The following is a 57,671-nucleotide window of genomic DNA, read 5'->3' on the forward strand; positions in this document are numbered from 1 at the left end:
CAGGATGCCGAGCGGGCCGTCATAACGCCCGGCATCGCGCACGCTGTCCAGATGGCTGCCGATCAGCAGCGCCGGTGCGTCGGCATGCGCGCCTTCGTAACGCCCGATCAGGTTGGCCGCTGCGTCCAGACGCACCTGCATGCCGGCCTGGCGCATCCATTCGCCCACCTGTGCGACGGCGGCGCGATGCGCAGGGCTGAGCCAGGCGCGGAACAGCCCGACGGGTGTGTCGCTGTAGGGCGTAACACCCAGGGCGTCGCAGCGGTCGACCGCGCGTGCGCCCGAGCTGTGGACGGGTGAGCGGCGTTGCGCGCTCAGCATTGGGGGCCGTGCGGGGGTGTTGTTTCAACGCAGCTGCCAGGATCGCGATGCGACAGGGACTGATGCATGGAGCCTCCGCAGGCGGTGTGGAAAGGGGGCGGATATCGCCAACGTTGGTCGCCTTGCAACAATGGCATCAGGTGCTCGCGCGGCCGGCGGTGGCCGTCGAATCGACTATACGAACCCGCCCCGTCACCCCAAAGCGGTTTTTTTAGGGTCGGGCGTTGCAAAAAATGCGACGGGCGGCTTGCGGCCCGTTTTGTTCCTTCTCCCGCCGGGAGCAGGTGCCAGCAGGGCGGATGCGGGTGCGGCAGCGTCGAGATAGCTGAGCAGCCATACCCTCACCCCAACCCCGCTCCCGCAAGAGCGGGGCTTTGGTCTTCCTTCTCATCCGGCTGCTACAGTCATGTGGATTCCATGAAAGAGATTCACCAATGGCGCGCGACAACTTCAAGGACCTGCTGGCACTGATCGCCATCGTTCGCGAGGGCAGCTTTACCCGCGCTGCCGCCAAGCTGGGCGTTTCGCAGTCGGCGCTGAGTCACACCATCCGCGGGCTGGAAGCGACGCTGGGTCTGCGCCTGCTGACCCGCACCACGCGCAGCGTGGCGCCCACCGAAGCCGGCGAGCGGCTGATCCAGACGGTGGCGCCGCGCTTTGCCGAAATCGAGGAGGCGCTGTCTGCGCTCGGCGAAATGCGCGACACGCCCGCAGGCACCGTGCGCATCACCGCCACCGACTACGCCGCGCGCGCGATCCTGTGGCCCAAGCTGTCCAGGCTGCTGCGCGACTACCCGGAGATCAAGGTCGAGATCGTGGTCGACAACGGCCTGACCGACATCGTCGCCGACCGCTACGACCTGGGCGTACGGCTGGGCGACCAGGTGGAAAAGGACATGATCGCCGCGCGCATCGCACCGGACATGCGCATGGCCATCGTCGCCGCGCCGTCCTATTTCGCGCGTCGGCCCATCCCCAAGACGCCGCAGGACCTCACCGCGCACAGCTGCATCAACCTGCGCATGAAGACCGCCGGTGGCATCTACGCCTGGGAGCTGGAAAAGGACGGCCGCGAAGTCATCGTGCGCGTGGATGGCCAGCTGACCTTCAACGGCACCTACGAAGCGCTGGACGCGGCGGTGGACGGCTTCGGCATCGCGTTCGTGCAGGAGGATCTGGCGCGCCCGCATATCAAGGCCGGACGGCTGCGCTGGGTGATGAAGGACTGGTCGCCGACCTGGCCGGGCTTGCACGCGTTCTATCCCAGCCGCCGCCATTCCTCGTCCGCCTTCAACCTCGTCGTGGATGCGCTGCGCTACAAGGGTTGAGGGTCCGCGCCAGGCAGAGGTGCTCGACGCAGGCAAGTGGTTGATGAGCGGGCTTCATAAGCCCGTGCGCATCCGCCATCTTTATCGCTGTTCACGGCCTGCGTAAGCTGCAGCACATCCAGACACGCACACGCCCGAGCCGCAGCGCCCGTTGCTGCATTGCGCCCGTCGTGCGTCGCTGCGCTGACAGGTCGATGCAGTGCATCGCTGCCTGCGGCGCATCCCCTCCGAACACCAGGTTCGCGATCGAGCGCGGCGTCAGCGCGCTTGCGGCGTGGCGTTCGTCTCGCATTCCACTTCGCACAAAGGCCCCACATGCAAGCCAGTTCGCTCGCTACCGATCCATCCTCGCGCGCCGCACCCGCCGCAACCCGCCAGACCTGGAGCGCGGTCGGCTCGATGTCGCTCTGCGTTGCGCTGCTGATCGCTTCCGAGTTCATGCCGGTCAGCCTGCTCACGCCGATCGCCGCCGATCTGCACGCCAGTGCCGGCATGGCCGGCCAGGCGATCTCGATCTCCGGCCTGTTCGCGGTGGTCGCCAGCCTGCTGATCGCACCGCTGTCGTCGCGCTTCAACCGGCGCCATGTGTTGATCGCACTGACCGGGGTGATGCTGTTGTCGCTGCTGTTGATCGCCAATGCGCACAGCTTCGGCATGTTGATGGTGGCGCGCGCGTTGCTCGGCATCACCATCGGCGGCTTCTGGGCATTGTCCACCGCCACGGTGATGCGCATCATGCCCGAGCATGCGGTGCCCAAGGCGTTGGGCATCGTGTTTATCGGTAACGCAGTCGCTGCTGCATTCGCCGCGCCATTGGGCAGCTATCTGGGCGCCACCATCGGCTGGCGCGGGGTGTTCTGGGGCATGTTGCCGTTGGTTGCGCTGACCATCGCCTGGCAATGGCGCAGCCTGCCATCGATGCCCGCACAGGGCACCACTTCGCTGAGCGGCATCGTCACGTTGTTGAAGCGTCGCTATGTTGCGCGCGCCATGCTCGCGGTGATGCTCGGATTTGCCGGTGCGTTTTCTGCCTTCACCTACTTTCGCCCGTTTCTGGAAACCGTTGCGCAGGTCGATGTGTCGCAACTGTCGTTGCTGCTGCTCGGCCTGGGCCTGGCCGGATTCGTCGGTACCTATGCCGCCACCGCGTTGGTGCCGAAGCGCTTGTTCACCCTGCTCAGCGTACTGCCGGTCGCACTGGGTGTGGCGACCATCGGCATGCTGCTGGCAGGTCACCTGGTGTGGGCCGTGGCCGTGGCGATGATTGCCTGGGGCACGCTCAACGCGGCGATGCCGGTGGCCTGGTCCACCTGGTTGAGCCGCTGCGTCAAGGACGCACCGGAAAGCGGTGGCGGCCTGATGGTTGCCGCAATCCAGCTCTCCATCATGCTGGGCGGGGCCGCAGGCGGCGTGCTGCTGGATCATGTGTCGATCGGCGCCACCTTTGTGGGTGCCAGTGTGTTGCTGCTGGCCTCGTCACTGGTTGCAGGGCGTGGCGATCGCTTACAGCCGTGAGCGATGGCGATCGCACGATGCGGCGCGCATTGCGCGGACGTCGGCCCGTGCCACGCAACGACGCCAGAGGCAGTGCTTGGCTCCCTCTCGCGGCGCACACCCAAGGTGTCTGCGTAGGTATTGCCGCATGGCCGGTGCTGCTGCCATCGAGCAGCGCCGGTCCGATGCCGAGAGACAACGGAAGACGTTGGCGAGCGCACCGTTGTCAGCAAGCGCAAGCGCGTGTGGCTGTTGTGCCGTCGTGGCGGACTCCTGGCGTTATCTCCAACAGTCCGATGTGAGATGACGAGCACCTCACACCAACGCGGAACTTGTCAGGCTCAATCGGCCGACAGCGATCCCAGGGTGAAGCCGGACACGGCATTGACCTTGCCGCGCCAGAGCACACCACGGTTGCTGGGCAGGGGCTGGCCGCCGGGCGAGAAGCAACGCGAGTCGATCAGGTGAATGAATTGCGGCGGCCGGCTGCTTTGCTGCGCATCTTCCTCGGTGTCGTAGATGCTGGCATGGCTGGCAAACGCACGACGGATATCCTCTTTTTCCTCGGCATCGCCGGGATAGGCGGCAGAGAATTCCTGCGCAAACGCCTCGAAGTACTGCTTGCCGCTGACCAGCTGGCCGGACACGATGATGCCCTCGACAAACAGCGTGATGCCGAACTGCACGTTCGAGCTGTTGACCGTTGCGACCAGCTTCTGCAGATACCAATCCAGGCTCTGGCCGTCGAATGCCAGCTTGACGTCTTCCAGGCTGGGTTGGTTGTCTTCTTGCTCTGTCATATGGCTCTCCTTGGTGGAAGGGTTGATGCGTCTGTCGAAATAAGCACGGCGACGTAGCTTACCCATCGCCATGCATGCCCAAGAAAGCAGGTGCGTCCTGTCCGGTGAACGGCGTGGTTGAGTCCGCCATCGTCGCCTTGGAGAGCATGCCCAGAGTCTATGACATGTTCACCTTGTCGGCCTGCAACTGGCTGGAGTCTCGGTCCTGCGCGCTAGCCGGTGCTGGGGTGCAAGCACGCTCTGACCCGATCGCTTGATTGGCGGGCAGCGATGTCTGCCCGTCACCACGCAGGCGCAGCAAGCATCATCACGCCCCAACCATCACCACCCAGCCACCGCACCATCGGATCGCGGATCGCTTGCTCCGCTGATCACGCCATCGGCCTCGCGCACCAGCGCGCCTGCGTGTCCCATCACCGAGCTGTAGGCGGGCAACAGGTCCACCGCATGCCCGGCATCGCGCAGTGCCTGCACCAGTGCCGGATCGAAGCGGTCTTCCAGCTTGAGTGATGTGCTCTCTTCGCCCCAGGTGCGTCCCAATAGCCAGCGTGGTGCGGTGATGGCCTGTTGCAGCGGCACGCCGAAACGCGCGTAGCGGGAGAAGATCGCGGCCTGGGTCTGTGGTTGGCCTTCACCACCCATGGTGCCGTAGGCCATGACGCGGCCGTCGTCGAAGGTGGCCAGCGCCGGGTTGAGGGTGTGGAAGGGTTTACGGCCCGGGGCGAGTGCGTTCCAGCCGTCGGGGGCGAGGCGGAAACTGCAGCCGCGGTTTTGCCATGTGATGCCGGTGCGTGGCAGCACCAGGCCAGAGCCGAATTCGAAATAGGTGGACTGGATGCAACTGACCGCGCGGCCGTGCGCGTCGATGGCGCCGAACCAGACGGTGTCGCCGGCCTGCGAGGGCTGCGGCCAGGGCAGTGCGCTGCGCATGTCGATGCGTGCGGCGAGCGCATCGAGTGCGCCACTGTCATCGAGCAGCGCCTGTGCGTCTAGCGTCATCCAGTCGGGGTCGCCGAGGTGTGCGTCGCGGATCAGGAAGGCCTGTTTGCTGGCTTCGACCAGGCCGTGGAGGTGCGCATAGCTGTCGGGCTGTGCGACCTGCAGGCGATCGAACAAGGCAAGGATCAGCAGCGAGGCCAGGCCTTGCGTGGGCGGTGCGTGGTTGTAGAGGCGTGCACCGTGGATGGCGACCGAGAGCGGTACGCTGGCGTCGGCGTGGTGGCTAGCAAGATCGTGCGCGCGCAGCGGGCTGCCGAGCGCCTGCAGGTCGGCGGCGATGTCGTCGGCCAATGCGCCGCGATAGAAACTGTCCAGGCCGTGGTCGGCCAGCCGTTGCAGGGTGTGTGCGAGCTGCGCCTGATACAGCAGTGCGCCTTCGTGCAGCGGCGTGCCACGCGGTTCGAAGATGTCCGCGTAGGCACCGGGTTGCACGCGCAGCTCGGCCCCCTTGCTGGTGGCGATGTGCGCACCGCCCAGCGTCACCGGCACGCCGGCGCTGGCGTGGTGGATGGCGTCCTGCAACAGGCGCTGCAACGACAGGCCGCCGCCTGCGTGCTGCAGGGCAAGCGCCCAGCCTGAGACGGTGCCGGCGACGGTATTGGCCGCGCCCGGGCCGCGCCACGGAATGCTGCTGTGGCCGCGATAGAACTCCAGTGTTGCAGCCTGTGCGGCACGGCCGCAGGCGTCGATGGCGTGCACGCGGCCGTCGGGGTCGTGGATCAGCCAGAAGCCGTCGCCCCCGATACCGGTCATGTGCGGGTAGACCACGGCCAGGCAGGCGGCGGTGGCGACGGCCGCTTCGATGGCATTGCCGCCGTCGCGCAGCACATCGCGCCCGGCCTGTGCGGCCAGATGGTGCGGGGCCACGACCATGCCGCGGCGTGCGCGCAAGGTGTGCAGCATCAGCGTGTCTCCGCCGGTGGGCTGAAGGCCAGCAGGCCGTCGCGTTCGAGTTGCGCGGCGAGCGCGAACAGGCGGTCTTCGCGGCCGGGTGCGGCAATCAGCTGCACACCCAGCGGCAGGCGACCGGGGCGCGGCAACGGCGCGGCCAGCACCGGGCAGGCGGCCAGGCCGAGCGGCTGGGTGAAGATTCCCAGGTTGGCGCGTGCGGACACCGGCAGGCCGTCGATCTGGATGGTGTCCTGGTCGATGCGCGGCGCCACGCAGGGTGTGGCCGGGGCGATCAACACATCCACCTCGTCCCAGAGGCGCTGCATGGCGGCGCCAAACCACTGCGCGAAGCGGTGCGCATCGGCCACCGCGCTGGCGGGCAGTTGCAGGCCGGCGAGCAGGCGGTCGCGGGTGGCTGGGTCGAACCGCTCGGCCTGCGTGCTCAGGCCGGCGCGATGGCGGTGGCCGCCCTCGGCGGCGGTGAGCACGAAGGCGGCGGCGCGGGCGCGTTCTGCTTCGGGTAATTCGATGAGGGTGTTGCTGTCGCAGGCGGTCAGCAACGTGCCGAGGCCGGCATCCAGCTCGGGATCCAGGTTGCGCTGGAACCAGCCGCCCAGGCGGGCGATGCGCAGGCTGCCGGCATTGCACGACGCCAGCGGCTGACCGAGCATGACTTCATGGACGCGGCGCAGGTCGGCGATGGAGCTGGCGAACGGGCCGACCACATCCAGCGCATCGACGAAGCCGAACACGCCATCCAGCGGCAACGCGCCGTGCGTGGGACGCAGGCCATACACGCCGCACAGCGCGGCCGGGACGCGGATGGAGCCGTTGGTGTCCGAGCCCAGCGCGAACGGCACCAGCCCGGCGGCCACCGCGGCGGCCGAGCCGCCCGACGAGCCACCGGCCAGATGGCGGTGATCGTGCGGGTTGGCGGTGGTGCCGTAGTGCGCGTTGACGGTGGCGAAGCCGTAGGCGAATTCGTCCATGTTGGCGGTGCCGACCAGCACCGCGCCGGCATCGCTCAGCCGTTGCACCACGGCCGCATCGCGGCTGGCGGGCGCGGACTGCGCGCGCATGACGGCGCCAGCGGTGGTGACCTGGCCGGCGACGTCGAACAGATCCTTGACCACGAACGGCACCCCGGCCAAGGCACCGCCGTCGCTGCCTCCGGCCAGCGCGGCCTGCACGCGCGCGGCATCGGCGGCGGCGCGTGCGGGCAGCAGGCGGGTGATCGCGCGCAGGCTGTCGTTGGCCTGGTTGATGCGCGTGAGCGTCTGGGTGGCAAGGCGTGCGGCCAGGGTGGGCTGGCTGCGGGTGGTGCTGACGATGGAAGCGATCAGCCCGCGCGGCGTGGTGGTGTCCGGTGCGGCGGGGCGCGGCGCGTTGAAGCTGGCGAGCAGCTGCGCGTGGCCACGCAGGACCTCGGTATTGCGATCGATGCCGGCCTGCCACTGCGCTGGGAGTTGCATGGGGTCACCTGGTTGGAAGCGGGGATTCGCTCGTTGGGAGTCGGGATTGGGATGCCGCAGCATCATCCGCGCCTCGGGCAGCTTCTCCCGAGGGGAGAGGGGGGAGCGGCAGGCCGACTGCTGGTGGTTGCGGCGCGGTGAGATGGTCTACCAGCAGCTGTTCGAACGCTTCGATATCCACCACATGCACCACGGTCTGCGCCTGCTCGCCCAGGCCCGGCTGGTACCCCGGTGCCCACGACAGGATGTCGCCGTAGCCGGCATCGAAGGCGGTGTTGGTATCGACGTAGAGCGTCTCGGTCCGTGTCGCCAGCTCGGGCCGCAGCCATACCGCAGTGGCCAGTTCGTCCCACATCGGAAAACCCGGTTCGCGGCGGCGCAAGGCATGGCCGATGCTGGTATCGGCCGCGCTCATGCGCGCCAGCAGGTCGGGCGTGAGTTCGGTCGCGGTCGATGGATCCACCGGCACCATGGTGATCTTGCGCCAGGGGGCGCGCATGACGATGCTGGCCGCCTCCGGATCCCAGCGGATATTGAATTCGCGGCGTGGCGAGTTGACGAACTCGCGCGCGAATTGCTGCGCGCTGATGCTGTTGCGTTGCTGGCGTGGGTTGAGGCTGCCGCCCATGTAGACCAGCTCACGTGCCAGCGTGGCGAAGGACGGATCCAGCGATTGCGCAAGCGCCAGATTGGTCAACGGGCCGGTGGCAATGATGCTCACCTCGCCCGGATACTGGCGCACCATGCGCAGCATGAACAACGCGGCCGGCTCGTCGGACGCGCGCACCACGCTGGGATTGCCCAACGGCAGGTCGGGCACCACGTCGTGCGCGTGATAACGCGGCGCGCTTTGCACGGTGTCGCCATCCACCCAGTGCCTGGTCCAGGCACCTTTCCAGACCAGCTTGCCGTAGAGCGCTTCCCAACGCTCGGTGGCCAGTTCGCTGTTGAGCAGCGGATGCACCGGGCCGGGCAGCACCGGGATGTCGGGGTGACCGGCCAATTCCAGCAGGCGGCAGCTATGCGCCAGCACTTCGTCGCGCCAGATGTTGCCGCTGACCGCGCTGATGCCCAACACCTCGACCTCGGGCGACTGCAACAGCAGCAGCTGCGCGGGTGTGAAGCCGTCGATGTCGTCTTCGAGAATGACGCGGCGTCTGGATGAAGAGGTGTGCGGGTCGGTCATTGCGTCTTTGTCATGGAAGGTTGAGTGCGTTGCAGCGGCGATGGATCGAGGGCGTTGGTAGGAGCGTGCCTGCGCGCGACGGGGGGTTACCGGTAAAGCCCGTTCGCGCTCTGGCGCGCTCCTGCATTCAACAACGTGCGCTCGTACTGGGCCAGGTCGGTTTCCAGCTGCCATTGCAGCCGGGCCTTCTCGCTACCCTGGCGGAATGCGCGACAGGCAGCATCATCGGTTTCGCGCTGCAACGCAGTGGCGCAGGCCTGCGCAGCGTTACCGCCGGCATCCCACAGGCTGGTGCCCGGCAGGAAGCTGTAGGTCAGGCCGTTGCGGGCGAGCTGTTTGAGGGTGGGGTAATCGATGCCCTGTTCCTGCATCGCGCGTTGATATTCGTGGGTCATGTCCGCGCGGGAGACGCCGGCATCGTCGGTGGACAGCACCACCGGCACGCCGGCGCGCAGATACATCGCCAGCGGATGTGCGGGGCCTTTGACGCCAAGAATCACATCGTTGCTGGTGAGGTTGATCTCCACCGCAATCTGCTGGCGGCGCATGCGCTGCAGCAGGCCGTCGGCGTCGTCTTCATAAGGCAGGTCCACGCCATGACCGATGCGGCGCGCACCAGCGTCCACCGCCTGGCGGATATGCGAGCGCAGTTGCGCCGGCGGCACCAGGCCCAGGGCCAGCTCGCCGGCGTGCAGGGACAGCGGCACGTCGGGATAGCGCGCGGCGAAGAAGCGGAACATCGCCATGTGCCGCGCGTAATCGGCCAGCGCCACCGGGTTGTCTTCGGGCGCGACGATGTTCAACGCCACCGCGCGGCTGCCGCCGGCGGCGATTAGCGCATGCGCCAGCGCCATCTGCCCGAACACCATCGGCTGCGGCAACACGCGCAGCACGTAAGGCACGTAGCGGTAGGTGACCTGGCAGCCGGGACGCGCATCGGGCTGGTCGCAGTGCAGCACGCGGCGCACCTGGGCATCGGTGTCGGCAAGCGCGCGTTGTGCGGCCTGCACCAGCGGCGGCAAGGCATCCTGCAAGGCGCGCAGGTTGGCCGTGTCGTCGTCGCCCTTCCAGGGCAAGGACTGCATCTGTTTTGCGGCCTGATCCATCTGCGGCGGATTGGCGATGATTTCCACATAGGGCACACGGTCGCGTGCGGCCTGCTCCAGCACCGCGGCCACGGTGTCGGCAACGCGCGTGCGCACCACCGCGTCGAACTTGCCGAAGGTGCCGAAGAACTGACCGTGTCCGGTGGGTTGCGACGGGCTGGGCAGGAACTTGCGCATCGACAAGGCATCCACCACCCGTCCATACAGCGCGGCATTGCGCGTTGCCAGGTCGCGTGCCGGCTCCTGGCCGTTGCCACACGGCGGCGCGCGCAGGCTCAGGTCGTCCAATTGCACGCAGGCGCCATCCTCGCTGGCCCACTGCAGGTAGTCCTCGGCATACACCGAGCCGGACAGATGGTTATGCAGGTCGCCGCCCTTGGGCATCGCCTGCAGCCAGGCACGCAGCTGCGCAGGCTGATCGGCGGCGGTGCGCAACAGCTGCGCCACCTGCTGCTCGCGTTGCTGTGCAGGGGTGGCTTGGCTGCGTGCCTGTGCGGCGGTGGGCAACAACAGGCATAGCGCCACAATCAGACTGCGATGAACGATGGACATGCGATGGAAAGCTCGAAAAGAACGGCAATGGCGCGATTACGCCGGTAGATGCGAAGCATGCCTTGCATGCGTGGTGCACGGCCAGCACTGGAGTGGGTTTTTGCTGGTGCTGAAGCTCGTATCGGTGGGTGGACGCCTGGGCGAGGTTGCAAGGCGGCTTAGTGCTGCATGAGGCGACGCGCCACCAGCAATGCCTGCGGATCGACAAGCGCTGCTTCGTCGCTTGCGAATCTCCCGCAGCGTCCTGCACATCGGCATGCCGGGCCTGACGCTGCACACCAGCGCAGCGCAGACAAGCGCACTGCAGCGACCAGGCCGTTTCCGACAGCGGGTACGCGATGTACGGGTGATGCACTGCGGCGGCGTGCAGGTCATGACGATCGGCGGCACAACGCATCGTCATCTGCAGTGCTCACCAATCGCACTGGCAGGACCATCGACATGGGGGAATAGCCGCACTCGCGGCAGCGCTGCATATGCGTCTGCCGCACACAGACCGCCTCAAAGATCCAGCACCAGCCGTGACGAGCGGCTACGCGAACAGCACAGCGTGATCTGCCGGTTCTGCGCGTGTTCGCTGTCGCTGAGCACACTGTCGCGGTGATCGGGGGTGCCGGCCAGGACGCCGGTCAGGCAGGCGCCGCACATGCCCTGCTCGCAGGACAGCGGCACCTCGATGCCGGCGTCCAGCAGGGCACTGGCGATGCTGCAGTCGGCCGGCACCTGCACCACGCGGCCGCTGGCGGCCAGCTCCACTTCGAAGGCGCTGTCGGCATCGTGGGCGATGCCGGGCTCGGCGGCGGCAAAGTGTTCGCGGTGCAGCTGCTCCGCCGTCCAGCCGTGCGCCCTGGCAAGCAGCGTGAAGTGGTCCATGAAGGCAGCCGGCCCGCACAGATACAACTGGTCGCGCGCACGCGCCTGGCCCAATTCTTCGGGCACATGCACGCGCGGGCTTTCGCCGCCGTCGCTCAGATGCACCTGCACCTGGCCGTGCGCGAAGCCCTGCTGCAGCCGCTGCCCGAACGCCACGTCGGCGTGCCGGCGCGCGTAGTAGTGCAGCACGAAGGGTTCGCCGCGCGCTTCCAGCGCTTCGGCCATCGACAGCAGCGGGGTGATGCCGATGCCGGCGGCCAGCAGCACGTGGCGCTCGCCCGGATGCAGCGGAAACAGGTTGCGCGGTGTGGAGATGCGCAGGCGGTCGCCGGTGCTCAGCTGCTCGCACAGATGCCGCGAGCCGCCGCGCGAGGCGTCGGCCAGCTTCACGCACAGCAGGTAGTGGTCGCGCACATGCGGTGCGCTGGCGATCGAGTACTGGCGGATCATGCCGTCGGGCAGATGCAGGTCCACATGTGCGCCGGCCTCGAAGGCCGGCAACTCCGCGCCGACCGGCTCCAGCCGGATCGCGCGCTGGCGATGGCCCTGGTCGAAGACCTCGGCAACGCGGACCTCGTGCAACTGCATGGCGTGCTCCTTGGCGGTCAGCGCAGGAAGAAGTCGCTATAGCCCTGGCTGCGCAGGCCACGGCGATAGGCGATGGAACTGCGGTCGGCCGGGATATGCACTTCCAGCAGCGGGTCCAGCGGCAGGTATTCCGGGCGCTGTGCCTCGACCATGGCGCGGTCTTCCTCGAACACGCGCAGGTTGAAGGCGTGCACGTCCTCCACCGGCAGATGGGTGTCGAAGTTGCGTGCGATCGGCACCAGCAGGCGCGTCTTGTGCTTGGACACCGGGCTGGCCGCGTTCATGATCACCAGCCGCTTGCCCGGCACCGGGAAGTGGATGGTGAGCGTGGCAACGAAGGGCAGGTGTACTTCGAAATGGCGCAGCCACTGGAAATCCGGGTCCACGTCCGGCAGCGGCATGTCCACCGAATAGTTGGCCACCGAGCTCAGGTAGTCGGCATTGAAGCCGGTCGGCGTCTCGGTGGTGGTGTAGGCCGGCACCTCGCGCTTGTCCGGCTGGGCAAAGGTGGCGGTGTGCACGAAGGCGAAATGCGCCACGTCGATGAAGCCCTCCAGCTGGCGCGCGGCACTGCCGCCGATGTCGAAGGCCGGGCAGACGATCTGCTGGAAGCCGTTCTCGTCCCAGCCGGGCATCGGCGGAATCTGCACCTCGGCCGCGCTGACGCCGGCCGGTTTGGCCAGGCACACCCAGATCAACCCGTAGCGCTCGGCCACCGCGTAGGTGTGCAGGCGCATCTTGGCCGGGATGTTCTGGCTGGGACTGGCGGGGATGTGGTTGCAGCGCCCGCCCGAGCCGAAGCGCAGCCCGTGGTAGGCGCAGACCACGCCGCCGCCATCGGCGGTGCCCATGCTCAGCGGCACGCCGCGGTGCGGGCAGACATCGCGCGCGGCCACCAATTCCTCGCCCAGCCGGTACAGCACCAGCGGCTCGTCCAGCAGGGTGGCCTTGAACGGCGCCTGCCCGACCTCGCTGCTCAGCGCCACCGCGTGCCAGTGCTGGGCCAGGCGCTGCCAGTCGGCGGCCTCGAAGGTGCAGTGCAGCGGCAGGGCGGGGACGGCGACATCCATGGGTCCAGTCTCTGGCGTAGGGCGGGAGCGGTGCCGGATTGACTCTAGGAAGCCGGGGGTGTGTTATCAAACATCGATTTTCAGCCAAGCCATTGCAAAAAATGCAACGCCAACCGAGCCCCGCCGCATGCTGACCTTTTCCCGCTTCACCCGTTACTTCATCGAAGTGGCCCGCTGCGGCAGCATCCGCAAGGCTTCCGAGGTGCTGCACGTGTCGGCCTCGGCGATCGACCGGCAGATCCTCAAGGCCGAGGAAGAGCTGGGTGCGCAGCTGTTCGAGCGCCTGCCGGGCCGGCTGCGGCTGACCGCCGCCGGCGAGCTGCTGCTGGTGGACGTGCGCGGCTGGGAGAAGGCCTACGCCCGCACCCTGGAGCGCTTCGACGAGCTCAAGGGGCTGCGCCGCGGGCATGTGGAGATCGCCATGATCGACGCGCTCAGCGAGGGCGTGGTGCCGGAGGCGGTGGCGGCGCTGGTGCAGGAGTACCCCGGCATCACCTTCAACCTGTCCACCGCGCGCAACCAGCGGGTGATGGAAATGGTGACCTCGGCCGATGTGGACATCGGCCTGCTGCTGGACCCGGTGAGCAGCGTGGACCTGGAGGTGCGCGCCTTTGCCGACATCCCGCTGGGGATTGCGATGCCGGTCGGCCACCCGCTCAGCACCCGCACCGAGCTGCAGCTGAGCGAAACGCTGGAACACCGCCTGCTGCTGCCGGCCGCCCCGCTGATCGTCGGCGAGCATGCCAAGGTGCTGTACCAACGCCAGCACATCGACGTGAAGCGGCTGACCCACTGCAACGATGTGCGCACCCTGCGCGGGCTGGTGCGCGCCGGTGCCGGCGTGGGCCTGATGTCGTGGCTGGACGCCGCGCCGGATGTGGCCGACGGCCGCCTGGCGTTCGTGCCGTTCCGCCGCCACCTGACCAAGCCGATGACGCTGGCGCTGTGCGTGGCCCCGCAGCGCCAGCTGTCGCGCTCGGCGCTGCTGACGATCCAGGCGCTGGCGGCGAAGATCGATGCGATGGTGGTGCCGGTGGTGGGTTGAACCCCTCTCTCTCGTCGAAGAAGGGAGCAAAGTTCCTCTCCTGCGGGAGAGGGGTTGGGGTGAGGGGACCGGGCGACGCCACATTGGGTGGTTGGTCATGCGAGGCTTCGCTCGCACCCGCATCCGGCGCTGCGCGCCAGCTTCTCCCGGCGGGAGAAGAGATGCGAAGCGCTAAGTCCTAAGCGCACACAACCCCCACTCGTTACACTTGCCCGGCTCTCCCCACACGACACCGCAGCATGCAGTTGATCGATATCGGCGCCAACCTCACCCACGACTCCTTCGACCGCGACCGCGACGCCGTGCTGCAACGCGCACGCGAGGCAGGCGTTGCGCAATTGGTGATCACCGGTGCCAGCCGCGAGCATTCGCCGCTGGCCTTGCAGCTGGCCCAGCAGCATCCCGGATTCCTCTACGCCACTGCCGGCGTGCACCCGCACCACGCAGTGGAGTTCACCGCCGAATGCGAGGCCGAAATGCGCACGCTGCAGGCGCACCCGCAGGTGGTGGCGGTGGGCGAATGCGGGCTGGATTATTTCCGCGATTTCGCCCCGCGTCCGGCCCAGCACAAGGCCTTCGAGCGCCAGCTGCAACTGGCTGCCGACAACGGCAAGCCGCTGTTCCTGCATCAGCGTGAGGCGCACGACGATTTCCTGTCGATCATGCGCAGCTTCGATGGCCGCCTCGGCCCGGCGGTGGTGCATTGCTTCACCGGCAGCCGCGAAGAACTGTTCGACTACCTGGACCGCGATTACTACATCGGCATCACCGGCTGGCTGTGCGACGAGCGCCGCGGCCTGCATCTGCGTGAGCTGGTACGCAACATTCCGGCCAACCGCTTGATGATCGAAACCGACGCGCCGTACCTGCTGCCGCGCACGCTCAAGCCAATGCCCAAGGACCGCCGCAACGAGCCGATGTTCCTGTCGCATATCGTCGACGAACTCGCACGCGATCGTGGCGAGGAGGTGGCGCTGACCGCGGCCAACAGCACCGCGGCGGCGCGGGCGTTCTTCCGTCTGCCCGCGCCTGCAGCGGCGGCATGACCTGCGCGGCGTGGGCGATCACGCCGCCAGCAACTCCCAGCCCTGCGCATCGCGCAAGCGCAGCCCCGGTTGCGGTGCATCCACGCTGACCCGCACGCCGCTGGCCCACGGCAGCTGCCGCTGCTGCGGAAACCAGCGCCGCGCCTGATCGACCACGATCAACAGGCCATCATCGTCGCCCAGCGCGGCAAAACCTTCGAGCGCCGGCGCAAACGGCCGCACGCCGAAGTGATGGGCGACACTGCTGGTCACCACCGCGACATCGTTGCTGGGTAAGCCGATCTCGCTCACGCACAGCAACTCGTCGCCGTGGAACGCACCGTCGCCGGTGGCCACGTCCTGCACCGCCCGACGCGCGATCAACTCGAGTACCGCGCCGTCGGGGCCGGCGAAATACACCGATCGCGACTGCCATACGCCGTCCAGTTGAAACTGCCGGCGGCCATGTGGATCGGCAAGCAGCTTGCTGCGTGCGCCGATCCACTGCGCAGCGGCGTCGAAGCGCGACGGCGCCACGTTGAACGCCAGATGCACGCTGCCCACCGGCTGCTGCGCCTGCACGCATTCCAGGCTGCTCCAGCCGATGCGGATGCTGTTGCCGTGCTGCGGCAGCTGCAGTACCTCGCGATAGAAGCGCAGGCTGAGGTCGGGGTCCAGGCAGGGCAGCAACAGATGGCGGAGATGCATGGCGGGCGCAGGTGATGGAAGGTGCAGGCATTGAACGACCTCAATCGCGGTTGAGGTCAAGCGGTGTGCCCGGATGGTGTTACCCGGATTCGGCAGGGCACCTGCGCGCCCTGGCAACGTGCACGCTGTCTGCAGCGAAGGCCCTGGCCGCGATGATGTCGCCATGCAAGCAGCATTGCAGGCATGCGTGCTTCCACAGGATCAATGGCTTCGGGTGCGGCTGAGGGTGTGTGGATCAGACCTCGGATCAAGAGAACCAGCGCCATCGCTGGTGGCAGGCAACCCAATCCAACATCTTTCCGCCCGGGCAGGTGTAGGAGCGCACCTGTGCGCGAGGGCGTTACCGGTAGAGCCACATCGCGCACGGGTGCGCTCCTACAACAACCGTGGTGTTGTCGGCTCGAGATCAGCCTGGCTCACAGCACTTCCGCCAGCGCCCACAGATGCCGGACCAGCGGCGCGGTGTCCAGGGCGCCCGGCGCGACTGCCAGGGCCAGCCGGGCCAGCGGCATCTGGCCTTCGATATCCAGATAGCGCACGCCGGGCAGCTGCAGCTGCGCGGTGGAGGCGGGCACCACCGACACGCCCAGTTCGGCGGCGACCAGATTGACGATGGACGACATCTGCGGCGCCTCCTGGGTGATGCGCAGGGTCACGCCGGATTGCCGGCAGGCGGCGAGGATCTCGTCGTACAGGCTGGATCCGAAGCTGCGCGGGAACAGGATGAACGGTTCGCCCGCCAGCGCCGCCAGTGGCGCGCTGTTGCGGGCGGCCAGGCGATGCGCGGTGGGCACGGCGATCTTCATCGGTTCGTCGGCAAAGCGCAGCAGTTGCAGGTCGGGCGGCGTGCTCAGGCCGTAGCGCACGAAGGCCGCGTCCAGACGGCCATCGGCCAGGGCCAGCAGCAGCCCGGCGGTGTTGGTCTCTTCCAGCAACAGCTCGACCTGCGGCCATTGCCGGCGAAAGTCGCGGATCAGGTGCGGCACCACCGGGTTGAACGCGGCCGAGGCGGTAAAGCCCAGTCGTAGCCGGCCGGATTCGCCGCGCGCCACCCGCCGTGCGGTTTCGGCGGCGCGCTCCACATCGGCGAGCACGCGGCGCACCTCGACCAGGAAGGCCTCGCCGGCCGGGGTCAGCTCGGCGCCGCTGTGGGTGCGCCGGAACAGCGGCGTGCCCAGATCGCGCTCCAGCGCCTGGATCTGCTGGCTCAACGGCGGCTGGCCGATGCCGACCCGCGCTGCGGCGCGGGTGAAGTTGCCCTCCTCGGCGACAGCCAGGAAGTAGCGCAGGTGGCGAAGTTCCATGCTATCTGTTCTGCATATGGCAACTGCCAGGATCATATATTGGACAGGGGGTCAGCGCAGGCGAATACTCGCCGTCCCACGTCTCGATGCTGCGCCTGTGTCCTCTCATGATCGCCGCACCGGCAGCCTGCCGGACGCCACCGCCGGCCTTGCCGACAACGCAGCCGCCGCCGCTGCGCCCGCCAGCGGCCGCATCCGCCTGGCCCTGTTCCTGGCCGGCTTTGCCACCTTCTCGCTGCTGTACAGCGTGCAGCCGGTGCTGCCCGAGTTTGCGCGCGCCTTCGACGTGGATGCGGCCACCGCCTCGCTGCCGTTGTCGCTGGCCACCGGCGCGCTGGCCCTGGCGATCTTCTGTGCCGGCGCAGTGTCGGAGAACCTGGGCCGGCGCGGGCTGATGTTCGTGTCGATCGCGCTGGCCGCGGTGCTCAACCTGGTCGCCGCCTTCCTGCCGCACTGGGGCGCGCTGGTGCTGGTGCGCACCTTGTCCGGTATCGCGCTGGGCGGGGTGCCGGCGGTGGCGATGGTGTATCTGGGCGAGGAACTGCCGGCCAACAAGATGGGCGCGGCCACCGGCCTGTATGTGGCCGGCAATGCCTTCGGCGGCATGAGCGGGCGCATCGTGATGAGCATGCTGACCGATCACTACGACTGGCGCACCGCACTGGCGGTGTTGAGCGTGTTCGACCTGCTGTGCGCGCTGGCGTTCTTCTGGTTGCTGCCGCCGTCGCGCAACTTCGTGCGCCGGCACGGCATCAACCTGCGCTTCCATCTGCGCGCCTGGGCCGGGCATCTGCGCGACCGCAACCTGCCGTTCCTGTTCGCGCTGCCGTTCCTGTTGATGGGCGTGTTTGTCTGCCTCTACAACTACGCCGGCTTCCGGCTGGGCGGGCCGGAATTCGGCCTGAGCCAGAGCCAGATCGGCATGATCTTCAGCGCCTATGTGTTCGGCATCGTCAGCTCGTCAGTGGCCGGTGCGGCGTCGGACCGTTTCGGGCGCGGCCCGGTGGTCACCACCGGCATCGTGCTGTGCGTCCTCGGCGTGGCGCTGACCCTTGCGCATGTGCTGGCGCTGGTGGTGGGCGGCATCGTGTTGCTGACGATCGGCTTCTTCATTGCGCATTCGGCGGCCAGCGCGTGGGTGAGCCGGCTCGGCGGTGCGCACCGCAGTCACGCCGCATCGCTGTATCTGCTGGCGTATTACGCCGGCTCCAGCGTGATCGGCGCGCTCGGCGGCTGGTTCTGGCAACACGGTGGCTGGGGCGCGCTGGTCGGCATGTGCCTGACCTTGCTGGCGCTCGCCTTCGCCGCGGCCTACGTACTGCGCCAGCGCGCCGATGACACGCGGCCGTACGGGCGCTTTGCGCCGCATCCTGCACGCGGCGAGTGACGCGGTTCGACCGCCGCGTCCAAGCGCGACTGGCTGCACGACTGCGCGGTGTCTGTCAGCCGCTCTAGCGCGCCCGCTTGCTGCGTCTGGTCTGCCCTGCAGGCGGCAGCATGGTCGCGGCATCCGCCGCACCCTGTGCCAGGGTTTCCAGCAAACGCGCACGGCGCCGCTCCAGGTCGGCCAGCTGGCGCTCGATCAGCTGCAGGCGTGCCCGATGCGCCTGCGCGGTTTCCGGGCACATCTGCGCGCCTTCCACCAGACGCATGCAATCGGGGAAGCCGAGGATGTCGTCCAGGCTGAAGCCGGTGGCGATCAGCCGCTGGATCTGCCGCACCTGTGCAACGCAGGCGGCGGGAAACACCCGGTAGCCGTTGGCGCTGCGCGAGGAGGTCAGCAGCCCATGCGCGTCGTAGTGACGAAGCGAGCGCACGCTGGCGCCGGTCTGCAGCGCCAGCGCGCCAATGCTCAGTGAGGGTTCGGACGATGTGGCCATGCGTCCAGCATACGTTGCACACAACGCTTGACCCTCACATTGGTGTGAGGCTCGATGATGGTGGCTCCCATTGTCTGGAGCTCACTCCGATGCCTGTTCGCTTTCTCCCCGTCATTGGCATGTTGCCGATGCGCTACCTGCTGGTTTGCCTGCTGCTGTTTTTCTCAACATCGGCTGCCGCTGGTCCGGCGGTCACCCCGGCGTCGCGCAGCTACACCGTCACCGCGCCCGACGGCGTGGCCCTGGCGGTGCAGGAGCATGGCGCCACCGATGGCCGGGCAATCGTGTTCGTGCACGGCCTGCTCGGCAGCCGCATCGATTGGGACGCGCAGCTGGCCGATCCGCGCCTACAAGGCTATCGCTTGATCACCTACGACCTGCGCGGGCATGGACTGTCCGGCAAGCCGGCGGCAGCGTCCGCGTATCGGGACGGCATGCGCTGGGCCGACGACCTTGCCGCCGTGGTGAAGGCCGCACACGCGCGCGATGCGGTGCTGGTGGGTTGGTCGCTGGGCGGTGCGGTGATCACTAACTACCTCATCCGTTACGGCGACGAAGGGCTTGGCGGGGTGGTGTATGTCGATGGCGTGATCGAATTGCGTGCAGAGCAGCTGGGCGCGCATCCGGCGATCTATCGCGATCTGGTCTCCGACGACCTGCGCACGCACCTGCAGGCGGTGCAGGACTTCCTGCGGCTGTGCTTTGCCACCCAGCCTCCGGCGCCGGTGTTTGAAACCTTGCTGGCCAACGCGTCGCTGGCCTCGTGGGATATGCAACGGGCCGTGCAGGGCATGTCGATCGAGGTTGCCGGCCTGCAACGCACGCAGCTGCCGGTGCTGCTGATGTACGGCGCGCGCGATGCACTGGTGACCACCGGGCCGACACTGGCGCGTGCACGGCAGCTGCAGCCGCGTGCGCAGACGGTGCTGTATCCCAACGCCGGGCATGCCCCGTTTCTGGAAGACAGCCCGCGCTTCAATCAGGATCTGCTGCGCTTTGTCGAACAGGCCGCCAACGCCCACTGACGCGGCGTGATGGCACGCGCGACCGCATGGCGCGCTGTGCTGTGCTGCCGCCTACGCAGCGCCCGTTGCCGCTGCGCAGGTCGGCACGCCGATGGCGGCCCCCCCTGTCGCCATCGGCGGTTACAGCGTGGGCGAGGTGCCGGCAGGTGCAGATCCGGTCGCCGGGTCGTACTGCGGATGGCGTGGGTCCATGCTGGGTGGCGTGGAGGTGCCGGGCCGCAGCGCGCTTTCGCGCCAGGCGCGCACCAGCAGGTCGCGCAGCATCGCCGCGCCGTCGCCGGCGGTGCGATAGACCATCGCGCGGCCATCGCTGCTGGACGCATCGTCGAAGGCGCCATCCTTTTCCAGGCGATAGACCTGCTCGACACGGCCGGTGCCGATGTCGAGAAAGCCCAGGATCTGCTCGAACACATCGCCATCCTGGTGCGCCAGGGCCGGCATGCGGCTCAGCAGGTCCTGCGGGGTCAGCCCAATCTTCTCCACGTAATCGCTCTCGAACTTGCCGTGCACCTTCGGGTCGGTGCTGTAGCCGTGCGGATTCGGCCCCTGCCAGCCGTCGTGATGGATGCTGTCGTGCTGCGGCTGCGCGCCATCGCCGATGTGGTGCGCAAACCAGCTGACGTAGAACGCGCAGTTGCGTTCGAGCTCTCGGGTGTCCTGGCCCTTGACGCGCAGCGTGCGCAGCTGCCGCATGGTCGCCACGATGCGTTGGTAGCCTTCGGTGGCGGCGTACGGCAAGGTGCCGGCCCAACGCACGTTCATGCGCTGCGCCAGTTGCGGGTCGCTGCCGGCGATGCGCCGTTGTTCGTCGTACAGCGCCAGCACGAAGGCGTAGCGCGAGCGCGGCGGGTGCTGCATGAAGGCGAACTGCTCGCGGAACCAGCCGTGGTTGGGGTCTTCTTCGATCTTGAGGAAGGGTTCGCTTTCGCTGCGCCAGCCGTCCGGCAGCGTGGCGCCGTCGGCGATCACCTGCGTGTACTGTTTGAGAAAGACCGGGCCGTCGTCGGGCAGGGCCTGCACCGCGGCGCTGTCGATGGCGGCATGCGCGCGGTGGCCCCAGGCGGCGGCATCGCCGGAACACGTCGCTGCTGCAACCAGCAGCGCACAGGCAAGACGGGAAGCTGTCATGGCAGTCCTTGTGGCCTGCAGCGCAGCTGCGGCGCTGCAGGCGATGGATCGGGAAGTGGAGCGCTGGCATCGAGGCTGCGACACCCCGGACGCCGGCGCACTCAGAAGTGGTAGGTCACCACCAGCCGCGAGTTGCGCTCGTAGATCGGCCGGCCGTAGATCGGCGCGCGCGTGCCCTGGCCGGAGATGGTGTCGGTGCGCGGGTTGCCTTCGGTCAGCGCAAAGGTGTTGGTCAGGTTGTCCACCGACAGCTGCACGTCCCACGGCCCGTTGCGCACCAGGATGTTGGCCGCCAGGGTGTCGTAGGCGGCCAGCTCGGTGGTGTTTTCCAGGTCGGCGTAGCGCTTGCCCACGTAGGCGTAGCGCAACGAGGTTTCCCAATCGAACGCACCGGTGGTGAACAACAGCGTCGGGCCGGCATTGCCGTACAGCTTCGGCTGGCGGTTGGGCATGTTGCCGTCCACGTCGACCACGGCCACTGCGCCATTGGCCACCACTTCGGTCAGGTCGGACACCTTGGTGTCGTTGTAGGTCAGGTTGGCATCAAAACGTAGCCACTTCGCCGGCGTCCACACCGCCGCCAGTTCGATGCCGGGATTGGTGACGCTGCCGCGGTAGTCCTTGGATTCGGCCGCGCCGGTCTGCGGATTCACCGCGCTGGTGCCGATGTTGTACGGGTCGTACTTGGTGTAGAAGGCGGTGGCGAACACGTCCAGCGTGTCGAAGTTGAGCTTGGTGCCGAGCTCGAACTGGTCGGCGGTGGGGATGTTGACGTTGCCTTCGTTGGCACCCTCGCTGGGCGCGCGGTGCGCACGCGAGGCGCGGCCGTAGATGCCGACGGTGGGATTGATGTCGTAGTTGAAGCCCGCGGTCCAGTTGGTCACGCCCACGTCCAGCGCGGTGCGCGCGCGGGCCCCGGTGAACAGGCGCGCGGCATCGTCGGCCAGGGTGTCGGCCATGCCCAGGTTGCCGGTGCTGCGCAGCATGCTCCAGGCGCGGTAGCGGTAGCGCTCGTGACGCACGCCGGCTTCCAGGCGCAGCTTGTCGGTCACCTGCCAGGTGTCGGCGATGTAGGGCGCCAGCATGCTGGTGTAGGCCTTGCCCTGGGTGCGGTCGGCGCCGTAGATCACCACGCCGTCCTTGGTCACGCCTCCGACCACGTTGCCGGCCGCGTCGTAGCCGAGCAGGTCGATCGTGCGCGGGTTCTGCCGCATTTCCAACAGATAGCTCTGGTAACGCGAATTGTAGGAACGCGCGTAATAGGCGCCGTACACGCCGAGCGTGATGTCGTGGCTGTCGCCGCCCCAGTCGAAGCGGCGGTGCAGGCGCAGGTCGTCGGCGAACGAATCGGCGCGCACGTTCATGGCGCGGTACTGGCCCTGGATCACCAGGCCGTCGGTGCTGGCCGGATCGAAGCGGCTGCCGTCGTCGGTGTAGACGTAGCCCAGCGAGCTCAGGCCGGGAAACGCGGCGCTGGCGGCGGCGCGGCGGCTGTTGGCATACGCGGCGGCGTCCTGCGGCGCATTGCTGGAATACAGCGCGTCGAAGGTCATGTCCAGGCGATTGACGATGGCCTTGTTGGACAGGCTCCAGCCGTTGTCGAAGGCCAGGTCCAGGTTGGCGCCCAGGTGGTTGAACTTCATGTGGCGGCCATCGGACAGGTCGCGCAACTCGCGCTGCGGCGCGCCGTTGGCATCGCTGGAGACGATGCTGGCGCGTTTCAGCTGCGCGCTGCTCAAGGTGCCGGTGAAACGGTCGATCAACGGGTCCAGCGAACGCGCGGTGTCGCGCGGGTCGTACAGCGGGATCGGCATGTAGAACGCGTTCTTGTCGTCCAGATGCTTGGCGGTGAAGGTCAGCTTGCCGTGCTCCAGCGTATGCGTGAGGTTCATGCGGAACTGCCCGCCCTCGTCGGCCGGAAAGCCCACGTCGCGGTAGCCGTCGTTGCGCCGCACGAAGCCGCCGGCAGCCAGGTACCAGCCGTCGGCAAGCTTGCCCGACCAGTAGCCATCGAGCCGATACAGCCCGGTGTCGCCGACGGTGGTGCGCACTGCGCCTTCGGGGGTGTCGCCGCCCTGGCGGGTGACGAAATTGACGATGGCCGCGGCATTGGAAGCGAAGATCGGCGATGGCCCGCCGCGCACGGTTTCCACCGATTCGACCATCAGGTCCGGGCGCACCAGGCCTTCGGTCTTGTAGAAGTAGCCGTTGTTGTCCGGGTAGGGGCTGATGCCGTCTTCCTGGATCACCGCAAACGAGCCTTCGTCGGGAATGCCGCGGATGCGGTAGACGTTCTGCACTTCGCCGCCGGTGGATTCGGCATAGATGCCGGGCATCGAGCCGATCAGGCTGGCGAGGTTGAGCGGGGCCAGCTTGTCGATCTGCTCGGCGGTCAGCGCGGTGATCGCATACGAGGCGTCGAACTGGTTCTGGGCCTGGCCGGCACCGGTGACGATCATCCGGTCCAGCGAGAAGATGCCGTCCTCGCCCTTGCGGGTGGCAGGCGTGGCGGGTGCGGCTTCCTGCGCGAGCGCGGGGGTGGCTAGGGTCAATGCAAGCAGGACGGCGAGCGGACGACGCGACACGGCACGACGCACTCCGGAGCGCGTCCGGATGTGGGTGTAGGGCATGGCAGGAGTGGGGTCAGCGGGGGAGCTGCCCACTGTCGCGGCGCGATGTTTCCGCAGCATTGCGTGTGCGCCCGATCACGCTAAGCTGGCGGGTTCGCGTGCCGATCTGTGACGTGGAACTTGTTTTCAAGCGGTTTCAACCGTGCGCGCAGGTTGCCGCCTGTGTGTCATTCGGTGCGCATCACCAGGTGAATTGTCCCGGCCTCGTTGTCATCGCGCCGATGCCAGCTCGGACATCGCAAGCTGCGCCACGCTGGCAGTCGCTTGTTCGACGCTGCCTGGGCCGGCGTGGTCGTCGAGATCGGCGGCGGTACGATCGTGATTGACCGCATCTGCGCATTGACCGCAAAGCCTGCGTTACGCAGTGCCTTCGCCAGCGACTGGGTGAAGCAATCGGGCGCTCAGCGTCGCCGTGCAGCGCCACGGGTGCGGAGCTGGAGAGGGGCGCTTGCTTGGAATCACCGAGAAGGCCCCCAGACTATGTGCCACCCATCCGTGTGTACAGTCGCCTTCGTGAGCACCTCATTCCCCCTGCCAGCACCGCGCAAGGCCCCGCAGCAAGCGCGCTCGCGCGCCACCGTGGAGGTCATCCGCCAGGCCAGCATCCAGGTGCTGGTAGCCGACGGACTGCAGGGCTGCACCACCACGCGGGTGGCCGAGCGTGCCGGCGTGTCGGTCGGCAGCGTGTACCAGTACTACCCCAATCGGCAGGCGATGTTGATCGCGTTGCTGCAGTGGCATCTGCAGGCGGTGATCGACGCGGTGGAACGGGCCTGCGCGCAACAACACGGACGCACGCTGGCGCAGCAGTGCGAGGCCTTGGTGCATGCCTTCGTGCAGGCCAAGCTGCAGCACGTGGATGTCTCGCGCGCGCTGTACGCCATTGCCGAGCTGCATGGTGGCGCCGCGCTGGGGTCGCAGGCGCGCAAGCGCTCGCAGCAGGCGTTTGCCGCTGCGCTGGCCACCGCCGCGGATGTGCGCTTCGACGATTGCGAGGCGGTGGCCGAGATCGGCATGGCGGCGATCACCGGGCCGGTGAAGAGCCTGCTCGAGGAGGGTGCGCCTGCGGTGCGGATTGCGCCGCTGCAGGCGCAACTGGTGGTGTTGCTGCACAGTTACCTCATGGCCACCGGAGTTGCACGATGACGGCGGTAGCAGTTCAGGACAGCAACGCGTTGCAGGACTTCATCGAGCGCCATCGGCGCCTGTTCGTGCTCACCGGCGCCGGTTGCAGCACCGATTCGGGCATTCCCGATTACCGTGATCTGCAAGGCGGCTGGAAGCGTCCGCAACCGGTGACGTTCCAGGCCTTCATGGGCGAGCTGTCCACGCGGCAGCGTTATTGGGCACGCAGTCTGGTCGGCTGGCCGCGCTTCGGGCTGGCGCAACCCAATGCCACCCATCACGCGCTGGCCGCACTGGAAGCGCGCGGCCAGCTGGAACTGCTGCTGACGCAAAACGTGGACCGCCTGCATCAGGCCGCCGGCAGTCAGGCGGTGATCGATCTGCATGGCCGGCTCGATGTGGTGCGCTGCATGGGCTGCGAGCGGCGCATGCCCCGTACCGAATTCCAGCTGCTGCTCGAGCACGCCAACCCCGGCTGGGCCGACCTGGACGCCGCGCAGGCGCCCGATGGCGATGCGGATCTGGACGATGTGGCCTTCGACAGTTTTGTGGTGCCGCCGTGCCCGGTGTGCGGCGGCGTGCTGAAGCCGGATGTGGTGTTCTTTGGCGAGAACGTGCCGCGCGAGCGTGTGGAGCGCGCATTTGCGCATCTGCAGGCGGCCGATGCGGTGCTGGTGGTGGGCTCGTCGCTGATGGTGTATTCGGGCTTTCGTTTCGTACAGGCCGCGGCCAAGGCCGGCCTGCCGATCGCCGCGCTCAACTTCGGGCGCACCCGCGCGGACGAGCTGCTCAGCCTGAAGGTCGAACAGTCGTGCGCGCAGGCGTTGGCGTTCCTGCACACCCCGTTCGATCCGCTGCGTGCACGCAGCGTCAACGACGCCAGTGCGCGCTCGGCATGACGCAGTGATCCATTGCAGCGGTTGTGCCCACGCGCGCGGCGCAGTGCAATGGGCATCCCCGTGTCATCTGTGGATGCCCCCTTGAGCCAGCTGTTCTCCCCCATTCGCTTCGGTCCGCTTGCGCTCGCCAACCGTATCGTCATCGCCCCGATGTGCCAGTACTCTGCACAGGACGGCCGCGCCAGCGACTGGCACCGCATCCATCTGGGCACCTTGTCGCAATCCGGTGCCGGCCTGCTGATCCTGGAAGCGGCCGCGGTGCAGCCGCAGGGGCGCATCTCCTACGCCGACCTCGGCTTGTACGACGATGCCACCGAGCAGGCGCTGGGCGAGGTGCTGGACTCGGTGCGGCGGTGGTCGCCGATGCCGATCGGCATCCAACTGGCGCATGCCGGACGCAAGGCCTCCACCGATCTGCCGTGGAACGGCGGCGAGGCGATCGCGCCGGATCACGCGCATGGCTGGCAGACCGTGTCCGCATCGGCGCTGGCGTTCCGTGACGGTCAGCCGTTGCCGCAGGCACTGGACGAGGCCGGCATCGATGCGGTGGTACAGGCCTTTGTCGATGCGGCACGGCGCGCCGAACGCCTGGGCCTGGCGCTGATCGAGCTGCATGCCGCGCATGGCTATCTGATGCATCAGTTCCTGTCACCGCTGAGCAATCAGCGCAGCGATGCGTATGGCGGTTCGCTGGAAAACCGCATGCGGCTGACGCTGCGCATCTTCGACGCGGTGCGCGTGGCGGTGTCGGACAAGATTGCCATCGGCGTGCGCATCTCGGCCACCGATTGGGTGGAGGGCGGCTGGGATCTCGAGCAGAGCCTCGCCTTGTCCAAGGCGCTGGATGCGCGCGGTGCGCACTACATCCATGTCTCCAGCGGCGGGCTGGATCCGCGTCAGCAGATTCCGGTGCAGGCGGGCTATCAGATTCCGTTTGCGCAGCAGATCAAGGCGCAGGTCAGCACGCCGGTGATCGGCGTGGGCCTGATCACCGAGCCGGCGCAGGCCGAGGCGATCCTGCAGGACGGCCAGGCCGATGCGATCGCGCTGGCGCGCGGCATCCTGTACGACCCGCGCTGGCCGTGGCATGCCGCGGCCGCACTCGGCGCGTCGGTTACGCCCTCGCCGCAATACCTGCGCTGCGAGCCACGCGATGCGCGTGGCGTGTTCGCCAGCTGATCCATCCGATAGACGTCATAACGAAAAAGGACAACGCATGCCGTTAGGATTTCTGGGCTTGGGGACGATGGGCCTGCCGATGGCGCACAACCTGCTGCGCGGCGGTTTTGAACTGCGTGTGTGGAATCGCTCGCCGGAGCGCGTGCAGTCGCTGCGCGAGGCCGGTGCCACGGTGGTGGATGCACCGCGCGACGCCGCGCACGGCCCGCTGCTGTTTTCGATGCTGGCCGACGACAACGCAGTGCGTGCCACCGTGCTGGAGCAAGGCGTGCTGGACGCGCTGCCGGCCGGCAGCGTGCACGTCAACATGGCCACCATCTCGGTGGCACTGGCGCACGAGCTGACCGCCCTGCATGCCGAACGCGGCGTTGCCTATGTGGCCGCACCGGTGCTCGGCCGGGTCGATGTGGCCGAAGCCGGCAAGCTCAACATTCTGGCCGCCGGCGACGAGGCGGCGCTGGCGCGCGTGCAGCCGATGTTCGATGTGCTCGGTCAACGCACCTGGGAGATCGGCCGCACCCCCGAGCAGGCCAATGCGGTCAAGCTGGCAGCCAACTTCTGCCTGGCCAGCGCGATCGGCGCCATGGCCGAAGCCAGCGCGCTGGCACGCGGCCACGGCGTGGATGCCACTCAGTTCCTGGGCATGCTCACCAGCACCTTGTTCGCCGCGCCCGCGTACCAGGGCTACGGCCGCCTGATCATGCAGCGCGAGTACCTGCCCGCCGGCTTCACCGCCACCCTGGGCCGCAAGGATGTGGATCTGGCGATCCAGGCCGGCGCCGACAAGCAGGTGCCGATGCCACTGGGCGAGTTGCTGCGCGCCGGCCTGGACGAGGCCATCGCGCATGGCGACGGCAACGCCGACTGGGCGGTGCTGGTAGAAGTATCGGCGCGGCGGGCCGGGCAGGCCTGATCGCAACCCAGGCGCGCGCGTGGGTTCTGCGCAGCGTGCCTGGCCTTGCAGGTGACGCGCGATGCGTCTTGCTCACCTCAACATGCAGCAGACCTTCTAAAATGCCGGCTCGTGACAGCCGCCGCTCCAGGGAGGATGCGATGCGACACCTGCATATCACGCTCGGTTCGATCGAGCGCACACCGCGCGCACTGACCTGCGCTGGTGGTACACGATGACCGCCGTACCGGTCGTCGACCAGGGCCCGGTGGGTCCGGACCATCCCGAGCATCCGGACCACTATCTGTTCGCGCAGATCCGCGAAGCGGTGGCCGCGCTCGACGCCGAGTTGAACAAACCCACCGACGAGGCCAGCGTGCGCATGGCCGCGCGCCTGCTGCCGCTGGCCAAGCAGCATGGTTTCGACCAGGTGGATTACGTGGTGCTCAGCCGGCACGTCGGCGAGGTGGGCGAGAACGTGTTTCTGGTGCGCGGCGAGCTGGCCGACCCGGCGCATCTGCGTGCGCACATCACCACCCAGGAAGCGATGGAGACCTCGGTGGAGGCATCGCTGGCGCAACTGGACGAGATCAATCGGCGACTGATGCTGCGCTTGCCGCCGCGCTGAGTCGCAGCGGAAAGTTACGGGCGCAAGCACTGCGCCCGCAGGCGGGCGCATTGGCTATCATTGCGCCGATGCGCTCCGACTACATCCTCACCCTGTCCTGCCCCGACCGCACCGGCATCGTCTATCGCGTGACCGGGCTGCTGTTTGATCTGGCCTGCAACATCCTCGACGCACAGCAGTTCGGCGACGACGAAAGTGGCCGCTTCTTCCTGCGCGTGCACTTCGACAAACCGCCGGGCACCGACATTGCCGGGCTGGAACGCCGCTTTGCGCAGCTGGCCGATGAATTCCAGATGGACTGGCAGCTGCACGATGCGCGCCGCCGCGCGCGGCTGCTGGTGCTGGTGAGCAAGCAGGGGCATTGCCTCAACGATCTGCTGTTCCGCATGCATAGCCGGCAATTGCCGGTGGATATCGCGGCGGTGGTGTCCAACCACGCCGACTTCGCGCCGCTGGCCGCCTCCTATGGCATCGCCTTCCACCATCTGCCGGTGAGCGCCGACACGCGCGCCGCGCAGGAAGCGCAGCTGCTTGCGCTGGTCGAGGCGCTGCAGATCGATCTGGTGGTGCTGGCGCGCTACATGCAGATTCTTTCGCCCGCGTTGTGCCACGCATTGGCGGGGCGGGCGATCAATATCCATCACAGCTTCCTGCCCAGCTTCAAGGGCGCGCAACCGTATCACCAGGCGCACGCACGCGGGGTCAAGATCATCGGTGCCACCGCGCATTACGTCACCGAAGATCTGGACGAAGGCCCGATCATCGAACAGGACGTGGCGCGCGTGGATCACGCGATGACGCCGCGTGATCTGGTGCGGCTGGGCAGCGATACCGAATCGCTGGTGCTTGCGCGTGCGGTGCGTCGCCATGTCGAGCACCGCATCGTGCTCAATGGCCATCGCACGGTGGTGTTTCGCTAGCAGCGTCGCATATCCCCACGGACGGTTGCAGTACGCGCAAGGGAGCGGTGGTCGGGCAAGGTCCGGCCAGCGAGCGCGCGGGACTGGTGCCACCGTCGCACTCTCCTCGCCGCTTCCTTTTGGAATTTTTTGCATGTCGCTAATCCCCGGCTCCAGCGCTCGCGCGCAACAGCACGCCACCCGCGCGGCGTTCTTCATTCCCGGCTTTGCTGCCGCGGTCTGGGCGGTGCTGGTGCCATTCGCCAAGGCCAGGACCGGCGTGGACGATGGCGCGCTTGGCCTGATCCTGCTGTGCCTGGGGGCAGGCTCGTTCCTGGCGATGCCGCTGGCCGGCGCGGTGTCGGCACGCTTCGGTTTCCGTGCGGTCATGGCGGTGACGTCGGCGCTGATCTGTCTCAGTCTGCCGTTGCTGGCGGTTGTCGCCGATCCGTGGTTGCTGGGCGCGGTACTGTTCGTGTTCGGCGCCGGCGTGGGCGCGATGGATTGCGCGATGAACATGCAGGCGGTGGTGGTCGAGCGCGATGCCGGGCGCGCGATGATGTCGGGATTCCATGCGTTTTTCAGCATCGGCGGGTTTGTCGGGGCCGGCGCGATGACCTTGCTGCTGTCGGCGCAGCTCTCCCCGCCGAGCGCGGCGGTTGCCGGGGTGATCGCCATGCTGCTTGTCGGCGCGCTGGCGGTACGCCACTGGCGGACCGAGCGCGTGGCGCAACAGGGGCCGTTGCTGGCGCTGCCCAGGGGCATCGTGTTGTTCATCGGCATCCTGGCGTTTGTGGTGTTCCTGGCCGAAGGCACCATTCTGGACTGGAGCTCGGTGTTCCTGGCCGATGTGCACCAGGTCGCCCCGAGCACCGCCGGCGTGGGCTATGCGGTGTTTGCATTGACCATGACGGTGACGCGCCTGCTGGGCGATGCGGTGGTGGAGCGCCTGGGGCGCATCCGCTCGATCGTGGTGGGCGCGCTGCTGGCCAGCGCGGGCTTCTGCGTGCTCACGCTGGTGAGCCCATGGCAGGCCTCGTTGGCCGGTTACGTATTGGTCGGCTTGGGCTGCGCCAATATCGTGCCGGCCCTGTTCTCGTTGACCGGCAACCAGACGCGCATGCCGGAGAGCATCGCCATCACTGCGGTCACCACACTGGGCTATGCCGGCATTCTGGCTGGGCCGGCGCTGATCGGTTTCGCCGCGCATGGCATCGGCCTGGTCGGCGCCTTGCTCGCTGTTGCGGTGCTGATGGTGGGCGTGGCGGTGTCGACGCGGTGGTTGAAGGTGTGAGTGTTGGGGATCGCGCCTGTGGTTGCTGGGGTGTCGGGAGTGCGTCGCGCGCAGGCACGCTCCTACGAAGGGGGATATTGATTACGCTTCGGTGGCTAGATACTCGAAGCGGTAGCCCACGCCGTAGACCGAGCGCACCCATTCTTCGCCGCCCACCTCGGCCAGCTTGCGGCGCAGGTTCTTGATGTGGCTGTCCACGGTGCGATCGGTGACGATGCGGTGGTCCACATACACGTGGTCCATCAACTGCTCGCGCGAATAGACGCGCCCTGGTGCTGCGCACAGCGTGCGCAGCAGGCGGAACTCGACCTGGGTCAGGTCCAGGTCGCGCCCGGCCACGCTGGCGCGGCAGGCGGCCTCATCGATCAGCAATCCATGCGTGGGCACCGCATTGGGATCGTGCCGGTGGCGGCGCAGCACCGCACGCACCCGTGCAATCACCTCGCGCGGGCTGAACGGCTTGCAGATGTAGTCGTCGGCACCGATCTCCAGCCCGAGCAGGCGGTCGATCTCTTCGGCGCGCGCGGTCACCATGATCACCGGCACCGCGCCGAGGCTGCGCAGCTCGCGGCAGATCTCCATGCCGTCGCGATTGGGCAGCATCAGGTCCAGCAAGACCAGATCCGGCGACTGCGCGTGAAACGCGGCAATCGCCTGCGCACCATCGGCCACCCAATGATGCGAATAGCCGGCCGCGTGCAGATACTCGCCCAGCACCGCAGCCAGGCGCGGTTCGTCTTCGACGATCAGCACGTGCGCGTGCGGTGCTGCGGTGGTGGCGGTGTCGTCCATCAGGCCTCCAGGGCCGGCAGCCGCAGCGTCACGCGCAGGCCACCCAAGGGCGAAGCGGTGGCGTGGATCTCGCCGTCGTGCGCGCCGACGATATTGCGGCAGATCGCCAGGCCCAGCCCGCTGCCGCCGCTGGCGCGATTGCGCGAGCCTTCCACACGATAGAAGCGCTCGAACAGGCGATCGAGCTTGTCTGCCGGCACGCCGGGCGCGCTGTCTTCGATCACGATCTCCACCAGGTGCGCGCGCCGTGCGCACTGCACCCGCAACTGGCCGCCGGCATCGGTGTAGCGCAAGGCGTTTTCCAGCAGGTTGGACAGCAGCTGCTGCAGGCGACGCTCGTCGCCGTCGACATGCAACGGCGCAGTGATGCCGCGGGCCTGCAGCGTGAGCCCGGCTGCGGCAATGCGCGTGTGCATGCCGGCCAGTGTGGACTGCAGCACCACGCTCAGATCGATCGGCGCGCGCCGGTAGGCCAGCGCGCCGACATCGGTGAGCGACAGGTCGTAGAGATCCTCGATCAGCTTGCCGAGCTGGCCGACCTCCTGGTGCAACGAGGTCAGCGAGTCGCGCGTCATCGGCCGGATGCCGTCCTGCAGCGCTTCCAGCTCGGCGCGCAGCACCGCCAGCGGCGTGCGCAACTCGTGCGAGACATCGGCCATGAAATCGCGACGCGCACGTTCGTTGTTGTCCAGTGCCTGCGCCAGCTGGTTGAAGTCGCGCGCGAGCTGGTCGAGCTCATCGCGCATGCGCGCCTCCAGTCGCGTGCCGTAGTCGCCGGCCGCCAGGCGATGGGTTGCCGCGGTCAGGCTGCGCACGCGCCGCAGCAAGGTGCGCGACAGCAGCCAGCCGAACAGCGCGGCCACCACGATGGACGCCGCGCCGACAGTCCACCACAGACGTTGCTGGGCCTGGTAGAAGCGCGCGTCGTTGGCGGTCAGCACCTTCTCGAAGGGCAGCATGCCCATCCAGCCCACCGTCTGCCCGTTTACCACCACCGGGCGCAGCGTGTCGGTGCGGCTGACATCGGGGTTGCCGATGATTACCCGGTAGTCGCGATCCAGCAGCGCGAAACGAAACACCGCGCCGGTCTGATCGGAGATCGGTGGCGCGCGTGGCGGCAGGTTCTGCGGCAGCTCCGGGCGCATCAGCACGAACCAGGCGTCGGGATTGTCGCGGATGAAGTTCCAGTCGCCGTGCTTGGCGTAGTCGGCCTGCACGCGCGGCAACACTTCCAGCATCCGCTCGATGCCCTGCTCGCTGAGATAGTCGAGAAACTGCTTCCTGAGCAACAGCTGCCCGGCCAGGCCATTGATCAGCAGCACTGCAATGCAGGCGCTGAGGATGGCGAGGAAGAGTTTGGCGGTGATTCCGAGTTTCATCGAGGCTGGGACAACCTTGTTGCGAACGAGGTCAGGCACGGATGCTTGCTGCAGTCACGCCAGGTTGCAGCAGCGGCGCCTGCCGCTGCCGGTGTAGCGCATGTCGTGCACAACCGTATTGGGACTTCATTAAACCCCGAAAGCAAGCGCCGGCTGTCTGTCGATGCAAATCTTCAAATTTGCTCCATATTCGCAGCGTAGCGTGCGCATCCTCCGATCACTCCCGAGTGCGCCGTATGCGTTGCGTTGCTTCCTCCCGTTCTGCCGTGGTGCCGCGTCAGTGGCTGCTGGCCGCCATGATCACCGTCGCGCTGGCGGCGTGTTCGCCTGCGCAAGCGCCGCAGCAGCGGCAAGTGGAAGTGGGCGTGCAACGCATGGACGTGCAGCGCCTGGCGCTGGACCAGACGCTTCCCGGGCGCACCGTGGCCTATCAAAGCGCGCAGGTGCGCCCGCAAGTGGGCGGCATCCTGCGCAAGCGGCTGTTCACCGAAGGCGAGCAGGTGCAGGCCGGGCAGGTGCTGTACCAGATCGAGCCGGCGCCGTTCCAGGCCTCCTACGCGTCCGCGCAAGGCGAACTGGCGCAGGCCGAAGCGGCGGTGCTCTCGGCCAGGCCCAAGGCGCAGCGGTATCAGACGCTGGTCAAGCTGGATGCGGTCAGCCAGCAGGACGGCGACGACGCCACCGCCACCTTGCGCCAGAACGAAGCCGCAGTCACCGCGGCCAGGGCGGCGTTGCAGACCGCAAAGCTCAATCTGGATTTCACCCGCATCACCGCGCCGATCAGCGGCCGTATCGGCACCTCGAGCTTCACCCCGGGCGCGCTGGTCACCGCCGACCAGACCGATGTGCTCACCACCATCAACCAGCTCGATCCGATCTATGTGGATGTCAGTCAGTCCAGCGCGCAGCTGCTGCAGCTGCGGCGCAAGCTCGATGCCGGCCAGCTCAAGGCGGTCGATGGCAAGGCCGAGGTCAAGCTGTTGCTGGAAGACGGCACTGCCTACGCGCGCACCGGCACGCTGGAAGTGGTGGACACCGCGGTGGATGCCACCACCGGCACGGTGAAGCTGCGTGCGGTGATTCCGAACCCCGACCATCTGTTGCTGCCCGGCATGTACGTCAAGGCAGTGCTGTCGATGGCGGTCAACGAGCAGGCGATCCTGGTGCCGCAACAGGCCGTCACCCGCAACAGCAAGGGCGAGGCGGTGGCGATGGTGGTCGGCGCCGACGGCAAGGTGGCGCAGCGCGTGCTCAAGACCGGCGATGCGGTGGGCGATCGCTGGGTGGTCAGCGAAGGGCTGTCCGCAGGCGAGAGCGTGATCGTGCAGGGCCTGCAGAAGATCCAGGTCGGCATGCCGGTGAAGACGCGCGAGGTGAGCGCCACCACAGTTACCACAGCGGCAGCGCCGAATGCAGCCGCTGCAGCCGCACCTGCCGCCGCTGCGCGTGCGGCCACGCCGACGCCTGCAGCGCCGGCCAGCGCCACGCCCAAGGCCGACTGAGGAACTCCCATGGCTCGTTTCTTCATCGACCGCCCCATCTTCGCCTGGGTCATCGCCATCGTCATCACGCTGGCCGGCGCGATCTCGATCTTCTCGTTGCCGCTGGAGCAATACCCGGACATCGCACCGCCCTCGGTCACGGTCAGTGCGACCTATACCGGTGCCTCCGCAGAGACCGTGCAGAACTCGGTCACGCAGATCCTCGAACAGCAGATGACGGGCCTGGACAATCTGCTTTACATGTCCTCCAGCAGCAGCTCGGCGGGCACCGCGCAACTCACGCTGACCTTCGAGTCCGGCACCGACCCGGACACCGCGCAGGTGCAGGTGCAGAACAAGGTGTCGCAAGGCGAGGCGCTGCTGCCTGACGAGGTCAAGACCAACGGCGTGACCGTGACCAAGTCGGCCAGCGGCAGCATGTTCATGGTGCTGGCCTTCACTTCCGAAGACGGCAGCATGGACAGCACCGACATCGGCGACTACATGGTGTCCTCGTTGCAGGACCCGATCAGCCGCCTCAACGGCATCGGCAGCGTCAACGTGTTCGGTGCCGAGTACGCGATGCGCGTCTGGCTGGATCCGGAGAAACTGCACACCTACGCATTGATGCCCTCGGATGTCAGCAGCGCGATCGCCGCGCAGAACGCCGATGTCTCGTCGGGCGCGCTGGGTGCATTGCCGGCGCTGCAGGGCCAGCAGTTGAATGCCACAGTGACCTCGCGCAGCAAGCTGCGCACACCGGCGCAGTTCGAGAACATCGTGCTCAAGTCCGATGCCGGCGGCGCCACGGTCTACCTGCGCGATGTCGCGCGGGTGGAGCTGGGCTCGGAATCCTACGGCTCCAGTTCCAAGTTCAACGGCAAGGCCGCCTCGGGCATGGGCCTGCAGCTGGCGACCGGTGCCAATGCGCTGGACGCGGCCAAGCTGGTGGAAGCCAAGCTGGATGCACTCAAGCCTTATTTCCCGGCCGGCCTGAAGTACGAGGTCGCCTACGACACCACACCGTTCGTGCGCATCTCCATCGAGGAAGTGGTCAAGACCCTGATCGAAGCGATCGTGCTGGTGGTCGTGGTGATGTACCTGTTCCTGCAGAACTGGCGTGCCACGCTGGTGCCGGTGATTGCGGTGCCGGTGGTGCTGATGGGCACCTTCGGGGTGTTGTCGCTGCTGGGCTTTTCGATCAACACGCTGACCATGTTCGCGATGGTGCTGGCGATCGGCCTGCTGGTGGACGATGCCATCGTGGTGGTGGAAAACGTCGAGCGCCTGATGGCCGAGCAGGGCATGTCGCCGCGCGAGGCCACGCACACCTCGATGGACCAGATCACCAGCGCCCTGGTCGGCATCGCGCTGGTGCTCACGGCGGTGTTCCTGCCGATGGCCTTCTTCGGCGGCACCACCGGCGAGATCTATCGGCAGTTTTCGGTGACCATTGCCGCGGCGATGATCCTGTCGCTGGTGGTCGCGCTGACCCTGAGTCCGGCGCTGTGCGCCACCTTGCTCAAGCCCATCGACAAGGGCGGCCATGTCTCGCGCAAGGGCGCGCTGGGCACCTTCTTCACCTGGTTCAACACCCGCTTCGATCGCGGTACCGAGCGCTATGGGCGTGGCGTGGAGCGTGTGGTCGGCCATCGCAAGCTCGGCTCGCTGGTCTACGCGCTGTTGCTGGTGGTGCTTGGCCTGCTGTTCTGGCGGTTGCCCAGCGCGTTCCTGCCCGAGGAAGACCAGGGCATGCTGATGGTGATGTTCAGTGCGCCGGCCGGTGCCACCCAGCAACGCACCCAGCAGTCGATCGACCAGGCCACCGCGTTCATCCTCAAGCAGCCGGAAGTGCAGGGCATCATGACCATCTCCGGCTTCAGCCTGGCCGGCAGCAGCCAAAACTCGGGCATGGGCTTTATCCGCCTGAAGGACTGGGCCGACCGCGAGGGTTCGGCGCAGGAGGTGGCCCAGCGCATCACCGGCGCGATGATGATGACGCTGCCCGACGCGCAGGTGTTTGCATTGACGCCGCCGGCCATCAACGGGCTGGGCACCAGTTCCGGTTTCACCCTGCAGCTGCAGGATGCCGCCGGCAACGGCCACGAGGCGCTGGTGGAAGCGCGCAAGCAGTTGCTGCAGCTGGCCAACGGCAATCAGAACCTGACGGCGGTGCGCTTCAACGGCCTGGACGACGCGCCGACCTACCGCGTGCAGATCGACGATGCCAAGGCCGGCGCGCTGGGCGTGGCCGCAGCCGACATCAACACCACGCTCTCCACGGTGATGGGCGGGCGCTACGTCAACGATTTTCTCAACAACAACCGGGTCAAGCGCGTGTACGTGCAGGGCGAAGCGTCCGCACGCATGCTGCCCGGCGATATCGACCGCTGGTACGTGCGCAACAGCGACGCCGCCATGGTGCCGTTCTCCGCGTTCGCCAGCAGCGCCTGGGCGTATGCGCCGCAGGTGTTGACCCGCTTCAATGGCAGCGAATCGATGGAGATCACCGGCAGCGCCGCATCCGGCATCAGCTCGGGCGATGCGATGACCGCGGTCGCCGGCGAAGTGGACGGCATGGGCAAGGGCGTGGGCTACGCCTGGTCGGGCATGTCGTATCAGGAACAGGCCGCCGGCACCCAGACCTGGATGTTGTATGCGGTGTCGCTGGTGTTCGTGTTCCTGTGCCTGGCCGCGTTGTACGAGAGCTGGTCGATCCCGATCTCGGTGATGCTGGCGGTGCCGGTGGGCATCGTCGGCGCGCTGCTGGCGACCTGGATGCGCGGGCTGTCCAACGACATCTACTTCCAGGTCGGCCTGCTGGCAACGATGGGCCTGGCCGCCAAGAACGGCATCCTGATCGTGGAGTTCGCCAAGGAGCTGGAAGAGAAAGGCCAGCCCTTGATCGAGGCCACCCTGCACGCCGCACGCATGCGCCTGCGCCCGATCCTGATGACCTCGCTGGCCTTCATGCTCGGCGTGCTGCCGATGGTGATCAGCAGCGGCGCCGGCTCCGGCGGACGCCATTCGCTGGGCACCGGCGTGCTCGGCGGCACGCTGGCCTCCACCGTCCTGGGCATCTTCTTCGTACCGTTGTTCTACGTGATGGTGCGCAGCCTGTTTCCCGGCAAGGCGGCCGCGCACTCCCCCGTCGTTTCCACCTCCGAGGTAACGCCATGATGCGCACGACATCCCTCAGCCTGGCGGTGGCCTGTGCCATCGCATTGAGCGGCTGCGTCAGCATGGCGCCGCAATATGCGCGCCCGGATGCGCCGGTGCCCGGCGTGGTCGGCGACACCGGCAGCGTGACCCATGGCGACAGTGCCGATGGCAGCACTATCGCTGCGGGCCAGCTGGATTGGCGGCAGGTGCTGGTCGATGCGCGCCTGCAACAGGTGGTCGCACTGGCGCTGGACAACAACCGCGATCTGCGTGTGGCCGTGCTCAATATCGAGCAGGCACGTGCGCAGTACCGCATCCAGCGTGCGGACCTGTTTCCGGCGGTGGACGCTACCGTCTCGCACACGGCGCAACGTGCCGCAGCCGCGACCAGTTTCACCGGCGCGCCGCAGATCATCCGCAGCGCCACCGGGCAGGTGGGGATCAGCAGCTGGGAGCTGGACCTGTTCGGGCGTATCCGCAGCCTCAAGAACGAAGCGCTGGAAACCTATCTGGCCAGCGAGCAGACCCAGCGCAGCACCCGCCTGAGCCTGGTGGCCGAAGTGGCCAGCGACTGGCTCACCGTGGCCGCCGATCAGCAGCGGCTGGCACTTGCCCAGCAGACCCTGGAGAGCCAGCGCAAGACGCTGCGCCTGACCGAATTGCAGCACGACAACGGCATCGTCTCCGGGCTGGATCTGGCGCAGATCCAGACCAGCGTGGAAAGCGCGCGCGCCGATGTAGCCAGCTTCACCACCCAGCTGGCGCAGTCGCGCAATGCGCTGAACCTGGTCGTGGGCACGCCGGTACCGGCGGCGTTGTTGCCGGCTGCCGATGCGATCGAGAGCGGCGTGGCATTGGCACCGTTGCCGGCGCAGCTGGAATCGCGCGTGCTGTTGCAGCGCCCGGACGTATTGTCGGCCGAGCACACGCTCAAGGCCGCCAATGCTGACATCGGCGCGGCGCGTGCGGCGTTCTTCCCCTCCATCTCGCTGACCGGCAATGTCGGGCGCGGCAGCGATGCCTTGTCCAGCCTGTTCGATGGCGACCACACCTGGTCGTTCACGCCCAGCGTGAGCCTGCCGATCTTCCGCGCCGGCGCGCTGAAGGCCGAACTGGATGTGGCCAAGCTGCAGAAGGACATCACCATCGCCCAATACGAACTGGCGATCCAGACCGCCTTCAGCGAAGTGGCCGACGCGCTGGCCGAGCGCACCCAGCTGGACGAACGCATGGACGCGCAGCGCGCCCTGGTGGATGCGGCACAACGCGGTTTCACCCTGTCGGATGCGCGCTACCGCAACGGCGTGGACAGTTATCTGGTGGCGCTGGACGCGCAGCGCTCGCTCTACAGCGCACAACAGACCTTGATCAGCCTGCGGCTGACCGAAGCGAGCAACCGGGTGACCTTGTACAAGGTGCTCGGCGGCGGCGCCGATGCGCAATCGCAACCGCTGGCGCAACAGTAGCCCTGCATGGATGCACGAGCGCAAGCGCATGCGTCAGATCCGCAATGGCAGCGACAGTACCCGGATCAAAAGAAGCTGCTCAAACCGCACCTCATCGGGCAGCGCGTAGCGTGCTGCTCGCACTCATGCACCGACCATCTCGACTAGTCCTTGCCGCTCACCGTCGCGGGATCTTGCGCGGCGACCGACCCAAGAACGCACTCTGCGGCATGACATCGGCTGCTTATGCCCAATACCTAGCCAGCACGGATATCATCACCCTCAGGCTCTAAACTCGGTCGCTACTCAGGGCGGGGAGGCTTCGTGCCCACCAGAACGCGTGCCGTCGCTCAAATCCGATCAGGACCTCTGGGGTAACTGCGGAACAAGTCCTGCTCGGACTGCGACATCAGATAAGGTCGCACAAACGCCGACCGGGTGAGGTCCCGCAACTGCTCTTCATGTTGGGCGATGGCTTCGAAATCACAGAGTGTCGGGTAATGATGCAACAGCCGATAGCCTCCTGGCGCACGGACTTGGGCGCGGCTTGGTTGCCGGCGAGTTCCTTGAGAAACGCTCCGGATTGCAGCAGGTTGCGAGTGCGCTCGTCAGGTAGGCTCATGCGACTGCTTGCCAAGGCTAAGGAAGTCTTAGGTGTAGCGCTTAGTTCCGCTCGCGTGACACTTCCAGCGTGCAGCTGCAGGCACGGTACTTACACCACATCGCCTGGTCACCGGATGGCCTCGGAGGTAGCCGCCCGCCGAGATCACGTCAAGCCGCAGAAGGTCTGGGCTTTGGCCAAGAAGCTGGAGCTGTCGTAACGGAACATCCCGGCATGACGCCACGACGATGTTATCCCCAAGCCCTAACAAAATGCCGCGTTTTCCGTGCCCTGCTGCTGCACGATTTGCGCGATACAGACGGAATAAACGATCCTCCCTGGGATACTCGGCGGCGGCACGGTCTTGGTGTTCCGGTCCGCCCATCCATCCTCAGCGCAATCGCGTGAGATGAGCCACTTGCGCATCAAAGAAGGCTACGTCCTCGTCCACCAAGCGCCTCCAACTGATCTTGCCACCGAGTGTCGCTTCTAACGACGCAAGGGGATCTTGACCAAAACCCTGCTCTTCGAGTGATCGATAACGCACCTGAAACGCTGGGTCGTTCAGATGGCTTAGCTCGAAGAGCTTGACGGCGACCAACCCTGCGTACAGGTAGTTCGTCAGATACATTGGATCTTGATAGAACAGGCGCTTTGTCGCCCAAGTATTAGCCAATTCAGGATGGAGCTGAGTTCGCTGCTCATATCTGCTTAGCACGCGCATAGTCACCTTCGAGAGATCGGCAGCGCTTTTCAGGGTGTTCGTAGCGAACCCGTCATAGATGTCGCGCTCAAGCTGTGCTTCTTCTGCTGAGGTAAAGAGTTGAAGGGCCATGTCGTCGATCAACGACCGAAGATAGAACTCCCGCGCTTCCGGTGTCTCAGCCTCCTTGGCGAGTTTTTCTCTTAGAAGCAGTTCGTCCAAGATGGCGAAGGCTTCAATCATCCAGGATGGCCCGTTTCTGGCCAGAGGAGAGGTCTGAGCGTCATTCATCAGCTGCCCATGCACGGCATGCGCGGCCTCATGGATCAACTCGACATCGCTTTCAAGATCATCTCGGCGATAGCCCACATAAAGCACCGATGGAACACCAGGCGCCGTGATCGAGAACGCATCCATCGTTCTCGATCCCGGTGTAGATGACAAGTCCATGCGCCGCTCCCGCACATCGAGTACACGGGACAGCTGTTCAGCGTGATGCTCGCCGAGCGGAGCCATCGCACGCGTTGCAACCCGCCTGAGCTGATCAATCGTCAAATGATGTGAGAAATGACCGACCGGCGCAGCCATATCCCATGGCTTGTCACCTTTCATGGCTAGGTAGGCTTGCCAAGAGCCAGCGTGGCTTTCCATGGCAACGAGTGCATCACCCACTGCCTCGCGGGTCATTCCCATGGTGGCATAGTGTGCTTCGGGTGCACCGTTATAACCCTTGGCGACGGCCATCGTGTTCTCATTGTGAACAATGCCAATGAGCGTCTGCCCAAGAAGATCTGACTTGGAATCGATTCCTTTCCAGTAAGCGCGCCAGGCATCAGCACGGACAGCGCGATCCGGATCACCCATCAATGTCTTGTTGTCGAGAAAAGCGTGCAACCGCCCTTGGTGCGTCTCGATGGTCTCGAACGGCGTTGCTTCGAGTATGGAGGCATACTGTCTAGACAGCTGATCCACTTTGTCAGACGCCGCCTCAAAGGTCGCCATTTGGTCCGTTGCTGGCTTGTGATCGCGCGCGTGCTCGGCACGCTGTCTGAGGAAAGCATAGGGCTTTGTCCATGCTTCTTCGGGGGAGGATGAAAGCAATACGCCTCTTGCCTGAGTCGACGCCTCCTCACACAGCCCATCGACCTCACTGAGCGCTTGGCGAGACGAAGCATCGCTTGTATTTCTCGAACTCAGGAGTTCGTAATAGCTATGGTGCCTTAAGCACTTGCCGAAGAGGTCTTCAAAACGAGCGAAGCGCATTGATGCGTCGGAAGCCTTAAGGTCCCCCGTTGCCAACGCCAATGACCGTGCCAAAGTGCTTCGCTCAGCCTTTTCCACTTCTGCTGATGCGAAGAAGGCACGCTCGTCAGCCTCGTAGTTCTGGCGATTTGCCTCGGAAGCTTTCACATCACCAGCCAACATCACCATCAGACCAACGCAAATAAATAAAGCCGCCTTCAATCCAAGCATGACCGAATAAGCCGAAATGCTGATGGCTCTACTATACCGTGAATTATGCTGACCTCATCGTGACTACAGGCGCAGTCTTGGCCGCCTTTCGTGCGGGGAGCCAGGCGGCCAGTTGACCCAGCGCGCAAACCAGCACAAATCCACCAATAAGAAATCCACCAGGCACCTTCGGTGCGCCGTAGTTCAAGGATATCCACTGGCTAAGCGCCGCCGCCAAGCCGCTTCCGATCACCGCACCTGTACCTGTGAGCAGCATGTTCTCTGTCATGAAGTATTTGGTGATATCGACCGACCGGGCGCCCAAAGAACGACGGATGCCGATATTTCGGTAGCGCTGTCGAACCCACAAGCTCACCAAACCATAAACCCCGATTCCCGTAACGACCAACAATGAGGCGCCTGCCGCCAAGAAGAGGTAAGCCATCATCCGATCGCGCCGGAAGTAGCCTTTACGAAGCTCTTCGTAGCTCATAACGCGAGGTATCATCCGATTTCGATCCAAGGTTCGGAGCCCGGTCTCTGCCTGGCTCAACAGATCTACCAGACGATCGGGCTCGGCACGGATGGCATAGATAACGCGTTTGGCGTCTGGAACAAGCGGAAGGAGCATGGACACATCGTTGCCCTGCCCGCTTCCGAGAAGAGGACGAGCGATATTTTCAGCAACTCCAACAATGTGAACGGGGTGGTCCCCATCCACAAATATCGCCTTGCCAAGTGCACTTTCACCAGGAAACAATGTGTTGGCAAGTCCTTTCGAAATAATGACCTCACCGGCATGGTAAAGACCAGCATAGTCGTCACTGGCAGCCATGGGAACATAAGCATCGGAGGAAAAATCCCGTCCTGCCGTAAGCGTCAAACCAAGTGTTTGGAGCGCACCCGGTGAAACACTGTAAACCGAGGGCTCGGCCTCAATCAGTCCACGAAGATCATTCCTATCAAGAATCTTATTGGTGATGCCTACCGTCCAATTATTCTGACTTAACGGCAGTGCTTCAACCGCCGCAACGCTTTGGATTCCAGGAATTTCACTCAAAAGTTGCAAATCCGCCGACACTTTAGAGCGCGCGTTGTCGCTGCCGTCCCCCAGGAACTCGGTCTCAACAATGCCCAGTCCATCTTCGCGTAATCCCGTCTGGTAGGTTAGAAGCTCAACGCGATTGGCCAACAAAGATGAAACGTTACTAATAACTGCCGTGGTGATGATGATCTGCAATAGGAAGACTGCTGAAATCAACCGATGCCTTTTCAGGCTTCGCGCAATAACCGGGATCTGCGAGACACTCATTCTGCCACCTTGATCTGCATAGCCACGCGACCAGAAGCTGTGCGGAATGCCGGTAGCGCGGCAGCAGCAAGACTTGATAGGCAGGCGAAGGCCAAGGTGCCTGCACCCATGGTCAAATCCATATGTGCTAATGCGGCGTAGTCTTCCGGCTGCCCCCGGATCATCGACAATCCAACCTGGCAAACGATTAGTGCGCCCAATCCACCGAACACGCCGATCAGGAGCGATTCCGTGCACAGCTGGGCCAGGATATCGACTCTGCGAGCGCCCAACGCACGCCTTACCGCCACTTCGTGGGTTCGCTTGATGAATCGTGAGAACAGCAACGCACAGATATTGACCATGCAAACAGTCAGGAAGCCAATTGCCAGAGCAAGTTGTAGCTTCACATCATCTGGAACCACCTGACGGCGGATCAAATAATCTTCAAGTTCCTCCAAACGGACAGGACTCCGTCGCTCGAAGCGACCCGTGTCTGCTTGTTGGTCGACATAACTTTGAAGCTGCTCGGCATAACGCCCTTGCTCAGCATGATCTTCGAGATAAACCCAAAGCTGCAGCCAAGCGGTGGAGGGACTTTCCATCTTGTTTGCGTCACCCCCTTGTCCCCACGAGAACATGCTAGAACTGACGCTGAGACGTGAGTCAATCGCAGTGTGTAGCGGGATGTAAAAGTCGTCTTGTCCTTTGAAGGTATCCTTCTGCAAATCGGTGTGGAAACGAGGCATGGGGGCCCAATCCCGAGCAATCCCAATGATTTTGAAAACTCTTGGACCAAGTTGAAGTTGTCGCCCGACCTCGCCGGCTTGCCCTAGACGTCTCTTGAATGACTCGCTGATCACCACGAGATCCGCACGTGACTGCTCTTCCTCGTTAGTCCAGTTGCGCCCTTGGCTGAGTCCTATTCCGAACATCGGGAAAATATCAGGGGTTGCATACTGCCCATCAACAAGGAATGGCGATTCCACACCATCCTGGGCATTCACGAGCAAATGACCTGTGGCCATCGCTGCACTGTATTGAGCAGGCAGTCGCCGCATAATCTCCTTCGCATCCGTCCAAGTTACTGAATTTCTGGGATCAAGCGAAGGCTTCACTTCATAAGATCGAGGCAGCGGATCGAAGTAGGGATGGAACAGATGTGCGCTACGCCCTGGCATTGGGTCCCACGAAAGCACCCGAACCACAGTGAGCATCGTCATGCTTGCGCCAACCCCCAGTGCAAGGGCGATAACCAGAGCAAAGGTCATCGTCTTCGAGGCTAAGAGGTTTTGTCTCGCCAGATTGACGTAGTAGCTGAACATTTGGGCCTTACATTTAGTGGAAGAACGTCGCGCCGGCAGCCTGGATGTCGATTGGCTCAATTCTCAACCAAGCTGTGCTGTTCTGTGCGCGATCGTGGGTTTCGATGAGATGCATGAGACGAAACGAAGATCGCCTGACCTTCCCCTCCACGTGTTGAATTTGATCCTCGTTGAGTCCTTTGGCAAGCCCAGCAGGCAAGCGTCCCTGGTTGAGATGTTCGACAATCCGTTCGAGCGCTAGGTAGCTCAGCCGATGCGTTGAGGCACTATCGATGAAGACGGACGAAGTCTCACGCATGACCGGGAGGAAAGCACTTAACAAGGCTTGGATGCTTTCCGGCGAGTGGTTGAAGTCGGAGAAGACCATATCGACGCCCGCCTGGAAAGCATCATCTGATACAACTTTCTTCATCGAGATATCGTCTCGGTGGACGACTACATGCTCCTCGACCCCAACCCACTTCATCAAGCTATGAATGAAGGCGTTGAAACCATCCAGGCCCTCTTCAAGTCGTGCGAAGGAGGCAAGCGGCTCCGTTAGCCCACTGAGGAACTTTTGCGAAGGCTCACTGATGTAATGCGATCCGTTATCGTAGGTGTGCAGAGTACCCTTTCCCGTCTCCTTCATGGCGGCAGCCATCCAAGCGGTGGATACACCAAGACCTGTCCCCAACTCCACGACCACCGCTGGCTTCTCCCGTTTGACTAAGCTGTAAAGTAAAACGCAAAGATCTTCGCTCCCGTAGAGCCATCCGATCTCCTCGCGAATTCGGAGAAGCTGTTCAATGGACGATCCGAGGCGCAGCATCGGTGTTGCTCCCTAAATTATTGAGATTGTCGGATGCAAGCCAAGCGACGAGCATCGCTCGAAATGCGGGTTCTTCCGCCACTGATAGGAGGTGCGGCGAGAACGCATAGAAGCGCAAACCTTGGTCTTCCGCATAAAGAAGCACTTCACCGGCCTCAGCCCGGAAAACGCGCCGCGCGACCTCGGCTACTTCATTGACTCGACTCAGATCAACCTCAACGCGCTCACGAGGCCAAAGGACCTCTACCGCACTTCCAACGAAGTAAGCAATCAGCGGAACCCCGACCGGAGCTTCCACAAAAAACTGATGACGCCTCGCCTCATCGGGGCTTAAGTGACGTTCAATCTTCCAGTCAAACAGTGACCAGACAGACTTTTGAAGCGGACCCGTCATCGCTGAGATGTCAGGATGTTCGTAGCCAAAGCCATACTCGAAGTGTGGCGTAGGCAGATCAGGCAAGGATCGCTTCATCTCAAACCACTGAGCATTCAAGGGCAAGAGCGATCGCGACACTCCTCTAACCCCAGTGTCATAGGACACCGCGCTCCCAAGCCTCAACAAGCCCTGCAAACGGATATGGAACCAGCGCTCATCCACACCCCAAGCAGCCAAGCACGAGGAAAGCTCCGTGCCGGCCAGCGCAAAGGCGCGATTGATGATCTTGGATCCGGCGAAGATCTTCTCGATATCGGCCGTTGTGGCCATTCTGAGAATCTCAGGCCAGTCTTGGCGAGCCAAGAGCGGAATTAACTGATCGACATGGACGCAAGCCACATCTGACTGTGTCGATCTTAATGCCTGCAAGGCAATCGGATCCTGTCGGTCCGAGTAGAGGACTACGGTCTTTGCTTTCATGCTGCTGCCTCGTATCCGTACTCGCGCTGCATGTCAGACTGCATCATGTCAATCATCGTGCCGATGTCTTCATTGAGCGGCGCAGTGGACATCAAGCGCTGGCTCAGTGGTTGTTGGATCAAGAACCCGGATGCGCAGACAGCTAGTCGTTTGTGCACATGCTGGACCGCCTCATCGGTGAGCCACATTGCTGCTGCCAAGTGACTCTTCAAGAGGCGATGGCAGATGTAGTAGACGAACACAGCGTGAATAAATGACGAGTTCGGAATCTGATTTCCGGACCAGGGCGAAACTACCCGGTGCTTGTAGTCGTTTGCGACAAAAAATCCGTGAGCAAGCTCCCACGCGGCAAGGAAATTGTGGGTGCTCTCATGCATAATGCTTTCCATGCATGCTTCAACACTGAGTTCATCGCGGTGAATGTTGAGCAGTCGCAGCGACCCCGGTTGCCTCGGCACATGCTCCGACCCGTAGTGCTTTGGCCCCAGGTCAGATCGCTCTTGGGACTTACGCACGACAATGCGTCTGACGAAATTTCGAATTATCAGCCCATAAAGTGGCTCTGCTTGGTCAATCAACCGCAAGCTTTCAGCGATCTTGGCCCGAACCGCGTGGCGCTCGAGGTCGTCGAGCGGTAAATAGGTCTGGCTGAGCACCCCAGAGCGCGGTTCATAGTTCGTAGCGACAGGGCTATCGAAGTCAACTGCAATGCAGTCACCTACACTTTGGACCCTTTCAAGGCCCCAGCCACCAGAGCTCGACCTGGCGGCGTAGGCGTCGCCAAGTGGGCTGTATAGGTACCATTGGCGCGACTCAGCCAAGTACTTGCTCACGCGCCCTTTTGCCAGCTCATCAATCGCATGTTCGCGGCAAACAAGATCATGGAGTAGCGCGAAATTTCGCGCCAATTCCAACTCATCTTGCTGGTCGCCGATTCCTGAGCTGAGCTTGCGCTGCGCAGCCTCAATGGCCAAGTAGCATTCGCAGAACTCTGAACTCAGAAGAAGGCGCGCCTGGCGGTCAGGTGGCATGGATGTATAAAGATGGTAGATCGCCTCTAGAAATCTTTCATCTTTCCTGGTTTTTAGCGCTTCTTGTAGACGCATGCGCATGCGATTTAACCTTGCCCACATGATGCCTTCCATCACCTCCCCGGCATGAACGGATGCTGTGGTGAGTTCCATGAGGCATAGGGGGCGCTCTATGACAACACCCGAGCTGCTCAATACGGCGTTCATTGCACTTCACTCCCTGCGAAGTTCATGGCCTACACCGAGGAGCCTTAGCTGGCTCCTCGGCGATCTCGCTTAGATCAAACGTCAAAACGACCAGATTCGCTTTGCCGATCGGCCGTCGTTGCCGAAGCAATGGCGTGGTGGTGGTGGGAGCCAATCGAATCGTCGTGATGACCGTCCGCCGCAGCGAGAAGGTTGCTAGCCTTCGCGGTTTTGTCGAACTCATCCATCGCCAGGTCGTTGAGCGAGGTCATGGATGCGGCGGCTTCAAGCGCAGTGTTAGTTCTCTGATCGCCGGCGGTTCCAGCCATGGCGGCACCCGCGGTAGAACCAACAACGAGCAAGGTCAATGCGGACAGGGTCTTGGTGAGATGGCGATGGTCATTCATGGCGAGCTTATAGTCCTTTAATATAGGTCAGAGATGGACGATCAAACATCGAAGCGTGAAGCTGCGTCTGTCGGCTTCACACCTTCGGTGCTGGCGATGGTGTGATGGTGGTGGGAACCGATCGAATCCGAATGGTGACCATCGGCAGAAATCAACAGCGATTCGGACGAGGCAAATTCTGCCATCCGCAGGTCTTCCAGATCGGCATTGATCGCCGTCGCAAATTCCAGGTTCTGAGTCGCCATGGGGGCGGGTTCCGCCGCCGCAGCGGAGCCCGCTGCACCCGCAATGATCAGCGTCAGCGACGAAATCGTCTTGGTGGTGATGCTCTTGCTCATATTGATCCTTCCTTTGGCATTGAGAGTTGCGCAATGAAGACCTTGACCTCGACTTCACCCGCCACCTGATGTAAAGCCAGTTGAAAGGGTCAATCAAACCTTTTGCTGCGCAGCGCACAGCAGCGCCCTGAGCAGCACGGCGCACTTCATCTCAGAGGTAAAACTCGGCCTTTTCCAAAAGCGCCACGACGCTTGCCAGAAAAGAAACGGGAAGGTGCTTGGAAAGAGCTAGCATTTGGCTCTCCAGTGTCGCCCTCGAGCTACTGGTCGCAAGCGCTGATAAGGCATTTTGCTCTCCACCTGTCAACCAGTCGATGGTGACGTCCAAAGCCAGACTGAGTGAGTGCAGATGTTGGAGATTGGGGGTAAAGCCATCATCCCTCTCCCAATGACCAATCGTTGCTCGATTAACACCTAGCAACTTCGAAAGCTCTGTTTGGGATAGCCCTCGATCATTTCGCGCTTTCCGGATGCGTGCTGCGATCAGATTGGTCACGTGGCCACCTCCTTGTGCGGTTCGTTGCCTTATCTATATGACAAAAAGTCACTTGGACGCAAGTTGCGTGTCCAGGGAGCTTCTGTCGAGTGCATGCTAGGGCATGAAGCTTGGTCAGAGTCGCATAATTCAAGCTGACTACCTTTTTGCGAGCTGGCTAGCTTTTGGCGCGAACCGTTCGGTAATCCCCCATTTATAGCAGTGGCCAAAAGTGGAGCTATGCGGCCATGGCCAACTTTGCCATGGCAGCAATCGGTATGAGCGCCAGTGCATTGCGCTATTGCCCGCGCGAAGACCGCAATGGCGAACTGCGCGATCGCATTGTTGTGCTGGCGCATCGTCATCGCCGCTGTGGCGTAGGGATGATCTATCTCGAGCTGCGACAGGAAGTGCGCATCGTGAACTACGAGCGTGTAGAGCAGCTGTACCGCGAGCAGTAGCTGCAAATCCGCCGCCGCAAGCGCGAGACAGTGCCGGTGGGCGAGCATCAGCCGCCATTGCGGCCAGCGCAGCCAACCAGGTGTGGTCAATGGACTTCGTGTTCGACCGCACTGCCGAACGGGCGGGTGATCAAGTGTCTGGTGATCGTGGGCGACGCGACACATGAAGCGCTCGCCATCGACGTGGAGCGCGCGATCCCCAGGCACGGGTAACTCGCGTGCTGGATCGGTTGGCACACAGTCGCGGTTTGCCGAAGGTGATCTGCACTGACAACGGCAAGGAATTTTGCGGCAGGGCTATGGTCGCCTGGGCGTGGCGTGCAGTTACGACTGATCCAACCGCGCAAGCCGAACCAGAACGTCTACGTCGACAAACCCGAAGATCATTCGCTCTAAGAACCAACGTACCCACACCGTTGAATCACCTCTCAAGGCAATCAAGATTCGGTGAACGTAGGAGTTGTGTTGGCCGCCAACACGCTACGTGTTCCTACGCATGCTGCGATGGCCGACGCAGACGCCGGCCATCGCATTGCACATTGCTAGAACCGCATCACTTCGCCGCGTTGGCGTTCATCACTGCATTGCGGCTGGCATCCAGGTACTGCGCCGGGTCGCGCATGCCTGTGGTATGGCATTGCCCGGTGGTGTGGCCGCGATTGACGCCGCCCGGCAGCTGCGCGTTGACCTGCTCCACGGTGCCATCTTCCGGGTCGTTCAGTACCAGGTCCGAGGCCGCGTTGCAGTAGTCGTTGGTGTACCAGTTGGTCTTGGCGAACGAGGTCGTGTAGTAGTTGACCTTGGCACGCGCATCGGCCGGAATACCGGCCAGCCAGGCTTTGGCGCCGTCGTAGGTCATGTCGGTATTGGTGCCGCAACCCACGCCGAACCACGAGCCCACCGCCGCCAGAATGCCGGACAGATTGGTGCCCTGGTACGGCGTGCCGACCGACTGCATCACCCGCCCACCCATGGCGTTATCCAGCCCGCTCCAGTAGTAGGTATACAGATGCAGCGCGGCCATGCCGCCCTGGCTGTGCGCCACCGTCGCGAACGAGGACCACTGACTGGCGAACTGCGCCAACCGCTGTGCGAACTGGTCGTTGCTGCGGTTCTGTTTGGCATCAAGGAACGAGGACGCATTGGTGAACTGCGCCTGCGGCCACACGCCGTTGGAGCAATAGCCATGCACCAGCACCAGTTGTGACCCCGCGGCCTGCGGTTGCGCCATCGCAGTGGCACGGGCCAGCGTCGTCGGACGTGGCCCCATGCGCATGCTTTCGTCGATCGCAGCGGCAGAGCGCGCAATGCTGGCGCGGCGCAATGCGGGCAGCTGCAAGGGCAGCGTGTCGGCCTGTACCAGCGGGATGTAATGGTCCGGGTCTTCGATGCGCAGCCCGCGCAGCGTAAACGGCGCACGCGCACCGGCACGCGCGACCCAGCGCTCGTCCAGGCTCAACGGCAGCTGGCCTTGCTGCGGCGTCAGCATGCCGCCGATCCACGCCACCGGCACGTCCTTGCCCTTGGCATCGGTGCCCCAAACCTGGCCAAACACGCGGTAATGCGATGGTGCCTTGCCGCGCGCGGCAATCGGCAAGGCAATGCTGAGCCGGGTGCCGTCGGCAGCGCGTGCGCTGAGTGCGTTGCCGAGCAGACGCAGGGAGGTATCCAGCACCGGCAACACATGCTCGCTGGTGCGCACGAACGGCTGCCCGGCCTGGTCGCGACCGCGCACGATCACCTGTGCAATCCAGGTGCCTTCGGCTGTCGGTTGGAACGTGCCGCCATACACGCCATCGCCGGCAGCACCGTCGTCGTGCTGCCCGTCATCGGCCATCGGCAGCGTGCGGATGCCGCCTTGCGGGTCGATCACACGCAGGCTCGCTGTCTCGATCTGCCCCGCCTGCGCGGCCAGCAAGCTCGCGCCGGCTGCATCGTTGCCGCTGAGCAAGGCGTTGAGCGTCAGCGACTGGCCGACCTGCTGCCGACGATGGCGCGGGTACGAGGCCAGCTGCGTGTGCGCATCGCCTTCCATCAGCACATACCCGCGTTGCGCCACCGGCGCCGACGATTGCAGGGTCAGCGCCCAGTTGCCGTTCTGCGCGGACTCCACCGCGTAACGCATGCCGCTGGTGCCGCTCTCGGCGCTGCCCAACAGTGTACGTTGTGCCTGCAGCTGCGGTGCAACAGCAGCTGCACGTGCGCCGGCAACGCGTGGTGCAGTCACCGCCGCCTCCCACGGCTGGTCGCCGGCCAGCACCATGAAACGCAGATGGCCGTTTTCCACCGGCAAGGTGCCTTGCCAGCGTGCGGACTTGCCGGCCGGCGCCAACTCCACCGGCAGCAAGGCGCTCTTGGACAGGATCGCCGACTCGGCCGGATCGGGTGCGCGCATCTGCGCGAACTCCTCCGGTGGGCCAGCCAGTTGTTTGGGTTGCAGCTCGGCCGCGGCAAGCGGCGTGGAGACCAGCGACAGGGTGCACAGCAAGGACAACAGCGACGGCTTCGGCATGGCGACATCTCTCCTTGAACGTTGCAGAAGCGATGCCGCCGCGCATGGCAACGGCATCGGATGCAGCGCCCCCTCGCCGCGATTCGCCGATGGTTATACCGCGCGCTTGTGACAGGTCTGCTGTGCGCTGCAACACCTCACGCGCAGCAAACAAAACTCCACAACTAAAAAGTACAGACTGTGACGGGGGTCGTGGACATGTCGATGTCCACGACGCATCGCCGGATGAAAGTCAGAGGTCTGCAGATGCTGCGCAGGCGCCGGATTTGGCGGGTTTCAGTCCGCCCGGCCGCGTGCGGTAAGGGAGCGATACTGCTCCACCCACGCGACAGTCTGCGCGATGCCGCCAAACGGGTAGAAGTGCATGCGGACCTCGCCGTGCGCATCAGTCAGGCCAGTGGCCAGCCGTTCCACAAAACGATCCGGCCCTGCGGTGCCCAACAGCTTGCCGAGCGAGATGCCGTATTTGGACAGCATCGATGCGCATGCGCCGACACCGCAGCTGGCGGCATAGCGTGCGAGCACCGCCACGCCGGCAGGACCGGGTACGCCCACACGTACGGGATGTGCAATGCCGTGCGCGCGCAGCGCCTGCAACCACGTCAGCACGATGTCGGCATCGAACGCGAACTGGGTGACGATCAGCGGCGCCATGCCGCGCTCGGTGATGCTGCGACACTTGCGCTGCAGCACCTCCCATCGATCGGCTGCAGGCATGCTTGGATGCCCTTCCGGATGCCCCGCCACGGCGATGGTCCGGATGCCGTTGCGCTCAAAGACCCCGGTATCGATCAGCGACAAGCTGTCCGGAAACGGCCCGAGCGGAGCAGGCGGATCGCCCGCAATCACCAAACAGCGCTCGACGCCGGCGTCATCGACGGCGCGGCTGACGAAGGCGTGCAGCTGCTCGCGCGAGGCGATACGGCGCGCGGACAGGTGCGGCATCGGCTGAAAGCCGAGTGTGCGCACCATCCGTGCCGCGGCCAGCCGCGCGTCGTCGTCCTGGTTGGGCAGGTAGGGGATTGCAATGGTTGCGCCACGCGTGATCCGGGGCGCCGCTGCAGCCAGCCCGGCAATGTGCTTTGCGCTGACCTCCAGCGAATAGGCATCGGTGATGGTGCCGGCGAGGCTGGGCGTGTCCGGGTCGATCAAGGGTGTTGCCGTCCTGTCGTGGTGATTGGCTGCGCCGCGGCGTCAGCCCCGATCGAGCGGGCAGGGGCCAGGGAGAACGTTGAAATTCCGGCGGCGTCCTGGCCCCCCCGGCACTCAATCGTCCTGTTCCGCATCGCCGTAGAATTTCACGCCCAATTGAATGCGATTGCGCCCGCTTTCCACGCGGTGCCGGTTGGTGTCGCGCAGCGAGTAGACGCAGCCGCAGTATTCCTGCTGGTAGAAGTTCTCGCGCTTGCTGATCTCGACCATGCGCGACGAACCGCCGCCCTTGCGCCAGTTGTATTCCCAGTACATCAAGCCGGGGTACCTGGCCGCAGCGCGCACGCCGCAGTCGTTGATCTGCTGCATGTTCTTCCAGCGCGAGATGCCCAGGGAGCTGGTGATCACCGGAAAGCCGTGCTCGTGCGCATACAGCGCGGTGCGTTCAAAGCGCATGTCGAAGCACATGGTGCAACGCACGCCGCGCTCGGGTTCGTTCTCCATCCCGCGGGCCCGCTCGAACCAGTTGTCCCGATCGTAGTCGGCATCGACGAAGGGCACGCCGCACTGCTCGGCAAAGCGGATGTTCTCGTCCTTGCGCAGCTCGTATTCCTTGCGCGGATGAATGTTGGGGTTGTAGAAGAAGATGGTGTAGTCGACGCCGGACGCCAGCATGGCCTCCATCACCTCGCCGGAGCATGGCGCGCAGCAGGAATGCAGCAACACCTTGTCGTGGCCGGCAGGCAGGGGGAGTGGTGTGCGGGTTGCGGTGGTATCCATCAGTGGGCTCCGGATGTCGTGGCGGTGCCATTGGCAGGCTGGCGGGCCAGTTCGATGAAGGCGCGCAGGTAGTCGACGGCGATATCGGCCTCGCGTGCGCCCAGGAAGATCTGCTTGGCGATGCCGCGCGCACCCAGCCGCACCGGCACCACGTCCATCCTGGCGGCGTATTCCTCCACCAGCCAGCGTGGCATGGCGGCCACGCCGCGGCCACTGGCCACCATCTGCATCATGATGTCGGTGGTTTCGATGGCCTTGTGGCGCCTGGGCGTGACACCGGCCGGCAGCAGGAACTGGCTGTAGATGTCCAGGCGCTCGAGGTCCACCGGATAGCTGATGAGCACCTCGCGTGTGAGCTGCTGGGGCTTGACGTAGGCGGCCGACGCCAGCGCATGGCCCTTGGCCACGACCAGCACCTGCTCGTAGTCGAACACCGGCTCGAACCGCAGCCCGGGCTTGTACAGCGGGTCGGGCGTGACCAGCAGATCGATCTCGTAGCCGAACAGCGCGCCGATACCGCCGAACTGGAACTTCTGCTTGACGTCCACATCCACGTCCGGCCAGGTGGCCAGATAGGGCGCCACCAGCTTGAGCAGCCACTGGTAGCAGGGATGGCATTCCATGCCGATGCGCAGCGCGCCGCGTTCGCCCTGTGCGAACTGGCCCAGGCGCTCCTCGGCCAGGTCCAGTTGCGGCAGCACCCGGTTCGCCACCGCCAGCAGGTACTGGCCGGCCTGGGTCAGGCGCAGGTTGCGTCCCTCGCGCAGCCACACGTCGGTGCCCAGCTGTTGCTCCAGCTTCTTCATGCTATGGCTCAGCGCCGACTGGGTCAGGTTCAGCACGCCGGCGGCGGCGGTCAGCGAGCCTTGCTGCTCGACTTGCTGGACGATGGTGAGATGGATGCGCTCAAGCATTCAGATGATCCGAATTCATGGATTGTTGAAATAACACCATTTTACTTCATTGAATGCGAGCCCTAGCATCGGGGTTCGTCGTTTCAGGTCAACCCGCATGACTGTCAACGTGCCACACCCCCTCCGCGTCGTCGCGGTCTCCGGCGGGCTGCAGCGCCCCTCCAAGGCCGTCGCCCTGGCCGAGCACCTGCTGGCGCTGATCGCCGCTGCCGTGCCGTGCGAGCAACATCTGGTCGAACTCGGGGCGTTGGCGCCACAGTTCGCCGGTGCGGTCTGGCGCTCGCAGCTGCCGGCAACGGTGGAGCAGGAACTTGCCGCCGTGGAGCAGGCGGACGTGGTGGTGGTGACCACGCCGGTCTATCGCGGCTCCTACACCGGCCTGTTCAAGCACTTCTTCGACTTCATCCACCAGGATGCCTTGATCGACACCCCGGTGCTGTTGGCGGCGACCGGCGGCAGCGAGCGCCATGCGCTGGTGATCGACCACCAGTTGCGGCCACTTTTCAGCTTCTTCCAGGCGCGCACATTGCCGCTGGGCGTTTACGCCACCGACCGCGACTTCCTGGACTACCGCGTGCACAACGAGGCCCTGGCCGAGCGGGCCAGGCTGGCGGTACAGCGGGCATTGCCGCTGATCGCATTGACGCGGCAGCCAGGTGCCATTGCCGCAGAAAACGTCGCCGCGGCCTGAGGCCACCCGGCCACGGTTGCGCGGCGGGTCAACACTGCGCGCCGGCTACAGGATCGGTTGGCAACTGTCCGCAGATCCAAAGTCCCGGCATCCATCCAGCAGGGATCCACCCCTGCGCCGAGACCTGCGCTCGTAATCAATTTCGGAAACAAGGCGTCAGCTTGCAATGACTCAGGAATTCACCTTCAGCATCAAACGTCAGCGGTTTGACGAGGACTACCGTCCCGCGGCCAACACGCGCAACACGACGAACTTTGCCAACCTGGCCAGGGGGCAGCGTCGGCAGGAAAACCTGCGCAACACGCTTGCGATGATCAACAACCGCTGCAACGACCTGGCGCATTGGGATAACCCCAACCGCGACCGCTACGCGGTGGAGCTGGACATCATCTCTGTCGAGATGAACATCGGCGAGAACGACAGCGGCGATGCATTTCCGCTGATCGAGATATTGAAGCCCAGCATCCTCGACAAGACGAGCGGCGCGCGCATCGATGGCATTGCAGGGAACAATTTTTCCTCCTACGTGCGCGACTACGATTTCAGCGTGCTGTTGCCGGCGCACAATCAGGACGCGTCCGGCTTCAGCATCCCGAATGATTTCGGCAGCCTGCACGGAAAGCTGTTCAAGCACTTCGTGGACTCGGATGCCTACACGGCGCGTTTCGCCAAGCCGCCGGTCATCTGCATCAGCGTCTCCAGCAGCAGGGTCTATCACCGAACCGGCAACCGGCACCCCGTGCTCGGCATCGAATACCGGCAGGACGAATTTTCCCTGACCGATCGCTACTTCGAGAAGATGGGCCTGCAGGTGCGCTATTTCATGCCTCCCAACAGTGTCGCCCCGCTGGCTTTTTACTTCTTCGGCGACCTGCTCAACGACTACACCAACCTGGAGCTGATCGGCACCATCAGCACCATGGAGACGTTCCAGAAGATTTACCGCCCGGAGATCTACAACGCCAATTCCGCGGCGGGGGCCATCTACCAGCCGAGCCTGAAGCATCAGGATTATTCCTCTACCCAGATCGTCTACGACCGGGAAGAGCGCAGCCAGCTCGCGGTGACGCAGGGCAAATTCACCGAGGAGCACTTCATCAGGCCCTACGGCAAGATTCTCGCGCAGTGGGTTTCCCACCACGCTGTCTGATCAACAAGAACGCAAGACACCACTCATCATGAAAAAGCTGCTCCCTACCTCCACCGCCGGCAGCCTGCCCAAGCCGTCCTGGCTCGCGCAGCCGGAGAAACTCTGGTCGCCCTGGAAGCTGCAGGGCGAGGAACTGATCGAAGGCAAGCAGGATGCATTGCGCCTGTCGCTGCAGGAACAGCAGCACGCCGGCATCGATATCGTCAGCGACGGCGAGCAGACCCGCCAGCATTTCGTCACCACCTTCATCGAACACCTCAGCGGCGTCGATTTCGAAAAGCGCGAAACCGTCAGGATCCGCAATCGCTACGACGCCAGCGTCCCCACCGTCGTTGGCGCGGTGAGCCGCCCCAGGCCGGTGTTCGTGGACGATGCCAGGTTCCTGCGCCAGCAGACCCGGCAGCCGATCAAATGGGCGCTGCCCGGCCCCATGACGATGATCGACACCCTCTTTGACGCGCACTACAAAAGCCGCGAAAAGCTGGCGTGGGAATTTGCCGTCATCCTCAACCAGGAAGCCAGGGAGCTGGAAGCGGCCGGCGTGGACATCATCCAGTTCGACGAGCCGGCCTTCAATGTCTTCTTCGACGAGGTCAACGACTGGGGTGTTGCCACCCTCGAGCGTGCGGTCGAAGGACTCAAGTGCGAGACCGCCGTCCACATCTGCTACGGCTACGGCATCAAGGCCAATACCGACTGGAAGCAGACCCTGGGGTCGGAGTGGCGTCAGTACGAAGAGTCGTTTCCCAAGCTGCAGACATCCACGCTCGACATCATCTCGCTGGAGTGCCACAACTCGCACGTGCCGATCGACCTGATCGAACTGGTGCGCGGCAAGAAGGTGATGGTCGGGGCCATCGACGTGGCAAGCAATACGATCGAAACGCCGGAAGAAGTCGCCGCTACGCTGCGCAAGGCGCTGCGCTTCGTCGATGCCGACAAGCTCTACCCGTCCACCAACTGCGGGATGGCGCCTCTGGCCCGTGATGTTGCAAGAGGCAAGCTCAAGGCCCTCAGCGCAGGCGCAGACATCATTCGCGCAGAACTGGCAGCCCGCTAGCGCGTCGGTGCTGGCGTTTGATCGGCGGCCAAAGCAGCTGGGCCGCGGCTAGCGTCATCCTGCTGACGCTAGCGGCCACCACGGCTAGCGACGCAACCACCAACAAGCCCCCGCATGCGGGGGCTTGTTGGTCTTCCATCACGGTGCAGGGCTCAGTAATTGACCTGCAACTGCAGCCGCAGCAAGTCGCCTTCCACCACCGGATACGGCGCGGTGGTGACGTCGGTGCGCTTCATCTTCGAATAGGCGAACACCAGTTCCAGCGCATCCATCGGCTGCCACTCGACGCCGGCTTCCACTTCGTCCAGGCGCATACGCGGCGCATTGGTGTCGAACTTGGAGCCGCCGCGGTAGGTCTGCCACTTCAGGTACGGCAGCAAGGTGCCGTAGCTGCCATCGTGCTTGTACATCGTCTGCACGTAACCGCCACTCAGCGAACGGGTGCGGATGCGCCGCTGTGCGACATCCAGCTCCGGGCCGCGGCCCACTGTCCACTCGGCCTGCAGGCCGAACGGCTGCGGGTAGTAGATGATGTGCGCGGCCACGCGTTGGTCGGTGTAGCCGTTCGGGTCGGTGATGGCCGGGGTGAAGCTGCGGCCACCGATGTTGACTGCTGCCGCGGTCGGCACGAAGCGGCCGCTGTAGGCATCGGCACCCACTTCCAGGTACTGGCCGTTGGCGAACTTGAACGGGTAGGTGGCGTGCACCACCGCATGCATGCTGTCGTTGCGCTCGGCGCGGTTGGCGCCCTGGCCGTTGTACACGCCGGCACCGATCACGCCGTAGTCGCCCGAGCCCTTCAAGCCCGACTTGACCAGGTCCTGGAAGCGGCCCTTGGCCACGGTGGGGCTGTAGTAGAACACCGCACCGATATCGCG

The 57,671-nt window shown here is 64.9% G+C and carries 49 protein-coding genes and 1 pseudogene (2 of these 50 cut by a window edge); 20 read left to right on the forward strand and 30 right to left on the reverse strand.

Annotated features, from left to right (window positions below; translation table 11 throughout):
- A protein-coding gene (locus ACCQ04_RS01440) for an allantoate amidohydrolase (RefSeq protein WP_226427025.1) crosses the window boundary here: on the reverse strand, positions 1-321 show its 5' portion. It extends 951 nt beyond the left edge of the window; only the first 321 of its 1,272 coding nucleotides appear in the window; it begins with the start codon at positions 319-321; its stop codon lies beyond the left edge, outside the window.
- Positions 322-755: 434 nt separating this feature from the next.
- Here ACCQ04_RS01440 and ACCQ04_RS01445 point away from each other — a divergent pair, with 434 nt between their 5' ends.
- Both ACCQ04_RS01445 and ACCQ04_RS01450 read left to right on the forward strand, forming a co-directional pair.
- Entirely contained in the window at positions 756-1,649 is an 894-nt protein-coding gene (locus tag ACCQ04_RS01445; protein WP_024939822.1) for a LysR family transcriptional regulator, read from the forward strand.
- 315 nt (positions 1,650-1,964) lie between these two features.
- The gene (locus ACCQ04_RS01450; RefSeq protein WP_046344980.1) at positions 1,965-3,164 is read left to right on the forward strand and encodes an MFS transporter; all 1,200 of its coding nucleotides are present in this window, start codon (positions 1,965-1,967) and stop codon (positions 3,162-3,164) included.
- A 320-nt stretch (positions 3,165-3,484) separates the two neighbouring features.
- On the opposite strand, the gene gvpU is transcribed toward ACCQ04_RS01450, so the two are convergent.
- From gvpU to ACCQ04_RS01485, 7 genes are all read right to left on the reverse strand, one after another.
- Complete coding sequence (gvpU, locus tag ACCQ04_RS01455) at positions 3,485-3,943, reverse strand: gas vesicle accessory protein GvpU (protein WP_024939820.1); 459 nt, start codon at positions 3,941-3,943, stop codon at positions 3,485-3,487.
- A 321-nt stretch (positions 3,944-4,264) separates the two neighbouring features.
- A complete protein-coding gene (ggt, locus tag ACCQ04_RS01460; protein WP_226427024.1) occupies positions 4,265-5,845 on the reverse strand; it encodes a gamma-glutamyltransferase in 1,581 nt (526 codons plus the stop codon).
- Positions 5,845-7,305, reverse strand: a complete 1,461-nt coding sequence (locus ACCQ04_RS01465; RefSeq protein ID WP_226427023.1) for an AtzE family amidohydrolase — start codon at positions 7,303-7,305, stop codon at positions 5,845-5,847. Before ACCQ04_RS01465 ends, ggt begins: the two co-directional genes overlap by 1 nt.
- Before the next feature lie 4 nt (positions 7,306-7,309).
- Entirely contained in the window at positions 7,310-8,491 is a 1,182-nt protein-coding gene (locus ACCQ04_RS01470) for a nucleoside hydrolase (protein ID WP_226427022.1), read from the reverse strand.
- A gap of 86 nt (positions 8,492-8,577) precedes the next feature.
- Positions 8,578-10,149: an adenosine deaminase family protein gene (locus ACCQ04_RS01475; RefSeq protein WP_226427021.1), complete on the reverse strand. Its 1,572-nt coding sequence runs from the start codon at positions 10,147-10,149 to the stop codon at positions 8,578-8,580.
- A gap of 501 nt (positions 10,150-10,650) precedes the next feature.
- Positions 10,651-11,610, reverse strand: coding sequence for a PDR/VanB family oxidoreductase (locus ACCQ04_RS01480; protein ID WP_024939815.1), 960 nt, complete (start codon positions 11,608-11,610; stop codon positions 10,651-10,653).
- 17 nt (positions 11,611-11,627) lie between these two features.
- Positions 11,628-12,680: a Rieske 2Fe-2S domain-containing protein gene (locus ACCQ04_RS01485; protein WP_226427020.1), complete on the reverse strand. Its 1,053-nt coding sequence runs from the start codon at positions 12,678-12,680 to the stop codon at positions 11,628-11,630.
- A gap of 127 nt (positions 12,681-12,807) precedes the next feature.
- Between ACCQ04_RS01485 and ACCQ04_RS01490 the strand changes: the two genes are divergently transcribed.
- On the forward strand, positions 12,808-13,725 hold the full coding sequence (locus ACCQ04_RS01490; RefSeq protein ID WP_024939813.1) for a LysR family transcriptional regulator: 918 nt from the start codon (positions 12,808-12,810) through the stop codon (positions 13,723-13,725).
- Between the two features lie 239 nt (positions 13,726-13,964).
- Positions 13,965-14,771 carry a TatD family hydrolase gene (locus ACCQ04_RS01495; protein WP_024939812.1) on the forward strand — a complete coding sequence of 269 codons (807 nt, stop codon included), beginning with the start codon at positions 13,965-13,967 and terminating at the stop codon, positions 14,769-14,771.
- Positions 14,772-14,789: 18 nt separating this feature from the next.
- Here ACCQ04_RS01495 and ACCQ04_RS01500 read toward each other — a convergent pair whose 3' ends face one another.
- Both ACCQ04_RS01500 and ACCQ04_RS01505 read right to left on the reverse strand, forming a co-directional pair.
- Entirely contained in the window at positions 14,790-15,458 is a 669-nt protein-coding gene (locus ACCQ04_RS01500; RefSeq protein ID WP_211921739.1) for a VOC family protein, read from the reverse strand.
- Positions 15,459-15,874: 416 nt separating this feature from the next.
- The gene (locus tag ACCQ04_RS01505) at positions 15,875-16,762 is read right to left on the reverse strand and encodes a LysR family transcriptional regulator (RefSeq protein WP_039528909.1); all 888 of its coding nucleotides are present in this window, start codon (positions 16,760-16,762) and stop codon (positions 15,875-15,877) included.
- Positions 16,763-16,859: 97 nt separating this feature from the next.
- Here ACCQ04_RS01505 and ACCQ04_RS01510 point away from each other — a divergent pair, with 97 nt between their 5' ends.
- Positions 16,860-18,149, forward strand: coding sequence for an MFS transporter (locus ACCQ04_RS01510; protein ID WP_226427019.1), 1,290 nt, complete (start codon positions 16,860-16,862; stop codon positions 18,147-18,149).
- Between the two features lie 64 nt (positions 18,150-18,213).
- On the opposite strand, the gene ACCQ04_RS01515 is transcribed toward ACCQ04_RS01510, so the two are convergent.
- Positions 18,214-18,642, reverse strand: a complete 429-nt coding sequence (locus tag ACCQ04_RS01515; protein WP_226427018.1) for a MerR family transcriptional regulator — start codon at positions 18,640-18,642, stop codon at positions 18,214-18,216.
- Positions 18,643-18,731: 89 nt separating this feature from the next.
- Between ACCQ04_RS01515 and ACCQ04_RS01520 the strand changes: the two genes are divergently transcribed.
- The gene (locus tag ACCQ04_RS01520) at positions 18,732-19,667 is read left to right on the forward strand and encodes an alpha/beta fold hydrolase (protein WP_372358632.1); all 936 of its coding nucleotides are present in this window, start codon (positions 18,732-18,734) and stop codon (positions 19,665-19,667) included.
- Between the two features lie 120 nt (positions 19,668-19,787).
- Here the strand turns inward: ACCQ04_RS01520 and ACCQ04_RS01525 are convergent, their stop codons facing one another.
- Complete coding sequence (locus tag ACCQ04_RS01525; protein WP_226427017.1) at positions 19,788-20,795, reverse strand: nuclease; 1,008 nt, start codon at positions 20,793-20,795, stop codon at positions 19,788-19,790.
- Positions 20,796-20,896: 101 nt separating this feature from the next.
- Positions 20,897-23,380 (reverse strand): TonB-dependent receptor, encoded by a 2,484-nt coding sequence (locus ACCQ04_RS01530; protein WP_226427016.1) that lies wholly within the window; start codon positions 23,378-23,380, stop codon positions 20,897-20,899.
- Positions 23,381-23,905: 525 nt separating this feature from the next.
- On the opposite strand from ACCQ04_RS01530, the gene ACCQ04_RS01535 reads away from it, so the two are divergent.
- From ACCQ04_RS01535 to ACCQ04_RS01565, 7 genes are all read left to right on the forward strand, one after another.
- Entirely contained in the window at positions 23,906-24,571 is a 666-nt protein-coding gene (locus ACCQ04_RS01535; protein ID WP_046344955.1) for a TetR/AcrR family transcriptional regulator, read from the forward strand.
- Positions 24,568-25,449, forward strand: a complete 882-nt coding sequence (locus tag ACCQ04_RS01540) for an NAD-dependent protein deacetylase (RefSeq protein WP_226427015.1) — start codon at positions 24,568-24,570, stop codon at positions 25,447-25,449. Before ACCQ04_RS01535 ends, ACCQ04_RS01540 begins: the two co-directional genes overlap by 4 nt.
- 81 nt (positions 25,450-25,530) lie before the next feature.
- Positions 25,531-26,628, forward strand: a complete 1,098-nt coding sequence (locus tag ACCQ04_RS01545; RefSeq protein WP_506191513.1) for an NADH:flavin oxidoreductase/NADH oxidase — start codon at positions 25,531-25,533, stop codon at positions 26,626-26,628.
- Between the two features lie 37 nt (positions 26,629-26,665).
- A complete protein-coding gene (locus ACCQ04_RS01550) occupies positions 26,666-27,541 on the forward strand; it encodes an NAD(P)-dependent oxidoreductase (protein WP_226427013.1) in 876 nt (291 codons plus the stop codon).
- Between the two features lie 214 nt (positions 27,542-27,755).
- Positions 27,756-28,148, forward strand: coding sequence for an XVIPCD domain-containing protein (locus ACCQ04_RS01555; RefSeq protein WP_024939800.1), 393 nt, complete (start codon positions 27,756-27,758; stop codon positions 28,146-28,148).
- Positions 28,149-28,216: 68 nt separating this feature from the next.
- A complete protein-coding gene (gene purU, locus ACCQ04_RS01560) occupies positions 28,217-29,068 on the forward strand; it encodes a formyltetrahydrofolate deformylase (protein WP_226427148.1) in 852 nt (283 codons plus the stop codon).
- 133 nt (positions 29,069-29,201) lie between these two features.
- Positions 29,202-30,341, forward strand: a complete 1,140-nt coding sequence (locus ACCQ04_RS01565; RefSeq protein ID WP_226427012.1) for an MFS transporter — start codon at positions 29,202-29,204, stop codon at positions 30,339-30,341.
- 81 nt (positions 30,342-30,422) lie between these two features.
- On the opposite strand, the gene ACCQ04_RS01570 is transcribed toward ACCQ04_RS01565, so the two are convergent.
- Both ACCQ04_RS01570 and baeS read right to left on the reverse strand, forming a co-directional pair.
- Positions 30,423-31,133, reverse strand: a complete 711-nt coding sequence (locus tag ACCQ04_RS01570; protein WP_226427011.1) for a response regulator — start codon at positions 31,131-31,133, stop codon at positions 30,423-30,425.
- On the reverse strand, positions 31,133-32,512 hold the full coding sequence (gene baeS / locus ACCQ04_RS01575) for a sensor histidine kinase efflux regulator BaeS (RefSeq protein ID WP_226427010.1): 1,380 nt from the start codon (positions 32,510-32,512) through the stop codon (positions 31,133-31,135). The genes ACCQ04_RS01570 and baeS overlap by 1 nt, the downstream gene beginning before the upstream one ends.
- Positions 32,513-32,748: 236 nt before the next feature.
- Here baeS and ACCQ04_RS01580 point away from each other — a divergent pair, with 236 nt between their 5' ends.
- From ACCQ04_RS01580 to ACCQ04_RS01590, 3 genes are read left to right on the forward strand one after another with little or no spacing between them, the layout of a single operon-like run.
- Positions 32,749-34,014, forward strand: coding sequence for an efflux RND transporter periplasmic adaptor subunit (locus ACCQ04_RS01580; RefSeq protein WP_372358634.1), 1,266 nt, complete (start codon positions 32,749-32,751; stop codon positions 34,012-34,014).
- A 9-nt stretch (positions 34,015-34,023) separates the two neighbouring features.
- Positions 34,024-37,173: an efflux RND transporter permease subunit gene (locus tag ACCQ04_RS01585; protein WP_372383684.1), complete on the forward strand. Its 3,150-nt coding sequence runs from the start codon at positions 34,024-34,026 to the stop codon at positions 37,171-37,173.
- Complete coding sequence (locus tag ACCQ04_RS01590; RefSeq protein WP_226427007.1) at positions 37,173-38,621, forward strand: efflux transporter outer membrane subunit; 1,449 nt, start codon at positions 37,173-37,175, stop codon at positions 38,619-38,621. The genes ACCQ04_RS01585 and ACCQ04_RS01590 overlap by 1 nt, the downstream gene beginning before the upstream one ends.
- 388 nt (positions 38,622-39,009) lie before the next feature.
- Here ACCQ04_RS01590 and ACCQ04_RS01595 read toward each other — a convergent pair whose 3' ends face one another.
- The 10 genes from ACCQ04_RS01595 to ACCQ04_RS01640 all read right to left on the reverse strand — a co-directional run bounded on the left by ACCQ04_RS01595 (position 39,010) and on the right by ACCQ04_RS01640 (position 48,094).
- Positions 39,010-39,222, reverse strand: a complete 213-nt coding sequence (locus tag ACCQ04_RS01595; protein WP_308632381.1) for a BPSL0761 family protein — start codon at positions 39,220-39,222, stop codon at positions 39,010-39,012.
- A 370-nt stretch (positions 39,223-39,592) separates the two neighbouring features.
- Complete coding sequence (locus ACCQ04_RS01600; RefSeq protein ID WP_226427006.1) at positions 39,593-41,377, reverse strand: M3 family metallopeptidase; 1,785 nt, start codon at positions 41,375-41,377, stop codon at positions 39,593-39,595.
- 43 nt (positions 41,378-41,420) lie between these two features.
- A complete protein-coding gene (locus ACCQ04_RS01605) occupies positions 41,421-42,668 on the reverse strand; it encodes an ABC transporter permease (protein WP_065033090.1) in 1,248 nt (415 codons plus the stop codon).
- Positions 42,665-43,972 (reverse strand): ABC transporter permease, encoded by a 1,308-nt coding sequence (locus ACCQ04_RS01610; RefSeq protein ID WP_226427005.1) that lies wholly within the window; start codon positions 43,970-43,972, stop codon positions 42,665-42,667. The genes ACCQ04_RS01605 and ACCQ04_RS01610 overlap by 4 nt, the downstream gene beginning before the upstream one ends.
- Positions 43,973-43,985: 13 nt before the next feature.
- On the reverse strand, positions 43,986-44,780 hold the full coding sequence (locus tag ACCQ04_RS01615; RefSeq protein WP_065033088.1) for a class I SAM-dependent methyltransferase: 795 nt from the start codon (positions 44,778-44,780) through the stop codon (positions 43,986-43,988).
- Positions 44,755-45,636 (reverse strand): hypothetical protein, encoded by an 882-nt coding sequence (locus tag ACCQ04_RS01620; protein ID WP_226427004.1) that lies wholly within the window; start codon positions 45,634-45,636, stop codon positions 44,755-44,757. Before ACCQ04_RS01620 ends, ACCQ04_RS01615 begins: the two co-directional genes overlap by 26 nt.
- Complete coding sequence (locus tag ACCQ04_RS01625; RefSeq protein WP_372358635.1) at positions 45,633-46,874, reverse strand: hypothetical protein; 1,242 nt, start codon at positions 46,872-46,874, stop codon at positions 45,633-45,635. The genes ACCQ04_RS01620 and ACCQ04_RS01625 overlap by 4 nt, the downstream gene beginning before the upstream one ends.
- 74 nt (positions 46,875-46,948) lie before the next feature.
- The gene (locus ACCQ04_RS01630) at positions 46,949-47,260 is read right to left on the reverse strand and encodes a hypothetical protein (RefSeq protein WP_039813912.1); all 312 of its coding nucleotides are present in this window, start codon (positions 47,258-47,260) and stop codon (positions 46,949-46,951) included.
- 41 nt (positions 47,261-47,301) lie between these two features.
- Positions 47,302-47,598: a hypothetical protein gene (locus ACCQ04_RS01635; RefSeq protein ID WP_039513226.1), complete on the reverse strand. Its 297-nt coding sequence runs from the start codon at positions 47,596-47,598 to the stop codon at positions 47,302-47,304.
- 151 nt (positions 47,599-47,749) lie between these two features.
- Positions 47,750-48,094, reverse strand: coding sequence for a helix-turn-helix domain-containing protein (locus ACCQ04_RS01640; protein ID WP_026064830.1), 345 nt, complete (start codon positions 48,092-48,094; stop codon positions 47,750-47,752).
- A 239-nt stretch (positions 48,095-48,333) separates the two neighbouring features.
- Here ACCQ04_RS01640 and ACCQ04_RS01645 point away from each other — a divergent pair.
- Positions 48,334-48,906 (forward strand): annotated as a pseudogene (locus ACCQ04_RS01645) (DDE-type integrase/transposase/recombinase); the annotation flags it as partial.
- Between the two features lie 181 nt (positions 48,907-49,087).
- On the opposite strand, the gene ACCQ04_RS01650 reads toward ACCQ04_RS01645, so the two are convergent.
- From ACCQ04_RS01650 to ACCQ04_RS01665, 4 genes are all read right to left on the reverse strand, one after another.
- On the reverse strand, positions 49,088-51,046 hold the full coding sequence (locus ACCQ04_RS01650; protein WP_226427002.1) for a choice-of-anchor X domain-containing protein: 1,959 nt from the start codon (positions 51,044-51,046) through the stop codon (positions 49,088-49,090).
- A 276-nt stretch (positions 51,047-51,322) separates the two neighbouring features.
- The gene (locus tag ACCQ04_RS01655) at positions 51,323-52,198 is read right to left on the reverse strand and encodes a methylenetetrahydrofolate reductase (RefSeq protein ID WP_255618488.1); all 876 of its coding nucleotides are present in this window, start codon (positions 52,196-52,198) and stop codon (positions 51,323-51,325) included.
- A gap of 114 nt (positions 52,199-52,312) precedes the next feature.
- Entirely contained in the window at positions 52,313-52,978 is a 666-nt protein-coding gene (locus ACCQ04_RS01660) for an epoxyqueuosine reductase QueH (protein ID WP_039517469.1), read from the reverse strand.
- On the reverse strand, positions 52,978-53,892 hold the full coding sequence (locus tag ACCQ04_RS01665) for a LysR family transcriptional regulator (RefSeq protein ID WP_024938835.1): 915 nt from the start codon (positions 53,890-53,892) through the stop codon (positions 52,978-52,980). Before ACCQ04_RS01665 ends, ACCQ04_RS01660 begins: the two co-directional genes overlap by 1 nt.
- A gap of 97 nt (positions 53,893-53,989) precedes the next feature.
- Here ACCQ04_RS01665 and msuE point away from each other — a divergent pair, with 97 nt between their 5' ends.
- From msuE to ACCQ04_RS01680, 3 genes are all read left to right on the forward strand, one after another.
- Positions 53,990-54,583 carry an FMN reductase gene (msuE, locus tag ACCQ04_RS01670; protein ID WP_226427001.1) on the forward strand — a complete coding sequence of 198 codons (594 nt, stop codon included), beginning with the start codon at positions 53,990-53,992 and terminating at the stop codon, positions 54,581-54,583.
- Between the two features lie 166 nt (positions 54,584-54,749).
- Complete coding sequence (locus ACCQ04_RS01675) at positions 54,750-55,733, forward strand: DUF1852 domain-containing protein (protein WP_184432430.1); 984 nt, start codon at positions 54,750-54,752, stop codon at positions 55,731-55,733.
- 28 nt (positions 55,734-55,761) lie between these two features.
- The gene (locus tag ACCQ04_RS01680) at positions 55,762-56,793 is read left to right on the forward strand and encodes a methionine synthase (protein ID WP_184432428.1); all 1,032 of its coding nucleotides are present in this window, start codon (positions 55,762-55,764) and stop codon (positions 56,791-56,793) included.
- Positions 56,794-56,945: 152 nt separating this feature from the next.
- On the opposite strand, the gene ACCQ04_RS01685 is transcribed toward ACCQ04_RS01680, so the two are convergent.
- Positions 56,946-57,671, reverse strand: the 3' portion of a protein-coding gene (locus ACCQ04_RS01685; protein ID WP_104646737.1) for an OprO/OprP family phosphate-selective porin. The gene runs 720 nt beyond the window's last position; 726 of the gene's 1,446 nt are visible here — the last part of the coding sequence; the start codon falls outside the window, past its right edge; its stop codon occupies positions 56,946-56,948.

The organism is Xanthomonas sp. NCPPB 2866 (assembly GCF_041475745.2).
In the GTDB taxonomy this organism is placed as follows: Bacteria; Pseudomonadota; Gammaproteobacteria; order Xanthomonadales; family Xanthomonadaceae; genus Xanthomonas; species Xanthomonas arboricola.

Coding starts and splice junctions, on each gene's coding strand:
- ACCQ04_RS01555 (WP_024939800.1), top strand. CDS start 27,756: ATGACCGCCGTACCGGTCGTCGACCAGGGCCCGGTGGGTCCGGACCAT.
- ACCQ04_RS01550 (WP_226427013.1), top strand. CDS start 26,666: ATGCCGTTAGGATTTCTGGGCTTGGGGACGATGGGCCTGCCGATGGCG.
- ACCQ04_RS01680 (WP_184432428.1), top strand. CDS start 55,762: ATGAAAAAGCTGCTCCCTACCTCCACCGCCGGCAGCCTGCCCAAGCCG.
- ACCQ04_RS01605 (WP_065033090.1), bottom strand. CDS start 42,668: ATGAGTGTCTCGCAGATCCCGGTTATTGCGCGAAGCCTGAAAAGGCAT.
- ACCQ04_RS01500 (WP_211921739.1), bottom strand. CDS start 15,458: ATGCATCTCCGCCATCTGTTGCTGCCCTGCCTGGACCCCGACCTCAGC.
- ACCQ04_RS01495 (WP_024939812.1), top strand. CDS start 13,965: ATGCAGTTGATCGATATCGGCGCCAACCTCACCCACGACTCCTTCGAC.
- ACCQ04_RS01620 (WP_226427004.1), bottom strand. CDS start 45,636: ATGAAAGCAAAGACCGTAGTCCTCTACTCGGACCGACAGGATCCGATT.
- gvpU (WP_024939820.1), bottom strand. CDS start 3,943: ATGACAGAGCAAGAAGACAACCAACCCAGCCTGGAAGACGTCAAGCTG.
- baeS (WP_226427010.1), bottom strand. CDS start 32,512: ATGAAACTCGGAATCACCGCCAAACTCTTCCTCGCCATCCTCAGCGCC.
- ACCQ04_RS01485 (WP_226427020.1), bottom strand. CDS start 12,680: ATGGATGTCGCCGTCCCCGCCCTGCCGCTGCACTGCACCTTCGAGGCC.
- ACCQ04_RS01610 (WP_226427005.1), bottom strand. CDS start 43,972: ATGTTCAGCTACTACGTCAATCTGGCGAGACAAAACCTCTTAGCCTCG.
- ACCQ04_RS01465 (WP_226427023.1), bottom strand. CDS start 7,305: ATGCAACTCCCAGCGCAGTGGCAGGCCGGCATCGATCGCAATACCGAG.
- ACCQ04_RS01470 (WP_226427022.1), bottom strand. CDS start 8,491: ATGACCGACCCGCACACCTCTTCATCCAGACGCCGCGTCATTCTCGAA.
- purU (WP_226427148.1), top strand. CDS start 28,217: ATGCGCTCCGACTACATCCTCACCCTGTCCTGCCCCGACCGCACCGGC.
- msuE (WP_226427001.1), top strand. CDS start 53,990: ATGACTGTCAACGTGCCACACCCCCTCCGCGTCGTCGCGGTCTCCGGC.
- ACCQ04_RS01525 (WP_226427017.1), bottom strand. CDS start 20,795: ATGACAGCTTCCCGTCTTGCCTGTGCGCTGCTGGTTGCAGCAGCGACG.
- ACCQ04_RS01660 (WP_039517469.1), bottom strand. CDS start 52,978: ATGGATACCACCGCAACCCGCACACCACTCCCCCTGCCTGCCGGCCAC.
- ACCQ04_RS01665 (WP_024938835.1), bottom strand. CDS start 53,892: ATGCTTGAGCGCATCCATCTCACCATCGTCCAGCAAGTCGAGCAGCAA.
- ACCQ04_RS01675 (WP_184432430.1), top strand. CDS start 54,750: ATGACTCAGGAATTCACCTTCAGCATCAAACGTCAGCGGTTTGACGAG.
- ACCQ04_RS01515 (WP_226427018.1), bottom strand. CDS start 18,642: ATGGCCACATCGTCCGAACCCTCACTGAGCATTGGCGCGCTGGCGCTG.
- ACCQ04_RS01445 (WP_024939822.1), top strand. CDS start 756: ATGGCGCGCGACAACTTCAAGGACCTGCTGGCACTGATCGCCATCGTT.
- ACCQ04_RS01650 (WP_226427002.1), bottom strand. CDS start 51,046: ATGCCGAAGCCGTCGCTGTTGTCCTTGCTGTGCACCCTGTCGCTGGTC.
- ACCQ04_RS01475 (WP_226427021.1), bottom strand. CDS start 10,149: ATGTCCATCGTTCATCGCAGTCTGATTGTGGCGCTATGCCTGTTGTTG.
- ACCQ04_RS01585 (WP_372383684.1), top strand. CDS start 34,024: ATGGCTCGTTTCTTCATCGACCGCCCCATCTTCGCCTGGGTCATCGCC.
- ACCQ04_RS01600 (WP_226427006.1), bottom strand. CDS start 41,377: ATGCTTGGATTGAAGGCGGCTTTATTTATTTGCGTTGGTCTGATGGTG.
- ACCQ04_RS01630 (WP_039813912.1), bottom strand. CDS start 47,260: ATGAATGACCATCGCCATCTCACCAAGACCCTGTCCGCATTGACCTTG.
- ACCQ04_RS01450 (WP_046344980.1), top strand. CDS start 1,965: ATGCAAGCCAGTTCGCTCGCTACCGATCCATCCTCGCGCGCCGCACCC.
- ACCQ04_RS01490 (WP_024939813.1), top strand. CDS start 12,808: ATGCTGACCTTTTCCCGCTTCACCCGTTACTTCATCGAAGTGGCCCGC.
- ACCQ04_RS01540 (WP_226427015.1), top strand. CDS start 24,568: ATGACGGCGGTAGCAGTTCAGGACAGCAACGCGTTGCAGGACTTCATC.
- ACCQ04_RS01535 (WP_046344955.1), top strand. CDS start 23,906: ATGTGCCACCCATCCGTGTGTACAGTCGCCTTCGTGAGCACCTCATTC.
- ACCQ04_RS01615 (WP_065033088.1), bottom strand. CDS start 44,780: ATGCTGCGCCTCGGATCGTCCATTGAACAGCTTCTCCGAATTCGCGAG.
- ACCQ04_RS01480 (WP_024939815.1), bottom strand. CDS start 11,610: ATGCAGTTGCACGAGGTCCGCGTTGCCGAGGTCTTCGACCAGGGCCAT.
- ACCQ04_RS01520 (WP_372358632.1), top strand. CDS start 18,732: ATGCCTGTTCGCTTTCTCCCCGTCATTGGCATGTTGCCGATGCGCTAC.
- ACCQ04_RS01570 (WP_226427011.1), bottom strand. CDS start 31,133: ATGGACGACACCGCCACCACCGCAGCACCGCACGCGCACGTGCTGATC.
- ACCQ04_RS01595 (WP_308632381.1), bottom strand. CDS start 39,222: ATGAGCCTACCTGACGAGCGCACTCGCAACCTGCTGCAATCCGGAGCG.
- ACCQ04_RS01580 (WP_372358634.1), top strand. CDS start 32,749: ATGCGTTGCGTTGCTTCCTCCCGTTCTGCCGTGGTGCCGCGTCAGTGG.
- ggt (WP_226427024.1), bottom strand. CDS start 5,845: ATGCTGCACACCTTGCGCGCACGCCGCGGCATGGTCGTGGCCCCGCAC.
- ACCQ04_RS01590 (WP_226427007.1), top strand. CDS start 37,173: ATGCGCACGACATCCCTCAGCCTGGCGGTGGCCTGTGCCATCGCATTG.
- ACCQ04_RS01625 (WP_372358635.1), bottom strand. CDS start 46,874: ATGAACGCCGTATTGAGCAGCTCGGGTGTTGTCATAGAGCGCCCCCTA.
- ACCQ04_RS01565 (WP_226427012.1), top strand. CDS start 29,202: ATGTCGCTAATCCCCGGCTCCAGCGCTCGCGCGCAACAGCACGCCACC.
- ACCQ04_RS01635 (WP_039513226.1), bottom strand. CDS start 47,598: ATGAGCAAGAGCATCACCACCAAGACGATTTCGTCGCTGACGCTGATC.
- ACCQ04_RS01505 (WP_039528909.1), bottom strand. CDS start 16,762: ATGGAACTTCGCCACCTGCGCTACTTCCTGGCTGTCGCCGAGGAGGGC.